The organism is Azospirillum thiophilum (genome assembly GCF_001305595.1).
Lineage (GTDB): Bacteria > Pseudomonadota > Alphaproteobacteria > Azospirillales > Azospirillaceae > Azospirillum > Azospirillum thiophilum.
Genome location: NZ_CP012402.1, coordinates 94240 through 151422, shown reverse-complemented (window position 1 = coordinate 151422; position 57183 = coordinate 94240). Strand labels below are relative to the sequence as shown.

General features: G+C 70.1%; 47 protein-coding genes and 1 pseudogene (2 of these 48 cut by a window edge). 32 read left to right on the top strand and 16 right to left on the bottom strand.

Annotated features, from left to right (window positions below):
• Positions 1-613 carry the 5' portion of an MBL fold metallo-hydrolase gene (locus AL072_RS14645; RefSeq protein WP_045586099.1) on the bottom strand. The gene continues 296 nt to the left of window position 1, outside the view, so only the first 613 of its 909 coding nucleotides appear in the window; the start codon lies at positions 611-613; its stop codon lies off the left edge, out of view.
• Positions 614-678: 65 nt separating this feature from the next.
• Positions 679-1335: a DsbA family protein gene (locus AL072_RS14640; RefSeq protein WP_045586098.1), complete on the bottom strand. Its 657-nt coding sequence runs from the start codon at positions 1333-1335 to the stop codon at positions 679-681.
• A 124-nt stretch (positions 1336-1459) separates the two neighbouring features.
• Between AL072_RS14640 and AL072_RS14635 the strand changes: the two genes are divergently transcribed.
• Positions 1460-2374: a LysR family transcriptional regulator gene (locus AL072_RS14635; protein WP_045586097.1), complete on the top strand. Its 915-nt coding sequence runs from the start codon at positions 1460-1462 to the stop codon at positions 2372-2374.
• A 121-nt stretch (positions 2375-2495) separates the two neighbouring features.
• On the top strand, positions 2496-4133 hold the full coding sequence (locus AL072_RS14630) for a GMC family oxidoreductase (protein ID WP_045586096.1): 1638 nt from the start codon (positions 2496-2498) through the stop codon (positions 4131-4133).
• A gap of 55 nt (positions 4134-4188) precedes the next feature.
• Here the strand turns inward: AL072_RS14630 and hutU are convergent, their stop codons facing one another.
• From hutU to hutI, 3 genes are all read right to left on the bottom strand, one after another.
• Entirely contained in the window at positions 4189-5871 is a 1683-nt protein-coding gene (gene hutU / locus AL072_RS14625; protein ID WP_045586095.1) for a urocanate hydratase, read from the bottom strand.
• Between the two features lie 196 nt (positions 5872-6067).
• Positions 6068-6814 carry a histidine utilization transcriptional repressor HutC gene (hutC, locus tag AL072_RS14620; RefSeq protein ID WP_045586094.1) on the bottom strand — a complete coding sequence of 249 codons (747 nt, stop codon included), beginning with the start codon at positions 6812-6814 and terminating at the stop codon, positions 6068-6070.
• Positions 6811-8091 carry an imidazolonepropionase gene (gene hutI / locus AL072_RS14615; RefSeq protein ID WP_045586093.1) on the bottom strand — a complete coding sequence of 427 codons (1281 nt, stop codon included), beginning with the start codon at positions 8089-8091 and terminating at the stop codon, positions 6811-6813. Before hutI ends, hutC begins: the two co-directional genes overlap by 4 nt.
• A gap of 97 nt (positions 8092-8188) precedes the next feature.
• Between hutI and AL072_RS14610 the strand changes: the two genes are divergently transcribed.
• The 4 genes from AL072_RS14610 (at position 8189) to AL072_RS14595 (ending at position 12635) form a co-directional block, all read left to right on the top strand.
• Positions 8189-9553, top strand: coding sequence for a formimidoylglutamate deiminase (locus AL072_RS14610; protein ID WP_045586092.1), 1365 nt, complete (start codon positions 8189-8191; stop codon positions 9551-9553).
• A complete protein-coding gene (gene hutH, locus AL072_RS14605) occupies positions 9550-11103 on the top strand; it encodes a histidine ammonia-lyase (RefSeq protein ID WP_045586091.1) in 1554 nt (517 codons plus the stop codon). The genes AL072_RS14610 and hutH overlap by 4 nt, the downstream gene beginning before the upstream one ends.
• Positions 11100-11906: an N-formylglutamate deformylase gene (hutG, locus tag AL072_RS14600; protein WP_045586090.1), complete on the top strand. Its 807-nt coding sequence runs from the start codon at positions 11100-11102 to the stop codon at positions 11904-11906. Before hutH ends, hutG begins: the two co-directional genes overlap by 4 nt.
• 105 nt (positions 11907-12011) lie before the next feature.
• On the top strand, positions 12012-12635 hold the full coding sequence (locus AL072_RS14595) for a phosphatase PAP2 family protein (RefSeq protein ID WP_245636870.1): 624 nt from the start codon (positions 12012-12014) through the stop codon (positions 12633-12635).
• 4 nt (positions 12636-12639) lie between these two features.
• Here the strand turns inward: AL072_RS14595 and AL072_RS14590 are convergent, their stop codons facing one another.
• Positions 12640-13902, bottom strand: a complete 1263-nt coding sequence (locus AL072_RS14590) for a hypothetical protein (protein ID WP_045586088.1) — start codon at positions 13900-13902, stop codon at positions 12640-12642.
• A 626-nt stretch (positions 13903-14528) separates the two neighbouring features.
• Here AL072_RS14590 and AL072_RS14585 point away from each other — a divergent pair.
• The 18 genes and pseudogenes from AL072_RS14585 to AL072_RS14505 all read left to right on the top strand — a co-directional run bounded on the left by AL072_RS14585 (position 14529) and on the right by AL072_RS14505 (position 30498).
• The gene (locus tag AL072_RS14585; protein ID WP_045586087.1) at positions 14529-15368 is read left to right on the top strand and encodes a helix-turn-helix domain-containing protein; all 840 of its coding nucleotides are present in this window, start codon (positions 14529-14531) and stop codon (positions 15366-15368) included.
• On the top strand, positions 15365-16027 hold the full coding sequence (locus tag AL072_RS14580) for a hypothetical protein (RefSeq protein ID WP_045586086.1): 663 nt from the start codon (positions 15365-15367) through the stop codon (positions 16025-16027). Before AL072_RS14585 ends, AL072_RS14580 begins: the two co-directional genes overlap by 4 nt.
• A gap of 148 nt (positions 16028-16175) precedes the next feature.
• A complete protein-coding gene (locus tag AL072_RS33460) occupies positions 16176-16862 on the top strand; it encodes a ParA family protein (RefSeq protein ID WP_052710479.1) in 687 nt (228 codons plus the stop codon).
• Complete coding sequence (locus tag AL072_RS14570; protein WP_045586085.1) at positions 16859-17428, top strand: hypothetical protein; 570 nt, start codon at positions 16859-16861, stop codon at positions 17426-17428. The genes AL072_RS33460 and AL072_RS14570 overlap by 4 nt, the downstream gene beginning before the upstream one ends.
• A gap of 55 nt (positions 17429-17483) precedes the next feature.
• Positions 17484-18395 carry a LysR family transcriptional regulator gene (locus AL072_RS14565; protein WP_045586084.1) on the top strand — a complete coding sequence of 304 codons (912 nt, stop codon included), beginning with the start codon at positions 17484-17486 and terminating at the stop codon, positions 18393-18395.
• Between the two features lie 214 nt (positions 18396-18609).
• A complete protein-coding gene (locus AL072_RS14560; protein ID WP_200909862.1) occupies positions 18610-19908 on the top strand; it encodes an ABC transporter substrate-binding protein in 1299 nt (432 codons plus the stop codon).
• A gap of 106 nt (positions 19909-20014) precedes the next feature.
• Positions 20015-20881: a branched-chain amino acid ABC transporter permease gene (locus AL072_RS14555; RefSeq protein WP_045586083.1), complete on the top strand. Its 867-nt coding sequence runs from the start codon at positions 20015-20017 to the stop codon at positions 20879-20881.
• Positions 20881-21924 (top strand): branched-chain amino acid ABC transporter permease, encoded by a 1044-nt coding sequence (locus AL072_RS14550; protein WP_045586082.1) that lies wholly within the window; start codon positions 20881-20883, stop codon positions 21922-21924. Before AL072_RS14555 ends, AL072_RS14550 begins: the two co-directional genes overlap by 1 nt.
• The gene (locus tag AL072_RS14545; RefSeq protein WP_200909860.1) at positions 21921-22640 is read left to right on the top strand and encodes an ABC transporter ATP-binding protein; all 720 of its coding nucleotides are present in this window, start codon (positions 21921-21923) and stop codon (positions 22638-22640) included. The genes AL072_RS14550 and AL072_RS14545 overlap by 4 nt, the downstream gene beginning before the upstream one ends.
• Before the next feature lie 4 nt (positions 22641-22644).
• Positions 22645-23412 (top strand): ABC transporter ATP-binding protein, encoded by a 768-nt coding sequence (locus tag AL072_RS14540; protein ID WP_245636869.1) that lies wholly within the window; start codon positions 22645-22647, stop codon positions 23410-23412.
• Positions 23413-23579: 167 nt separating this feature from the next.
• The gene (locus AL072_RS14535; RefSeq protein ID WP_082109420.1) at positions 23580-24380 is read left to right on the top strand and encodes a putative hydro-lyase; all 801 of its coding nucleotides are present in this window, start codon (positions 23580-23582) and stop codon (positions 24378-24380) included.
• 83 nt (positions 24381-24463) lie between these two features.
• The gene (locus AL072_RS14530; RefSeq protein ID WP_052710478.1) at positions 24464-25234 is read left to right on the top strand and encodes a substrate-binding periplasmic protein; all 771 of its coding nucleotides are present in this window, start codon (positions 24464-24466) and stop codon (positions 25232-25234) included.
• A 39-nt stretch (positions 25235-25273) separates the two neighbouring features.
• A complete protein-coding gene (gene pxpB, locus AL072_RS14525) occupies positions 25274-26077 on the top strand; it encodes a 5-oxoprolinase subunit PxpB (protein ID WP_063840408.1) in 804 nt (267 codons plus the stop codon).
• Positions 26074-27096, top strand: coding sequence for a 5-oxoprolinase subunit C family protein (locus AL072_RS14520; protein WP_045586081.1), 1023 nt, complete (start codon positions 26074-26076; stop codon positions 27094-27096). The genes pxpB and AL072_RS14520 overlap by 4 nt, the downstream gene beginning before the upstream one ends.
• 56 nt (positions 27097-27152) lie before the next feature.
• Positions 27153-27740: pseudogene (locus AL072_RS36285) on the top strand (methyl-accepting chemotaxis protein); the annotation flags it as partial.
• Positions 27741-27773: 33 nt separating this feature from the next.
• Positions 27774-28727, top strand: a complete 954-nt coding sequence (locus AL072_RS36280) for a methyl-accepting chemotaxis protein (protein WP_425388604.1) — start codon at positions 27774-27776, stop codon at positions 28725-28727.
• A 49-nt stretch (positions 28728-28776) separates the two neighbouring features.
• Positions 28777-29538: a LamB/YcsF family protein gene (locus tag AL072_RS14510; RefSeq protein WP_045586079.1), complete on the top strand. Its 762-nt coding sequence runs from the start codon at positions 28777-28779 to the stop codon at positions 29536-29538.
• A gap of 309 nt (positions 29539-29847) precedes the next feature.
• Positions 29848-30498: a porin gene (locus AL072_RS14505; RefSeq protein ID WP_045586078.1), complete on the top strand. Its 651-nt coding sequence runs from the start codon at positions 29848-29850 to the stop codon at positions 30496-30498.
• Here the strand turns inward: AL072_RS14505 and AL072_RS14500 are convergent.
• The 4 genes from AL072_RS14500 to AL072_RS14485 form a co-directional block, all read right to left on the bottom strand.
• Complete coding sequence (locus AL072_RS14500) at positions 30470-31651, bottom strand: cysteine desulfurase family protein (protein WP_045586077.1); 1182 nt, start codon at positions 31649-31651, stop codon at positions 30470-30472. The two genes, AL072_RS14505 and AL072_RS14500, sit on opposite strands and share 29 nt — an antisense overlap.
• 73 nt (positions 31652-31724) lie before the next feature.
• Complete coding sequence (locus AL072_RS14495) at positions 31725-33095, bottom strand: PQQ-dependent sugar dehydrogenase (protein WP_045586076.1); 1371 nt, start codon at positions 33093-33095, stop codon at positions 31725-31727.
• Between the two features lie 100 nt (positions 33096-33195).
• Positions 33196-33378, bottom strand: coding sequence for a hypothetical protein (locus tag AL072_RS14490; protein ID WP_245636868.1), 183 nt, complete (start codon positions 33376-33378; stop codon positions 33196-33198).
• 227 nt (positions 33379-33605) lie between these two features.
• Positions 33606-35795 (bottom strand): O-linked N-acetylglucosamine transferase, SPINDLY family protein, encoded by a 2190-nt coding sequence (locus tag AL072_RS14485; RefSeq protein ID WP_245636867.1) that lies wholly within the window; start codon positions 35793-35795, stop codon positions 33606-33608.
• 175 nt (positions 35796-35970) lie between these two features.
• Here AL072_RS14485 and lptF point away from each other — a divergent pair, with 175 nt between their 5' ends.
• The 6 genes from lptF (at position 35971) to xdhC (ending at position 43893) form a co-directional block, all read left to right on the top strand.
• Positions 35971-37152, top strand: a complete 1182-nt coding sequence (lptF, locus tag AL072_RS14480) for an LPS export ABC transporter permease LptF (protein WP_045586073.1) — start codon at positions 35971-35973, stop codon at positions 37150-37152.
• A complete protein-coding gene (locus tag AL072_RS14475; RefSeq protein WP_045586072.1) occupies positions 37149-38126 on the top strand; it encodes a glycosyltransferase family 9 protein in 978 nt (325 codons plus the stop codon). Before lptF ends, AL072_RS14475 begins: the two co-directional genes overlap by 4 nt.
• Before the next feature lie 119 nt (positions 38127-38245).
• Positions 38246-38743 carry a flagellar biosynthesis regulator FlaF gene (locus tag AL072_RS14470; RefSeq protein WP_045586071.1) on the top strand — a complete coding sequence of 166 codons (498 nt, stop codon included), beginning with the start codon at positions 38246-38248 and terminating at the stop codon, positions 38741-38743.
• 308 nt (positions 38744-39051) lie between these two features.
• Complete coding sequence (xdhA, locus tag AL072_RS14465) at positions 39052-40524, top strand: xanthine dehydrogenase small subunit (protein WP_045586070.1); 1473 nt, start codon at positions 39052-39054, stop codon at positions 40522-40524.
• Positions 40517-43054 (top strand): xanthine dehydrogenase molybdopterin binding subunit, encoded by a 2538-nt coding sequence (gene xdhB / locus AL072_RS14460; protein ID WP_245636866.1) that lies wholly within the window; start codon positions 40517-40519, stop codon positions 43052-43054. Before xdhA ends, xdhB begins: the two co-directional genes overlap by 8 nt.
• The gene (gene xdhC, locus AL072_RS14455) at positions 43051-43893 is read left to right on the top strand and encodes a xanthine dehydrogenase accessory protein XdhC (RefSeq protein ID WP_045586069.1); all 843 of its coding nucleotides are present in this window, start codon (positions 43051-43053) and stop codon (positions 43891-43893) included. The genes xdhB and xdhC overlap by 4 nt, the downstream gene beginning before the upstream one ends.
• A gap of 457 nt (positions 43894-44350) precedes the next feature.
• Here the strand turns inward: xdhC and amaB are convergent, their stop codons facing one another.
• Positions 44351-45844: an L-piperidine-6-carboxylate dehydrogenase gene (gene amaB, locus AL072_RS14450; RefSeq protein ID WP_045586068.1), complete on the bottom strand. Its 1494-nt coding sequence runs from the start codon at positions 45842-45844 to the stop codon at positions 44351-44353.
• Between the two features lie 160 nt (positions 45845-46004).
• Positions 46005-47663, bottom strand: coding sequence for a thiamine pyrophosphate-binding protein (locus AL072_RS14445; RefSeq protein WP_045586067.1), 1659 nt, complete (start codon positions 47661-47663; stop codon positions 46005-46007).
• Positions 47664-47806: 143 nt separating this feature from the next.
• Here AL072_RS14445 and gcvA point away from each other — a divergent pair, with 143 nt between their 5' ends.
• Positions 47807-48682 (top strand): transcriptional regulator GcvA, encoded by an 876-nt coding sequence (gene gcvA / locus AL072_RS14440; RefSeq protein WP_425388599.1) that lies wholly within the window; start codon positions 47807-47809, stop codon positions 48680-48682.
• Position 48683: 1 nt separating this feature from the next.
• Here gcvA and AL072_RS14435 read toward each other — a convergent pair whose 3' ends face one another.
• From AL072_RS14435 to AL072_RS14420, 4 genes are all read right to left on the bottom strand, one after another.
• Positions 48684-50519, bottom strand: coding sequence for an ABC transporter ATP-binding protein/permease (locus AL072_RS14435; RefSeq protein WP_082109418.1), 1836 nt, complete (start codon positions 50517-50519; stop codon positions 48684-48686).
• Positions 50520-50612: 93 nt separating this feature from the next.
• Entirely contained in the window at positions 50613-51587 is a 975-nt protein-coding gene (gene yddG / locus AL072_RS14430) for an aromatic amino acid exporter YddG (protein ID WP_082109417.1), read from the bottom strand.
• Positions 51588-51695: 108 nt separating this feature from the next.
• The gene (locus AL072_RS14425; RefSeq protein ID WP_045586065.1) at positions 51696-52490 is read right to left on the bottom strand and encodes a LuxR C-terminal-related transcriptional regulator; all 795 of its coding nucleotides are present in this window, start codon (positions 52488-52490) and stop codon (positions 51696-51698) included.
• 730 nt (positions 52491-53220) lie between these two features.
• Positions 53221-55941, bottom strand: coding sequence for a carbohydrate-binding domain-containing protein (locus AL072_RS14420; RefSeq protein WP_045586064.1), 2721 nt, complete (start codon positions 55939-55941; stop codon positions 53221-53223).
• Between the two features lie 342 nt (positions 55942-56283).
• On the opposite strand from AL072_RS14420, the gene AL072_RS14415 reads away from it, so the two are divergent.
• Positions 56284-57183, top strand: the 5' portion of a protein-coding gene (locus tag AL072_RS14415) for a glycosyltransferase family 4 protein (RefSeq protein ID WP_082109416.1). It continues 312 nt past the right edge of the window; only the first 900 of its 1212 coding nucleotides appear in the window; its start codon is at positions 56284-56286; the stop codon falls past the right edge of the window.

Here is a 57183-nt window from a genome sequence, read left to right as displayed (position 1 = left end):
TCCAGACATGGACGCCGGAGAAGACCAGCACGCCGCCGAAGACAGCACGCAGCGACGGAACCCAGAGATAGCGGCGGTTGGCCAGCCCCTGGGCTTCGACGATCTCGACGGCCCTGCCCTCGAGCGTCAGGGCCGGCCCGTCGAACGGCTCCGGCATGACGATGTCGGCCAGCGTCTGGGGGCCGTTCTCCTTCAGCTTGGGCCCCCAGACGGCAAGCTTCTTTACGACATTGCCCTTGATCGCCGCGACGGTGGCGGACGCGGCGGCGACACGGGCGGCCGGGAAGGCGGCCTTGACCGGCCCCAGGCCGAAATAATAGTCGGGGTCGCTCTGGCTGACATAGATGGTCGTCAGCGTCCTGCCGGACGCCTTGATCGCATCAGCCAGCGCCTTGCCGTCGGACAGGGTGAAGCCGCCGTCGATCAGGATCGCCTCGCGCTCGCCGGACAGCAGGACCGGGGCGCGGAGGAAGCCGGCCTCACCGGCGGGGAAATGCGTCCAGGACAGCGGGGCACCGCTGGCGGCGAAACCACCGGCCGGGACGAGAGTGGTGGCGAGGCCGGCCACGCCGGCAAGGCCGGCGGCCGCGAGGATATCCCTGCGGGTCAACATGCTGTTGTCTCCTGTTGGATCGGGCAATTGGAGTTGGAATCGGTGCTGGCAATCAAAGCCGGCCGTCATAAGGCGCGCAGGAGCGCGGCCAGCCTGCCGGGTTTGGAAAAGAGGATGTCGGAGTCCAGCTTGCGCCGGTGCGAGCCGTCGTCGAACAGCAGGGTCGGCACGCCGTTGGCGCGATGCTCCGCCATCAGTTGCCGGCCCCGCTCCACCCGTGCGGCGGTGGCGGCAGTCAGCGCGCCGTCCTGTCCGCCCTCCCGCCCGGCGACAAGCGCGGCGGCGGCGGCGAGCCCAAGCCCAGCGAGGATGTCCGACAGCGTTTGCGCCGCGGTGACGTCCCGCCCGTCGACATAGCGCGCGGCCTGGATGGCGGCGAGCGCCTGGAACTCCCGTTCGGGCGCGGTCACCGATACCGCGGTCAGTGCCTGCGTCGCGGGGCCGCTGTCGAATGGCCGCCGGCGGTCGGCGAGGATGCGGGTCCGGTAGAGCCCGCTGAAGGGCTGGCCGGTCATGGCCTGGATGCGCTGGTCGTTCGCCCAGGCATAAGCGGCGAAGCCTTCGTCCATCGGGCGCGCCCCGGCGCCGGAAAACAGGCCGGTCGGCAGCAGGTCGAGCGCGAGGCCGGCGAGGCCGGCCAGCGACGCGAGCGCCGGCGAGGCGCCATAGCACCAGCCGCAGAGCGGATCGAACAGGTAGATGACGGTCTTGGTCTGGCTCATGGTCGCCCGCCGGGATGCCGGTGAAGGAATGGACGGACCTTATCCGGCGGCAATTGTGCTGTGTAGCCGGCATTAAATGGACATATCGTATGGCATCGGCAGACAATCGGAGCCCTCCAGTCCCATGAGCGAACCGAGGAACCTGAACCGCATCGCCCATTTCGCCGCGGTGGTGGAGACCGGCTCCTTCACCGCGGCGGCGGCGCGGCTGGGGATCACCAAGGCGGTGGTCAGCCAGCAGGTCGCGCGGCTGGAGGAGGAGGTCGGCTCGACCCTGCTGGTCCGCACCACGCGCAAGGTCCGGCCGACCGAGGCGGGATGGACGTTCCACCGGCGCTGCGTCGTGATCCTCCAGGAGGCCGAGGATGCGTTCGCCGAGCTGGCGGAAACGGCGGCGGAACCGTCCGGAATGCTGCGGCTCACCGCGCCCTTCGACTATGGCGTCTCGGTCGTGGTGCCGGCCGTCGCCGCTTTCGTGAATGCCCATCCGGCCTGCAAGGCCGACATGGTGCTGGCCGACCAGTCGCTCGACATCGTCGCCCGCGGCTTCGATCTGGCCATCCGCGTCGGCTGGCTGGCCGACACCAGTTTGCAAGCTCGCCAGCTCGGCAGTTTCCGCCAGTTGCTGGTCGCCGCGCCGGCCTTGGCCGGCCGGCTCGTCGGGTCGGCCAGTCCCGCGGACATCGCCGCCCTGCCCTTCGTCGCCAACGCGGCGCTGCGCGATCCGCTGACCTGGCGCTTTTCGTCCGACAGCGGCGAGCAGCACAGCGTGACGACGCGGGCCGCCATCACGCTGGACGCCACCTTCGCCGTCCGCGAGGCGGTGCGCGAGGGCGCCGGGCTGTCGGTGCTGCCGGACTATTGCGTGGCCGACGACCTGGCATCCGGACGCCTCGTGCAGGTCCTGCCGCGCTGGACGCTGCCGTCCGGCGGGATCCACGCCGTCTTCCCGGCCGCCCGCTTCCGCCCGACCAAGGTGCGGGCCTTCGTCGATGTGTTGACCGACCGCGAGCGGAGCAGGCACAGCCCGGCCGGATGATTGCAAGAAGCGGTATTTCTGCAGCGGGCGGTCCGGCTGCGGCGAAATTTCGCTGGATCGTTCGTTCGATCAGCAATTTAGTATGTCCGACAAAACGATAAATCCCCCCGGGAGGGACGCGATGGCGGACGTGCTCGATTTCGGCAGCTTCGATTATATCATCGCCGGTGGCGGCACGGCCGGCTGCGTGCTGGCCAACCGGCTGTCGGCCGATCCCGACGTCTCGGTCCTGCTGCTGGAGGCCGGCGGCAAGGACAATTGGGTGTGGCTGCATGTCCCCGCCGGCTATCTGTTCTGCATCGGCAACCCGCGCACCGACTGGTGCTTCAAGACGGAAGCCGAGCCGGGGCTGAACGGGCGCAGCATCCATTACGCCCGCGGCAAGGTGCTGGGCGGCTGTTCGTCGATCAACGGCATGATCGCCATGCGCGGGCAGGCCCGCGATTACGACGAATGGGCCGCGATCACCGGGGACAAGCGCTGGAGCTGGAGCGAGGTGCTGCCGGTCTTCAAGGGCAGCGAGGATTACTGGCGCGGCGCCGACGAGATGCATGGGGCCGGCGGCGAATGGCGGGTGGAGCGGCAGCGGCTGCGCTGGGATTTGCTCGACCGCTTCGCCGAGGCGGCGCAGCAGGCGGGCATTCCGCGCTCGGACGATTTCAACCGCGGCGATAATCTCGGCGTCGGCAGCTTCGAGGTCAACCAGAAGGGCGGCGTGCGCTGGAGCGCCGCCAAGGCCTTCCTGCGGCCGGCGCTCGACCGCCCGAACCTGAAGCTGGTGATCGACGCCGCCATCGACCGGGTGGAGATGGCGGACGGCCGCGCCACCGGCTTCCGCTTCACTGTGAAGGGCGAGCCGGCACGGGCGGCGGCGCGGATCGAGACGGTGCTGGCCGCCGGCTCCATCGGCAGCCCGGCCATCCTCCAGCGCTCCGGCATCGGTCCGGCGGCGCATCTGCAGGGGCTGGGGATTCCGGTGGTGCTGGACGCGCCGGACGTCGGCGCCAACCTGCAGGACCATCTGCAACTGCGCATGATCTACAAGGTCGACGGCATCGTGACGCTGAACAAGCGGGCCGGCAGCCTGTTCGGCAAGGCGATGATGGGGCTGGAATACGCCCTGTTCCGCAAGGGGCCGCTGACCATGGCGCCAAGCCAGCTCGGCGTCTTCGCCAAATCCTCGCCCGAGGTCGCGACGGCCGACCTGGAATATCATGTGCAGCCGCTGTCGCTGGAGAAGTTCGGCGATCCGCTGCATGCCTTCCCGGCCTTCACCGCCAGCGTCTGCGACCTGCGCCCGGCCTCCCGCGGCTGGACTCGCATCGCCTCGGCCGACCATCGCGAGAATCCGGCGATCGCGCCCTGCTACCTGTCCGATCCGGCCGACCGGGCGAAGGCGGCCAAGGCGCTGGCGCTGACCCGCCGCATCGTGGCGCAGCCGGCGCTCGCCCCCTACCACCCGCAGGAATACAAGCCCGGCCCGAGCTTCCGGACGGAAGAGGAGCTGGCGAATGCGGCGGGCGACATCGGCACCACCATCTTCCACCCGGTCGGCACCTGCCGGATGGGCGGCAGGGACGACGCGACATCCGTCACCGATGCCGAGATGCGGGTGCGCGGCGTCCGCGGCCTCCGGGTGATCGACGCGTCGGTGATGCCGACGCTGACCTCCGGCAACACCAACACCCCGACCGTGATGATCGCCGAGCGCGGCGCCGCCCTGATGCGGGCGGAGCGGCGCGCGGCGACGCGGGGGTGAGGCTTGCCTTCGATTCCCTCTCCCGGGGCGGGAGAGGGCTTAAGACGACCGCCTGCTATTTCAGGAAGGGCAGGTTCAGCCCCTGCTCCTTCGCGCACTCGATGGCGATGTCGTAGCCGGCGTCGGCGTGGCGCATCACGCCGGTCGCCGGGTCGTTCCACAGCACGCGGCCGATGCGCCGCGCCGCGTCGTCGCTGCCGTCGCAGACGATGACCATGCCGGAATGCTGCGAGAAGCCCATGCCGACGCCGCCGCCATGGTGCAGGCTGACCCAGGTCGCGCCGCTGGCGGTGTTGAGCAGCGCGTTCAGGAGCGGCCAGTCCGACACCGCGTCGGAACCGTCCTTCATCGCCTCGGTCTCGCGGTTGGGGCTGGCGACCGAGCCGCTGTCGAGATGGTCACGGCCGATGACGATCGGCGCCTTCAGCTCGCCCGACTTCACCATCTCGTTGAAGGCGAGGCCGAGCCGGTGGCGCTGCCCCAGCCCGACCCAGCAGATGCGCGCCGGCAGGCCCTGGAACTGGATGCGCTTTGCGGCCATGTCGAGCCAGTTGTGCAGATGGGGATCGTCGGGGATCAGCTCCTTCACCTTGGCGTCGGTCTTGCGGATGTCCTCCGGGTCGCCGGACAGCGCCGCCCAGCGGAAGGGGCCGACGCCGCGGCAGAACAGCGGGCGGATGTAGGCGGGGACGAAGCCGGGGAAGTCGAAGGCGTTCTCCAGCCCTTCCTCCTTCGCCATCTGGCGGATGTTGTTGCCGTAATCGACGGTCGGGATGCCCATGGCGTGGAAGGCCAGCATCGCCTCCACCTGCACCCGCATCGACTTGCGGGATGCCGCGGCGACGGCGGCCGGCTGGCTTTCGCGGGCACTCTCCCATTCCTCCAGCGTCCAGCCCTGCGGCAGGTAGCCGTTGACCGGATCATGGGCGGAGGTCTGGTCGGTGACGATGTGCGGCCGCGCCTTCAGCTCGGTGCCGGCACGGCGGGCCAGTTCGGGGAAGACGTCGGCGGCGTTGCCGAGCAGCCCGACCGAGATCGCCTCGCCCTTGGCGCAGGCCTCGGCGATCCAGTCCAGCGCCTCGTCCAGGTCGGCGGTGTGGCGGTCGAGATAGCCGGTGCGGATGCGCATCTCGATGCTGCTGGGCCGGCATTCGACCGCCAGCATGCAGGCGCCGGCCATGGTCGCGGCCAGCGGCTGCGCCCCGCCCATGCCGCCCAGCCCGCCGGTCAGGATCCATTTGCCCTTGAGGTCGCCGTCGTAGTGCTGGCGCCCGGCCTCGACGAAGGTCTCGTAGGTGCCCTGGACGATGCCCTGGCTGCCGATGTAGATCCAGGATCCGGCGGTCATCTGGCCGTACATCGCCAGACCCTTGCGGTCGAGCTCGTTGAAATGCTCCCAGGTCGCCCAGCGCGGCACGAGGTTGGAATTGGCGATCAGCACGCGCGGCGCGTCGGCATGGGTGCGGAAGACGCCGACCGGCTTGCCAGACTGGACCAGCAGGGTCTCGTCGTCGTTCAGCGACCGCAGCGCCGAGACGATGCGGTCGAAGCTGTCCCAGTCGCGGGCGGCGCGGCCGATGCCGCCATAGACGACCAGCTCCTGCGGCCGTTCGGCCACGTCGGGGTCGAGGTTGTTCATCAGCATGCGCAGCGGCGCCTCGGCGAGCCAGCTCTTGCAGCTCAGTTCGGGGCCGTGCGGGGCACGGATGACGCGCTGGTTGTCGAGACGGGATGACATGCGACGGGCTCCTGGTGGGAGGGGTGGTGCGTGTGATGCTGGTTCTTGCCCCCTCCCCAACCCTCCCCCGCTTCGCGGGAGAGGGAGCAGGCGCTTGTTCGGGAAGGTGGCGGCAGTCCCCTCTCCCGCGATCGGACCGGCCTTTGGCCGGCCGAGAGCGGGGGAGGGTTAGGGAGGGGGCCGTGGACGAAAACTGCTAAGGCGGCGGCAGCTGGAAGCGCGCGCCCAGACGGTAGCGGCTGCCGGGATGGACCAGCATCGCCACCGTCACGACACGCCCTCCAGCACCCGCTCCCCCACCGGCCCAGGTGCGGCGGGTGACGCGCAGGCAGGGCTCGGTGACGGGGATGTCGAGCAGGCGGGCGATCTCCGGCGTCGGCGACACCGCTTCGATGACATGCTCGACCCGCGGCGCGGCCTCCAGCCGGATCAGGTATTCGCCCGGCGTCTGGCGGGTGAAGTCCTGCTCCAGATAGTCGGGCGCCGCCGCCGGGTTGACCCAGCGCTCCTCAAGCTGCACCGGCACGTCGCTTTCGCTGTGAATGACGACGGAATGGAACAGCCGGGCGCCGGCCGGCAGGTTGAAACGGCGGGCCAAGCCGGCGTCGGCGGTGACCGCGAGCAAACGCTCTATCCGGCAGCCATGGCGGTTGCCGCGCTCGGCGATCTCGTCGGCGATGCTGCGCAGTTCCACCACGTCGGCGCTGGGCGGCCGTTCTGCGACGAAGGTGCCGAGCCCCTGGACGCGGGTCAGCAGCCCTTCCTCCGTCAGGTCGCGCAGCGCGCGGTGGACCGTCATGCGGCTGACCGAGAATTCCTCCAGCAGCCGGTGCTCGGACGGGATCTGGAAGCCCTCCGCCCAGTCGCCGGAGCTGATGCGGCGGCGGATGGTCTCCTTGATCTGGGCGTAGCGCGGCTGGGCGGTCGAGACGGCGTCGGTCATGGGGCCTCCCCCGAGATATCCGCCGCGATGCGCGGCGCACGGACGACGCCGCCATTGACCACCGCCATGCAGGGGTTGAGGCCGATGGCGTAGGCCAGCTCCGCCGGATGCGCGATGCGCCACAGCGCCAGATCGGCGCGCTTGCCCGGCCCGATCACGCCGCGGTCGTCGAGCCCCAGCGCCTTCGCCGCATGGCGGGTGACGCCGGCCAGCGCCTCCGCCGGGGTCAGGCGGAAGAAGGTGCAGCCCATCGACAGCATCAGCAGGAGCGACGTCACCGGCGAGGTGCCGGGGTTGTTGTCGGTGGACAGCGCCATCGGCACGCCATGGCGGCGCAGCAGCTCGATGGGCGGCAGCTTGGTCTCGCGCAGGGCGTAGAAGGCGCCGGGCAGCAGCACCGCGACGGTGCCGGCCCCGGCCATGGCGACGACGCCCTCCTCGTCCAGATGCTCGACATGGTCGGCGGACAGGCCGCCGAACTCCGCCACCAGCCGGGCGCCGCCGAGGTTGCTGAGCTGCTCGGCATGCAGCTTGACTGGCAGGCCGAGGCGCCGCGCCGTCTCGAACACCCGGCGGGTCTGGGCGACCGAGAAGCCGATCCCTTCGCAGAAGGCATCCACCGCATCGGCCAGCCCGGCTTCGGCCACCGCCGGCAGCGTCTCGGCGCACAGGCGGTCGATGTAGCCGTCGGCGTCGTTCCTGAATTCCGGCGGCAGGGCGTGGGCGCCGAGGAAGGTCGTCCGCACCTCCACCGGCCGCATCTGCCCCAGCCGGCGGGCGACGCAGAGCATGCGGGTTTCCGTCTCGGTGTCGAGGCCGTAGCCGGACTTCACCTCCAGCGTCGTCACCCCCTCGGCCAGCAGGCTGTCGAGCCGCGGCAGGGTGGCGGCCAGCAACTCGTCCTCGCTTGCCGCGCGGGTGGCGGCGACGGTGGACAGGATGCCGCCGCCGGCCCGCGCGATCTCCTCGTAGCTGGCGCCGTTCAGCCGCGCCTCGAACTCGCGGGCGCGGTTGCCGCCATAAACGATGTGGGTGTGGCAGTCGATCAGGCCGGGGGTCATCCAGCCGCCGCCGCCGGACCGGACCTCGGCAGCCAGGGTCTCCGGCGCGCCCGGCAGCTCGGCGCGGCGGCCGACGAAGGCGATGCAGCCGTCCTTGATGCCGACCGCCGCGTCGGCGATGGAGCCGTAGCCGTCCGCTCCGTCCGTGGCCGCCCCGTCCATCGTGGCAACGGACAGGTCGATCCACAGGCTATCCCAAGGCGCACTGGTCGGCATCGGTTCGGCTCCTTCCCACAAGGTCGTGCAGCAAACCCTCTTGGCAGCAGGTTGCCTATACTTGTATAGTGTTGTCTATAATAGCGAGGGCGCCCCCATGAGCAACCTGTTTTTTGCCGCGGCTCTGCTGCCGGACGGCTGGGCGGAGGATGTGCTGGTCGCCACGGACGGCCAAGGCCGAATCCTGTCGGTGACGGCCGGCGCCGCCTGCCCGGCGGAGGCCGACCGCTTCGCCGGGGCGGCGGTCGCCGGCATCGCCAACCTGCATTCCCACGCCCACCAGCGCGCCATCGCCGGCATGGGCGAATCGTCAGGTGACGGGGCCGACAGCTTCTGGAGCTGGCGCGACGCGATGTACCGCGCGCTCGACCGCATGGAGCCCGAGGATTTCGAGGCGGTGGCCGCACAGCTCTATGTGGAGACGCTGAAGGCCGGTTTCACCGCCGTCGCCGAGTTCCATTACCTGCACCACGACCGCGACGGCAGCGCCTATGCCGACCCGGCGGAGATGAGCCATCGCGCCGTCGCCGCGGCGCGGACGGCCGGTCTGCCGATCACGCTGCTGCCGGTGCTCTACAACGCGTCGGGCTTCGGCGGCACGCCGCCCAATGCCGGACAGCGGCGCTTCGTCCATGACGGGGCAGGGTTCGACCGGCTGACCGGCGCCTTGCGCGGCGCCTATGGCGAATCCTCCGACGTGCGGCTGGGCATCGCCCCCCATTCCCTGCGCGCCGTGCCGGACGAATTGCTGGGCGAGACCCTCGCCGCCCATCCGCAAGGCCCGATCCATATCCACATCGCCGAGCAGCGCCGGGAGGTGGAGGACTGCCTCGCCCACCACCGCCGCCGCCCGGTCGAGCATCTGCTGGAGACGCAGCCGGTCGATGGGCGCTGGTGCCTGATCCACGCCACCCACATGACGGATGCCGAGGTGGCGGGCGTCGCCGCCAGCGGCGCGGTCGCCGGCCTGTGCCTGACGACCGAAGCCAATCTGGGCGACGGCTACTTCGCCGCGGAGTCCTACATGGAACAGGGCGGGCGCTGGGGCATCGGATCGGACAGCCACATCTCGGTCAGCCCGGTGGAGGAGCTGCGCTGGCTGGAATATGGCATGCGCCTGACCAGCGGCCGGCGCACCGTGCTGGCCGGCGGCCCGCGCCGCTCGACCGCCCGCCGGCTGGTGGAGGCGGCCCAGGCCGGCGGGGCGCAGGCCACCGGCTTCGAGGCGGGCCGCATCACGCCGGGCTTGCGCGCCGACATCGCGGTCCTCGACACCGACCATCCGCTGCTGGCGGCACGCCGGGGCGACGCGCTGCTGGACAGCTGGATCTTCGCCGGCAATGCCGCCCTGGTGCGCGACGTGGTGATCGCCGGACGCGCCGTCGTCCGCGACCGCCGCCACCCGCGCGAGGACGAGATCGCCGAGCGCTTCAAAATAACCCTTGGGAGACTTCTGGGATGAGCGACGATACCAACTCTGCTGTGGCCACCCTGGTTCCGGGCGCGCTGTCGCTCGACACGCTGCGCAGCATCTACCGCGACCGTCCGGCCCTGGCGCTCGACCCGGCGGCCTATCCGCGGATGGAGCGGTCCCGCGCGCTGATCGACCGGATCGCCGGCGGCGACGAGCCGGTCTACGGCGTCAACACCGGCTTCGGCAAGCTGGCCCACACCCACATCGCGGCGAGCGATCTGGAAAAGCTGCAGCGCAACCTGATCCTGTCGCACGCCACCGGCGTCGGCACGCCGCTGGCCGACGGGGTGGTCCGGCTGATCCTGGTGATCAAGGCGGTGAGCCTCGCCGTCGGCGCGTCGGGCGTCCGGCCGGCGCTGGTCGATGCGCTGCTGAAGCTCTACGAGGCCGACGTGCTGCCGGTGGTGCCGGGCAAGGGCTCCGTCGGTGCGTCGGGCGATCTGGCGCCGCTGGCCCATCTGTGCGGCGTGCTGCTCGGCATCGGCCATGTCCGGGTGAAGGGCGAGACCCTGCCGGCGGAAGAGGGGCTGCGCATCGCCGGCTTGGCCGTCTTCGAGTTGAAGGCCAAGGAAGGGCTGGCGCTGATCAACGGCACCCAGGTGTCGACCGGGCTGGCGCTGGCCGGACTGTTCGAGATCGAGCGCACCTTCAAGGCGGCGCTGGTCGCCGGAGCCCTGGCGGTCGAGGCGGTCAAGGGCAGCCACCGCCCCTTCGACGCCCGCATCAGCGCGCTGCGCGGACAGCCCGGCCAGATCGCCGTCGCCGCCGCCTTCCGCGAGGCCCTGGCGGGCAGCGCCCTGAATGCCAGCCACCAGGGCCCCGACTGCCATCGGGTGCAGGACCCCTACAGCCTGCGCTGCCAGCCGCAGGTGATGGGCGCCGTGCTCGACCAGATGCGGCAGGCGGCGCGCACCCTGACCATCGAGGCGAACGGCGTCACCGACAACCCGCTGGTCCTGGTCGACACCGACGAGGTGCTGTCCGGCGGCAATTTCCATGCGGAGCCGGTGGCGATGGCCGCCGACCAGCTCGCCATCGCCGCGTCGGAGATCGGGGCGCTGTCGGAACGGCGCATCGCCATGCTGATCGACACCACCATCAGCGGCCTGCCGCCCTTCCTGGTGGCGGAACCGGGGCTGAATTCCGGCTTCATGATCGCCCATGTCACCGCGGCGGCGCTGGCGTCGGAGAACAAGAGCCTCGCCCACCCCGCCAGCGTCGACAGCCTGCCGACCTCCGCCAACCAGGAGGACCATGTCAGCATGGCGACCTTCGCGGCGCGCCGGCTGGGCGACATCGCGGGCAATGTCGCCGACATCGTCGGCATAGAGCTTTTGGCCGCGATTCAGGGGCTGGAGTTCCACCGGCCGCTGACCAGCTCGGCTCGGCTGGAGCAGGCCATCGCCACCATCCGCGCCGAGGTGCCGCGCTACGAGGTCGACCGTTACTTCGCCCCGGATCTGGCCGCCATCGGCGGGCTTGTCCGCAACGGCGCGCTCGACCATCTGATGCCGGTTGATTTGGAGACGGCACGATGACGGACGGTATCTTCGATCTGGTGCGGGGCGACGGGCCGCTGGTGGTCAGCATGCCCCATTGCGGCACCGCCCTTTCCCCCGGTCTGGCCGAACGGCTGACCGACGAGGCGCTGACCCTGCGCGACACCGACTGGCACATGCCCCGCCTGTACGGCTTCGCCGCCGGGATGGGGGCGACGCTGCTGAGCGCCCGCCATTCCCGCTATGTCGTCGACCTCAACCGGCCGTCGAGCGGCGAGAGCCTCTATCCCGGACAGGCGACCACCGGCCTGTGCCCCGACACCCTGTTCGACGGCACGCCGCTCTACCGCGAGGGGCAGGCGCCAGACGCTGCGGAAATCGCACAGCGGGTCGAGGGCTATTGGCGCCCCTATCACGAGGCGCTCGCGGCGGAGCTGGCACGGGTGAAAGCGCGGCACGGCTTCGCCCTGCTCTATGACGCCCATTCGATCCGCAGCCATGTGCCGCGCCTGTTCGAGGGACGGCTGCCCGACCTCAATCTCGGCTCCGCCCGCCGGACCAGCGCCGATCCCGGCCTGATCGCCGGCGTCGTCGCGGCGATGGACGGCGCAGCGGCGGCGGAGGGGCTGACCTGCGTCGCCGACGGCCGCTTCGTCGGCGGCCACATCACCCGTCATTACGGCCGGCCGGCGGAGAACATCCACGCTTTGCAGATGGAGCTGACGCAGGACCGCTACATGGACGAGGAGGCGCCGCCCTTCGCCTATCGTCCCGACCGGGCCGAGCGGCTGCAACGGGTGCTGGCGGCGGTGCTGGAGGCCTTCGCCGGCTGGCGTCCGTAAAGCCGCACGCCAGGGAGCCATGCAGCGGGGACAGGGAACCGTTCCCGCTGCCGCCGCGTTCCCCTGCGGCGCCCATGCTGGGGCGCGAGATGCAGGGGACCGGCGTTGAGCGACCTGATCGAACAGAACGGCATCGAGAATCCGGGCGGCGGCTTCGGCTATGGCGGCAATCCGGCACCAGCACTCCTCCGGCCCGCCCTGACCGCCGTCGATGCGCTGGATGCCCAGGTCCACGACATCGTCACCTGCGATCCCGGCCCGGTCAGCCGCGCACTGGCAACCGCGGGCCATTACGCCATAAAGCGGCACGTCCTGATCCCGGGCTTCGCGGTGGCCGGCATCGTCGGGCTGCTGTCCGGGAGTGCGGATCTGCGCCGCGCCGGCAGCGTCGGCGTGGCCGGGCTGGTGGCCACCGCCGCCGCCAGCCGCTCGATCAAGCGCTATGTCAAACGCCGCCGTCCGGACGAATGCGCCCCGCGCCGCAAACCGGGATGGCGCATCAGCGCGCGGTCCCTGCCGTCGGGCCATGCGGCGAGCGCCTTCGCCGCGGCGACCGCGCTCGCCACGGTCAGCCGGTCGCCGGCACAGAGCCTGATGATCTACGGCACCGCGGCGGCGCTGGCCGGCGGGCGGGTAACCAAGCACCGCCATTGGGCGTCCGACGTGCTGGCCGGTGCCCTGCTGGGAACGGCGATCACCCTGCTGGCGCGGCGCCTGCTGCCGCGCTGATCCGCTATTTCCTCGGCAGCGGCAAGACCGCCTGCGCCGGGGGCTTGTCGGCCCGGCCGGTCCCCGGATCGGATGAGGAACCGGCCAGACGCTTGGTCCGCTTGTTGCGCATGTCGGCCGCCTCGCCTGCCTTCAGCGGCACGAAGCCGTCGGGACGCATGGCATTGCCGACGATCTGCTTGAGCAGATCGATGTTGGTGGTCTGCACCCGCCGGCCGCGGCGGACCTGATCGAGGAATTTCGCCGACGGCGTCAGCACATAGTCGATGGCGTCGATGCGCTTGCCGACCTTGGTGTATTCCTTGTCGGCGACGTCGAGGATCCCCTCCTCCACCAGCGCATCGACGGCTGAGGTCACCACGCGCAGGGTGTCGCGGCGGCGCGACCACTCGTTCATGCCGCTGTTCTTGATGATCTCGTCGGCGCTGATCGACACCGGCCTCGCATCGTCCTCGGCCGTGTCGTATTCGATCGACAGGCGGTTGTAGAGCCAGCGCGACACCGGCGACTTCAGCTTCATCAGCCAGGCATAGGAGACCGGCTTGAATTCCAGGTCGCGGATCGCGGCGGAGACCAGCGGGTTGAATTCCAGATAGGTTTCCTCGACTCCGCCATCCTCGTCGACCAGATCGGGGCGCGAACGGATCGCCAGCACCGGAAAGGCTGTCGATTCCAGCAAATTCTGCCCGCGGTTCTTCTTCCCGGCCTCTGCACTGCCGCCGGTGGAGATGATGATGCGCGAGCGGGCCAGGATGGTCAGCGATTCGCGGATGTCCTGGATCGACAGGGTGTGGCTGACAGCCCGCAGCTCGCGCTGGATCTCGTAGAGGCTGAAGCGCATCTGCACCTTGTCGCGGTTCTCGCCGGTGAGCGACAGGCGCGAGCGGTCCATGGCGAGGCGACGGACCACCTGTTCCACCACCTGCTCGCGCTCCGACGGGAAGATCTCCACTTCGACCAGATCCGGGCCTGCGCCGGGAGCGCGGTCGTCCTTCTTCGCCGGCCCCAGCCGGTCGATGCGGGCGGGCTGCACGGTCAGGCGGTAGTTGCGGCCGCGGAAGGCGAACTCGCGCCGCACCGACTTTATGAAGCTGTCCTTGGTGACCAGTTCGCCCTTGTCCTTCGCCACCTTCTCCTTGTCATTGTCGCGGGAGACGAAGACGAAGCGCGGCGCCAGATCGTAGAGCGCGATCAGGTGTGATTGCGAACGGTCTTCCAGCTCGAACAGGATGAGCTGTGCGGCGCTGGTCGGGGCCATCTTGGACATGAACGTCTCCGGAAGTCGGGAGTAACCATGGCGCGCCGGGGCCACCGGCGCAACAGGACCGAAGGGAATTACCGCCTCAGGCGTGGAGCAACAGCCCGCGCCCATGGCGCAACAGCCCGCGGTGATGGAGCCGCAGCCCGCGATCATGGAGCCATAGCCCGCGATTGGCCGGAGGGGAGCTCCGCGCAGGGGAGCGGGCGCCGCGACTCCCTGAAGAATCGGGGAGAATCGGCACCGGCAGCCGGCCGGGGAACCGCGGGCCATCGCTCCATGGGGAAGCCCGGCCGGCTCGCTACCGCCGCCATACCGTCTTTGCGGCCGGCCAAGGCGGCGCGCCGGGGGAAACGCGGGCTAAAACTCCAGGAATGGCCGCTCAATGGCAGGCGGCAATCGCGGCCTACTGCTCCATGACCGCGGCCAAAGACGCCAGGATCCCGATTCGGGACGGCATCGCGGGCTGTCGCTCCATGGTCGCGGGCCGGGGCTTTACGGTCGCGGGCTATCGCTGACGGTGCGCGGGCTGATGCTCCATGGAGCCGGAGCCCGCGATTCGACTCTGCCGCGGACCGCTTCGAATCCTGCGCTCCAATCGCGACCGCCGATGGAGCGGAGGAGTATCGCCACAGATGACCGACCATACCGCAAACCCAAACCGCTGGGGCCGAATCCCGGCCTGGTGGCTCGACCACCCCGATCTCGACGCCGACGGCCTCGCCGTACTGGCCGCCCTCAGCACCTATGCCGACGAGGCCGGGATCTGCTGGCCGTCACAGGCGACGTTGGCCGACAAGCTGAAACGCAGCCGCCCGACCGTCAACCGGATCCTGGGACGGCTGGAGTCGCTGGGGCTGGTGACGATCGAGCATCGCCGCGCCACCAACGGCGGCCGGCTGAGCTGCCGCTACCGGCTCGTCCTGACCACACCGCAAGGGGCTGCGACGGGGGGTGCAGGGGCGGACATCCCCGCTGACTCAAGGGCGGACTCCCCCTGTCCGGCAGCGAGTCAGAAACAGCCTGAATCAGAACAGATTCCGGACACGCTCCACCTGCGGACGGGCAAGGCCCGATCCGGCGAAAGCGAGCAGGTCGCCCAAGACTGGGTGCCGTCCGCCGAGGATCGGCAGTGGGCGCAGGATCGCTTTCCAACCGTCGACGTCGACCGGCATGCCGAGCGCTTCGTGCAGCAATGCCGTGCCCACGGCTACCGCTACCGTGATGCGGCAGCGGCATGGCGGTCATGGCTGCTGCAGGATATGGCACGTGCCGGGCTGCAAAGCGGGAACGGCGCGGACCGCCGCGCGGCCGGTCCTGCGCCACGCCATGCCCCCCGCAGCCAATCCCGTCCGGCGGTGGATGCCGAACAACGCCTGTCGGCCTGGGCCAGCGTCGCGGCAAGGCTGAACGGACAGTCACCTGCCGGTGGTACAGCCGCCAACACAGCCGCCAACCCGTGGGGGGCGGCATGAGCAACCTGCACCCGTTCCCCGGATCGTCGTTCCCCGGATCCGCGGCCGGAGCGCCGGCCCCGAGCCTGCCGTTGCCCTTCGACCCGGCCATGCCGCCGGCTTTGCGCAGCCGGATGCTGCGCGAGGCGTTGCCGGAAGCGTTGCAACGGCTGCTCGACGGGGGGCAGGTCGGACGGCACAGCCGCTTCACCGATGACGGCTTTGCCGGCGTGGTGGAGGAGTGGACGCCGCCGGACGAGGTGACGCCGCGCCACGCCGCGCTTGCCCGCCGGGCATTGGCGGAGATCGACGACGGTATCCTGGCACCGGCACCGGCCAACCATCTGCTTGGCCGCGTGCTGGCCCTGCTGAGCCATTTCCCGGCCAAGGCGACGACGCCGGAGGTGGAGCAATTGCTCGCGATGGACTGGGCAGACGATCTGGGCGAGTTTCCGGCCTGGGCGATCGACCAGGCGGCGCGCATTTGGCGCCGCACCCGCAAATGGCGGCCGAGCATCGCCGAGATCCGTGCCCTGTGCGAGGAGGCCTGCACGGCAGAGCGTGGTCTGGCCGACCGGTTGCGCGCGATTGCAACCGCAGGCGACCGGACCGGCGATGGCGGAGCAGGGGCGGCTGCGGTACGCCCGGTGCTGGCGTCGGCGGTGCGCCGCATGCGATGATGGGGAATGTTCTGTCTTGCACCCGTCCATCCGTGACGGATGCGATACCCGGCGCCGGGGATATGAAGCTAAGACATGTCTTAGGTTTGCGCCACGGCCGCGCTTTGCTAAAAGACGCCGACAGCCTATGGCGGAAAGGGACAGGACGATGACCGACGAGACGGGACAGGAGCCCGGCAACAGGCTGCGGACCCGACAGGTGAAGCGCCTGCTGGTCAATGGCCCGAAGGGCGGGGTCGGCAAGACCACGCTCAGCCGCAACATCGCGGTCGCGGCGGCGCTCGACGGCTGCACGGTGGCGACACTCGATCTCGATCCGCAGCGCAGCCTGACCAAATGGTTCGCCAAGCGTCCGGACGGTATGGTGTCGATCACCCATTTCGAAGCGGGCATGAGTTCGTCCGACATCCGCGACGCGCTGAATGGCATCGACGGTTTCGACCTGCTGGTCATCGACACCCCGCCGTCGATCGAGGACCATCCGGAGGAGTTCAAGCTGCTGGCCCTGTCGTCGGACCTGATCGTGGTCCCGACCGGCCAGAGCGACGACGACCTGGATTCGGTCCGGCCCTGGATGCGCTTCGTCCGCCGCTACGGCAAGAACGCTGCCTTCGTCATGAACCGCGTCAAGCCGCGCACCCGGGGATTCACCGAAGCGCAGCGCAAGCTGTTGGGCGACGGCCGGATCTGCCCGGTCGAGGTCCCGGATTACGAGGACATCCAGTTCACCGCCGGGCGCGGGCTCGGCCTGCTGGAGCTGAAGGGCGGCAAGGGGTCCGAGCATGTCGCCGGAGTCTGGGCCTTTGTCCGTCACGAACTGGAGCTGGCGCAATGAGCGGGTTCAAGCAGGTTTCCAAGGCGCAGGCCCGCCGCCACATGGCGGTGGACGAACGCATCGAGCGCATGGCCGAGGCTCCCATCGACCTGCTGCGGCGCGAGGAGTTCGTGCAGGAGATCTCCACCCTGTGGCGCAGCGCGCAGGAGAAGTTCCTGCTGATCGGCCGCTATCTGGTCCAGGCCCGGGTGCGGCTGCCGCATGGCGAGTTCCAGGCGATGGTCGAGAACGAGCTGCCCTTCGGCTATCAGGTGGCCTACCAGCTGCGCATGGTGGCGGAGGCGGTCGACAGCGGCCGGCTGCCGGGAGCGAAGCTGCCGCCGAGCTATGCCACCGTCTATCAGCTCGCCACCCTGACCACCGAACAGCTGCGGCTGGCCGACCAGAGCAATCTGATCCGTCCCGACGTCACGCGGCCGGAAATCGTCCGCTTCAAGCGCGACCTGCGGAACAAGGCGATCGACCATGTCGGACGCCGGGAGGCACTGGAGGCGGAACGCGACCGGCTGCGCGAGCGTTTGGCCGTGATCGAGGCCGAGCTGGCGGTGCTTGACGGCGAGGAATGACGGGCCGGCGAGGACGGTGCCGCGTGCGATGCTCCAAGGCGGGAATGGGTGAGGCATGCTGGACCTGAAGTCGCTGGAAACCTTCATCTGGACCATGCGGCTGGGCGGTTTCCGCCGGGCGGCGGAGCGACTGAACACCACGCAACCGGCCATCTCCGCCCGCATCGCCCAATTGCAGGACGAACTGGGCGTCGTGCTGTTCGAGCGGGTCGGCCGGCGGGTCGCCCCGACGCCGCAGGCGATGGTCCTGCTGACCTATGCCGAGAAGATGATGGCGTTGCGGTCGGAGCTGCTGACCGCGGTGGCCGACCGCAGCGCCATCCGCGGGGTGATCCGGCTGGGGGTGGCCGAAACGGTGGTCCATACCTGGCTCAGCCGGCTGATCGAGCGGCTGAACGCGCTCTACCCCGCCGTGTCGCTGGAGATCGAGGTCGAAACCTCGCCCAGCCTGCGGGATGCGCTGGCCCGGCATGAGCTGGACGTCGCGGTGATGCTGGCCTCCTACACCGACGTCCGTTTCAAGGCGGTGCCGGTCGGCACCTATCCGCTTGGCTGGGTGGTCAGCCCATCCCTGGCGCTGCCGGAAGAGCCGGTGTCGCTGGCCGATCTGGCGGCTTGGCCGATCATCACATTTTCCCGCACCACCCAGCCCTATGGGGTGATCCGCGAAATGTTCTCCTCCCTCGGGCTGACGGTGCGGATGTTCGGCAACAGCTCGCTCGCCAGCGTCGTGCGCATGGCGGTCGATGCGGTAGGGGTCAGCGTCATCCCGACCGTCATCGTCCAGCGTGAACTGGCGGAGGGCCGGTTGCGGCAGGTCCGCTCGCAGGCGCCCTTGCCCGGCATGACCTTCTGCGCCGCCTATTCAGCCAATGCCGAGAACCACATGGCGTCGGTGGTCGCGGATCTGGCCGTCGCCGTCGCCGCCGAGTATGAGGCGACGACCGGGAACGAGGCCCCGGCGTGATGACCGGCGCTCGTGCATTAGCGGAGGATTGATAGCGGCCGTTTATCAATCCAGATCAAAACATACGATTGGACGACCCCAAGACTGTTCGTGTCATCATCCTGTCAGAGACGCACTCAACCAGCCGCAAAGGCAGGCGTCCCAAGCCACCAAGGCACTGAACAGAGGAGATTTCACGATGCGGTTCGCGGCAGCGAAAACCGAACCCACCCGCATGCCCACCCCCAAGGCCGCCACCCGTCGCCAGACGCTCAAGCGCATGCTTGCCGCGGCGGCCCTGCTGGCCACGACCGCCTTGACAGGCTTCGGCGCCGGCAGCGCCCGCGCCGAAGAGGAAATCCGCATCGGCGTGATCTATCCGCTGACCGGTGCCGCCGCCTCTACCGGCGTAGAGCTGAAGGCCGCGGCCGAACTGGCCGCCGCCATCATCAACAAGGAAATCCCGGCGCCGCCGGGCCTGGTCGCCGGCATCGGCCTGCCGCACCTGAACGGCGCGAAGATCAAGCTGATCTTCGGCGACCACCAGGGCAACCCGCAGGTCGGCGCCACCGAAGCGGAACGGCTGATCACCAGCGAGAAGGTCGTCGCGCTGACCGGCGCCTATTTCTCCAACGTCACCGCGACCGCCAGCCAGGTGGCCGAGCGCTACGGCGTGCCGTTCCTCAACGGCGAATCCTCGTCGGCCTCGCTGACCCAGCGCAAGTTCAAATGGTTCTTCCGCACCACGCCGCATGACGACCTGTTCGTCGGCAACTTCTTCACCTTCCTCGCCGACATGGAGAAGAAGACCGGCGACAAGCTGCGCAGCATCGCGCTGTTCAACGAGAACACGCTGTGGGGCAACGAGACGACCAAGCTGCAGGTGAAGCTGTCGGAAGAGCAGAAATTCACCATCGCCGAGAAGATCCTCTACCCGGCCAAGACGACGCAGATGACGTCCGAGGTGCAGCGGATCAAGGCCGCCGCTCCGGCGGTGATCATGCAGTCGAGCTATCTCGGCGACGCCATCCTGTCGATGAAGACCTACAAGGAGCTGGGCTTCCTGCCGAAGATGCTGCTGGCCAACGACGCCGGCTTCAACGACAGCGAGTTCCTGAAGACGATGGGCAAGGATGGCGAGTTCGTCATCAGCCGCGAGGTCTGGGCGCTCGACCAGGCGGAGCGCAACCCGCTGATCAAACAGGTCAACGACCTGATGCAGCAGCGCTCGGGCGTGAACTTCAACGGCAACTCGGCCCGCGCCTTCACCGGCATCGCCGTGCTGGCCGACGCGCTGGACCGCGCCGCCTCGACCAAGCCCGACGCGATCCGCGAGGCGCTGCAGAAGACCGACATCCCGGCCAGCGGCCTGATCATGCCGTGGAAGGGCGTCAAGTTCGACGCCAACGGCCAGAACGAGCTGGGCACGGGCATCATCGTCCAGGTCCAGGGCGGCCAGTATGTGACGGTGTGGCCGTTCGACGTGGCGACCAAGCCGGTCGTCTACCCGATGCCCGCCTGGGACGGCCGCTGAGCCCACGTTTCTCGCTGGGGCTTTGACGGACCGGCTCCCCTCTCCCGTCCCGGGAGAGGGCGTCATCGCTCCTCCGGCCCACCCTGACCGAAAGAGGGGCGCGGCAATGACCGCAGACATTCTTTTCCAAGTGCTCGTCTCGGGCCTGCTGATCGGGCTGATCTACGCCCTGGTCGCGGTCGGCCTGACGCTGATCTTCGGCGTCATGGACATCGTCAATTTCGCCCATGGCGAGTTCCTGATGCTGGGGATGTATGCCAGCTTCTGGGCCTTCGCGCTGTTCGCCGTCGATCCCATCGTGGCGCTGCCGCTGACGGCACTGCTGCTGTTCGCGGTCGGCGTCATCGTCTACCAGACGGTGATCCGCCGCATCCTGAAGGCGCCGATGCTGTCGCAGATCTTCGCGACCTTCGGCCTGATGATCCTGCTGCGCGGGCTGGCCCAGTTCTTCTGGAAGCCGGACCACCGGCTGATCCCGCACAGCCTTGTCAGCGGCAACATCGCGCTCGGCCCCGTCCAGTTCGGACTGCCGCAGTTCGTCGCGGCGCTGGGGGCGGTCGGCGTCACCGGTGCGCTGTGGCTCTTCCTGCACCGCACCCGGCTGGGCACCGCGCTGGAGGCCACCGCCATCGACCGCGAGGCCGCCACCCTGATGGGCATCGACGGGCAGAAGATGTTCGCTCTCGCCTGGGGCATCGGGGCGGCCTGCGCCGGGCTTGCCGGCGGGCTGATCGCCACCTTCTTCCCGATCTTCCCCGAGGTGGGGTCGAACTTCATCCTGATCGCCTTCGTGGTGGTCGTGCTGGGCGGCTTCGGCAGCGTCACCGGCGCCTTCCTGGCCGGCATCGTCGTCGGGCTGATCGAGGTGCTGGGCGGCTTCCTGATCGGACCGGAATACAAGACCGCCATCGTGCTGTCGCTGCTGCTGATCGTGCTGCTGGTGCGTCCGCGCGGCCTGCTGGGGAAAGCCTGATGACGACCGGAACCAAGCTCCAATCGCAGCCCGCGACGCTGAAGGCCGCAGGCGCTGTCGCCCTTCTCGCCCTGGCCGCGCTGCTGCCGCTGGCCGTGACCGAGCCGTCGCAGCAGAATTTCCTGATCCTGATCCTGATGGGCGCCCAGATGGGCGTCGCCTGGAACATCGTCGGCGGCTATGCCGGGCAGGTTTCGCTGGGCCATGCGGTGTTCTACGGCATCGGCGCCTACACCTCGACCATGCTGCTGCTGACCCTGGGGCTGACGCCCTGGGTGGGGGCGCTGGCCGGCGGGCTGGTGGCAGCGCTGTTCGCGCTCGCCATGGGCTGGCCCTGCTTCCGGCTGAAGGGGCATTATTTCGCGATGGCGACCATCGCGGTGGCCGAGATCATCCAGATCCTGGTGACCAACAGCGAGTTCCTGGAGGGCGCCGTCGGCCTCTACATGCCGATGGACCGCAGCGGCTGGGGCGTGCTGATCTTCCTGTCGAAGCTGCCCTACTATTACGTCATCCTCGGCCTGCTGGTGCTGACGGTGCTGGTGTCCTGGGCGATCGAGCGCAGCCACATCGGCTATTATTTCCGCGCCATCAAGGATGAGCCCGAGGCCGCCCGCGCTCTCGGCGTCAGCCTGACCCGCTACAAGCTGATAGCATTGTCGGTGTCGGCCTTCCTGACCGCGCTCGGCGGGAGCTTCTACGCCCAGAAGGAGATGTTCATCGATCCGGGCTCGGTGTTCGCCACGACGATCTCGATCAAGATCGCGCTGATCGCCATCCTGGGCGGGGTCGGCCGGCTGCTCGGCCCGGTGCTGGGCGCGGTGATCCTGATCACCATCGAGGAATACAGCCGCACCCTGTTCGGCAGCACCGGATCCGGCACCGACATGATCATCTATGCCGCCATGATCATCCTGGTCGCCGTCTTCAGCCCGTCGGGCGTGCTGGGGCTGCTGGGCGATCTGGGGCGCAATCTGCGCCGCCACCTGCCCGGTGCCAAGCAGGCCGAGGTGAAGGCCGAGAAGATGGAGATCCGCCCGTGAACACCGCTCCCCTGCTGGCCGTGGACGGCCTGGGCAAGGCCTTCGACGGTCTGGTCGCCAACCGCGACATTGGCTTCACCGTCCATCACGGCGAGATCATCGGGCTGATCGGCCCCAACGGCGCCGGCAAGACCACCCTGTTCAACTGCCTTGCCGGCTTCCACACCCCCACGACCGGGCGCATCGCCTTCGAAGGCCATGACATCACCGGCTCCACGCCGGAGGCGGCGGCGGCGCTCGGCATCGCCCGGACCTTCCAGATCGTCCGCGTCTTCCATTCGATGACCGCGCTGGAGAATGTCATGGTCGGCGCCATGCTGCGCAACAAGCGGGTGGCCGAGGCGCGCGACCGGGCCGAGCAGGAACTGTCCTTCGTCGGCCTGCTGCACCGGGCCGACACCCCGGCGTCGGACCTGACCGTCTCGGAACAGAAACGGCTGGAGGTCGCCCGCGCGCTCGCCACCGAACCGAAGCTGATCCTGCTGGACGAGGTGATGGCCGGGCTGAACCCGACCGAGGTGCGAGAGGCGTCGGCGCTGGTCCGCCGCATCCACCAGCGCGGCATCGCCAGCATCATCGTCGAGCATGTGATGGAGGGCATCATGCCGATCGCCCACCGGATGCTGGTGCTGGATTACGGGGCCAAGATCGCCGACGGTACCCCGGCGGAGATCGCCGAGAACCCGGCGGTCATCGCCGCCTATCTGGGGGAATGAGACGATGCTTCAACCCATGCTGTCCGAACCCGTCCGCCCCGTACCGGCCGCAGTCCATGGCGAGCCGATGCTCCATGTCCGCAACATCCAGTCCAGCTACCGCCGCGTCCCGGCCATCCGCGACGTCAGCCTCAGCCTGAACCGGGGCGAGATCGTCGCCATCGTCGGCGGCAACGGCAACGGCAAGTCGACCACGCTGCGGGCCGTCGCCGGGCTGAACGCGCTCGACGGCGGGACCATCATGCTGAAGGGGCAGGACATCTCCGCCGTTCCCGCCCATGAGCGGGTGAAGCGCGGGCTGGTGCTGGTGCCGGAAGGCCGCCGCCTGTTCCCGCGCCTGACGGTCGAGCAGAACCTGATGCTGGGCGGCTTCACCACCAGCGATGCGGCCAAACGCGAGCAAACGCTCCAATTCGCCTACGACACCTTCACCGTGCTGGGCGAACGCCGCCGCCAGCAGGCCGGCACTTTGTCGGGCGGCGAACAGCAGATGCTGGCGATGTGCCGCGGCCTGATGAGCCAACCCGACCTGCTGATGCTCGACGAACCCTCCTGGGGCGTCGCGCCCAAGCTGGTGACCCGCATCTTCGAGACCATCCAGTTGATCCGCCAACGCGGCATCACCGTGCTGCTGGTCGAGCAGAACGTCCATCGTGCGCTGGAGATCGCCGACCGCGGCTATGTCATCCAGACCGGCCGCGTCGTGATGGAGGGCAGTGGCCAGGACCTGCTCGGCAACGACGAGGTGCGGCAGGCGTATTTGGGCATGTGAGGGGGGCGGGGGTAGACCCCCTCCCTAACCCTCCCCCGCTCACGCGGGAGAGGGGACTGCCGCCGCCTTTCCGTAAGGCACCCTCTCCCTCGAAGAGGGGGAGGGTTGGGGTGGGGGCAACGCGACGCCAAGGCCTCCACACGAACACCGAACCCCGGACCATTCCCATGATGACCGCCCCCCTCAGTGCCGCCCCCCTCGCCGCCGCCGAACGCCTGCGCATCCGCAGCGGCGCCAACAGCGGCCAGACCGCCGGGCTGGCGCCCGGCCATGTCCAGGCCAACCTCGCCATCCTGCCGGCCGACTGGGCCGGCGACTTCCTGCGCTTCTGCCAGGCCAACCCGCGGCCCTGTCCGCTGCTGGCGGTGTCGGAAGTCGGCGATCCGCGGCTGCCGACGCTCGGCCACGACATCGACATCCGCACCGACGTGCCGCGCTACCGCGTCTACCGCGAGGGTGTGCTGATGGAGGGGCCGACCGACATTCTCGACCTGTGGCGGGACGATTTCGTCGCCTTCCTGATCGGCTGCTCCTTCTCGTTCGAGGAGGCGCTGCTGGCCGACGGGCTGCCGGTGCGCCACATCGCGATGAACCGCAACGTCCCGATGTACGAGACCAACATCCCCTGCGTCGCCGCCGGCCGGTTCGGCGGCACCATGGTGGTGTCGATGCGGCCGATGGTGCCCCGCGACGCGATCCGCGCCATCCAGATCACCTCGCGCTTCCCGTCGGTGCATGGCGCGCCGGTGCATTTCGGCGATCCGGCGGCCATCGGCATCCGCGACATCGCCGACCCCGAGCATGGCGAGGCGGTTCCGATCGAGCCCGGCGAAGTGCCGGTGTTCTGGGCCTGCGGGGTGACGCCACAGGTCGCGATCCGCAACGCCCGCCCGCCGATCGCCATCACCCACAGCCCCGGCGCCATGCTGATCACCGACCTGCTGAACACCCACCTGTCGGTGCTCTGAGCGTCGTCCTCCCGTCCCATCCCCCGCATAACCGGCCGCCGCGCGAGCATCCCGCTGGCGCGGCCACAGTGGAGGCTTGCCCGATGCCGCGCCCGTTTTCCTCCCGCCTGCCGTCGAGTTCCATTCTGGCCGCCGGTCTGCTGACCGTCCTCGCGGCGCCGGCCGCCGCCGACCAGCTGCGCATGGTGGCGCTCAGCTTCCCGCCGCTGATCTACGACGATGGCGGCAAGCCCGCCGGCATCGCCTACGACATCGTGACCGAGGCGATGAAGGCCGCCGGCCACAGTGTCACGGTGGAGATCATGCCCTGGGCCCGCGCGCTCGACACCGTGCGCGACGGCGGGGCGGACGCCGTCTTCACCGCCTACAAGACGCCGGAGCGCGAGCAGTTCCTGAACTACTCCACGCAGGTGCTGGTGCCGCAGGTGGTGTCGCTGTTCGTCGCCAAGGACAGCCCGGTCGGCTTCGACGGCGACCTGTCCAAGCTGGCCGGCCACAGGTTCGGCGTCGTCAACCAGATCAGCTACGGCTCCATCGTCGACGACGCGATCAAGGGCGGCGTGCTGCCGGCGGTGGAAAAGTCGAACGACAGCGACAGCAACGTCAAGAAGCTGCTGTCCGGCCGCTTCGAGGTGATGCCGAGCAACCGCTATGTCGCCCAGTATTTCCTGAAGCAGGCCGGCGCGCTGGACAAGGTGAAGGAGCTGACCCCGGCGGTGCAGGAGATTCCCAGCTACATCGCCTTCACCAAGGCGCGCGACACCACCAAGCTGCGCGACGAGTTCGATGCCGGCGTCGCGGCGATGAAGGCCAGCGGCGCCTACCGGCAGGTGCTGGACAAATACGCGCGCTGACCGTTCCAGACCACCCCCCGAGAGCCCCCGAGAGCCCCCATGAGCGTGACCACCCCGTATCCGGCACCCGTACCGCCGACCCCCACCTTGCGGGCGGCCGGCGACAGCGCCCTGATCGTGGAGTTGGGCGACGGCATCGCCCCCGACCTGAACGCCGCCGTCCACCGGCTCGACCGCCGCATCGCCGGGGCCGGCATCGCCGGGATCGTCGAGACGGTCCCGACCTACCGCTCGATCCTGGTGCAGTTCGACCCGTCGGTGACGACGGCCGACGCGCTGGGCGCCGCGCTGCTGGAGCTGGCCGCCGGGCCGGACGAGGCCGCAACCGGGCCGCAGCTGCGCTGGATCGTCCCGGTCTGCTTCGGCGGCGCCCATGGCGAGGATCTGGACGAGGTGGCACGCCGCTGCGGCCTGTCCAGCGACGAGGTGGTGCGGCTGCATTGCAGCGCCGACTACCGGGTCTACATGCTTGGCTTCTCTCCCGGCTTCGCCTATCTCGGCGGCCTGCCGGAGGTGCTGCACCAGCCCCGGCGGAAGAATCCGCGCATGCACACCCCGGCCGGCAGCGTGATGCAGGGCGGCGCGCAGGCGGCGATCTCCCCCATCGTCATGCCGAGCGGCTGGCATCTGCTGGGGCGGACGCCGGCCCGCACCTTCGACCTGCGGCGCGAACCGCCCTTCCTACTGGCGCCGGGAGACCGCATCCGTTTCACCGCCATCACGGCGGCGGAATTTGACCGGCTGGAGGGGATCGGCGGCTATCTGCCGGATTGCGAGACGGTGGCTTCCCTTGGGGCGTCGGCATCCACCGCCGACGCCGTGATGCAGGGAGCGGCGGCATGACCAGCCATCTGCGCATCCTGGCTCCCGGCCCCAGCTCCACCGTGCAGGACCGCGGGCGGGCGGGCTACCAGCGCTATGGCGTCTCGGTCGCCGGGGCGGCCGACCCGCTGCTGCATGCCGCCGCCAATGCGCTGGCCGGCAATGCACCGGGGGACGGGGCGGTGGAGTTCACCCTGGCCGGCGACAGCATCGCGGTGGAGGGCGGGCCGGTGCGCATCGCGGTCGCCGCCGACGCCGCCCTGACGGTGGACGGCGAGCCGGTCCCGGCCTGGACCAGCCTGCGCCTGACCGACGGCCAGACCCTGCGCATTGGCGCGTTGCGCAGTGGCATGCGCGGCTATTGGGCGGTGGAGGGCGGCTTCGCCCTGCAGCCGGTGCTGGGCAGCGTCGCCACCCACATACGCAGCCGCATGGGCGGGCTGGACGGCACCGCCCTGAAGGCGGGGGACCGGCTGCCGCTGCGGCTCGACCAGGCGGCCGACCGGGGGGAACGCTGCCTCGACCCGTCGCTGTTGCCGGCGCGCGGCGGGACGTTGCGGGTCATGCTGGGGCCGCAGCAGGAGTATTTCACCAAGGCCGGGATCGGGGCCTTCCTGGAGGAGGACTATGCCGTCAGCCATGAGGCCGACCGCATGGGCTGCCGGCTCGACGGCCCGGTGATCGAGCATGCCCGGGGGTTCAACATCACCTCGGATGGCATCCCGCTCGGCGCCGTCCAGGTGCCGGGGACCGGCCGGCCCATCGTGCTGCTCGCCGACCGCCAGACCACCGGCGGCTATCCCAAGATCGCCTGCGTCGTCGGGCCGGACGTCGCGGCGCTGGCGCAGATGCGGCCCGGCGACCGGCTGCGCTTCGCCGCCGTCGATGCGGCGGAGGCCGCCCGCATCCAGGCCCGTCACCGCCAGACGCTGGAGGCGCTTCCCGGCCTGCTGCAATCGGCCGGCGGCTTCGCGCTGTACGACAGCGCGCGGCTGCTCGGCTTCAACCTGATCGGCGGCGCCGTCACCGGCTGGGACTGACGCCGGTCCGGCCCTTCTTCCGACCTGCCCTCTCAAATCGCCATGGAGTGGACCTGATGCTGCAGCGTGTGGGCCGTACCCTTGCCATGCGTGTCGTCGTTCCGATCGCGCTGATGGTGACCGTCATCAGCTGGACCGGCATCGCCGCCGTCGTCACCATGAACCGCGAGGATGCCCGCACCGCCCTGGAGGACAGAGCCGCCGTCACCGTCCTGGTGATCGCCGGTGGGCTGGCCGAGCCATTATGGAACGTCGATCAGGACTCCGCCGCGGCGCAACTGGCGGCGCTCGCCAACGACCCGGATTTCGTCGGCAGCCGCGTGCTCGACCCGAAGGGGGAGGTCTTCGCCAGGAGCGGCGACGTGTCGGCAGCCGATCCGGCCCTGCTGGTCCGCCGCGCCGACATCCTGCGCAAGGCCGGCGCCCGGACCGACCGGCTGGGCGCGGTGGAACTGCACCTGTCGCCCCGCCGGGCCGAACGGCAGGCGACGGAACGGGCGTGGCTGCTGGCTGGCGGCGGGTTGGCGGCACTGGTTGCGCTGTGCGGCGTGCTGTTCCTGATGGTGCGCGGCGCCACCCGCCCCATCGTCCGGCTGACCACGGTGATGACGCGGCTGGCCGACGGTGACGGTGCCGTCGAGGTGCCGTCGCGGGAGCGACGCGACGAGATCGGCCGGATGGCCGCCGCCGTCCAGGTCTTCAAGGAGCAGGGAGCCGCCAAGCAGCGGCTGGAGGCCGAACAGGTGGAACTGCGCCGCCGCTCCGACGCCGAGCGCCATGCCGCGATCGCCGCCGTCGCCGACGATTTCGAGCGGCGCGTCGGCTCCACCCTCGCCGAGGCCCTGCGCACCACCGGCGGCATGGGCGATGCGACCCGCGGCCTTGCCGGCATGGCGGAGCAGAACGGGCAGGTCAGCCGGCAGGCCGCCGGCAACGCCGCGGCGGTCGATGCCTCGGTCGACGGCATGGCCGCCGCGGTGGATGAGCTGGTGGCCTCGATCCGCGAGATCTCGGTCCAGGCCCAGCAGTCGCAGTCCATCGCCGACGAGGCGTCGCGCCGCGCCGCCCGGGCGACCGACCGGGTTTCGGGACTGGTCCAGGCTTCCGACCGGGTGTCGGCGGTGGTGACGCTGATCAACGCCATCGCCAAGCAGACCAACCTGCTGGCGCTGAACGCCACCATCGAGGCGGCGCGGGCCGGCGAGGCGGGCAAGGGCTTCGCCGTGGTGGCGGGCGAGGTGAAGGCGCTGGCGACCCAGACCGCCAGGGCGACCGAGGAGATCGAGACGCAGATCCGGGCCATCCAGGACTCCACCGGGTCGGCGGCCGGCGAGATCGTCGAGATCGCCCGCGTCGTCCACGACCTCAGCGAGATCAGCGCCTCCATCGCCGCGGCGGTGGAGGAGCAGAACGCCGCAACCGGCGAGATCGGCCGCGGCGTGACCGAGGCGGCGCAGGGCGTGCGGGCGCTGCTGGGCGACGTCAACGCGACGTCTGACACCGCGGGGCGGACCGGCGAGGCCTCGCACCGGCTGGAGGGGGCGGCGGGCGACCTTGGCGGCCAGATGGACAGGCTGCGCAGCGAGGTTGCCGGCTTCATCCGCTCTCTGCGACAGTCCGATGCGGCGTGAGCGGGAAGCCGCCGGCCCGAACAGACCAGACCAACCCTTGAGAGAGATCATGCCGACCATCGATCTGAACTGCGACATGGGCGAGGGGTACGGCGCCTGGAGCATGGGCGACGACCGGGCGATGCTGGACATCGTCACCTCCGCCAACATCGCCTGCGGCTTCCATGCCGGCGACCCCACCATCATGGCCGACACCGCGAGGCTGGCCGGGGAGAAGGGCGTGCGGATCGGCGCCCATCCGGGCTTCGAGGACCGCGCCGGCTTCGGCCGCCGCGTCATTCGTGGGCTGAGCGCCGCCGAGGTCGAGCGGCTGGTGGCATATCAGGTGGGGGCGCTCCAGGCCTGCGCCGCCCTGTCCGGGCAGCGCGTGACCCATGTGAAGCCGCACGGCGCCCTCTACAACATGGCGGCGGTCGAGCCGGATCCGGCCGGAGCCATCGCCCGCGCGGTGAAGGCGGTGGACCCCGCCCTGCTGCTGGTCGTGCCGCCGCTGAGCGCCATGGAGCGCGCCGGCGAGGCCGCCGGCCTGCGCATCGCCCGCGAGGCCTTCGCCGACCGGACCTATGAGGATGACGGCACCCTGACCCCGCGCACCGTCGCCGGGTCGGTGATCCACGACCCGGATCTGGCGGCGGCGCGGGTGGTGCGGATGGTGCTGGATGGCGCGGTCGAAAGCCGCCACGGCACCCGCCTGCCCATCGTCGCCGACACCATCTGCGTCCATGGCGACACCCCGACCGCCGTCGCCATGGCCGCGGCCGTGCGCCATGCGCTGGAACGGGCCGGCGTGGCTGTGCGGGCGCCCGCCTGACGGGAGAGGGTCGGAGCGCCGCCCGGCTTCGCGCGGCGGGCGAATGTCTGGGTGTTTTTGCGTCGCAACACGCAAAGTCCAGGTCACAGTTTTGTCAGATTTTTAGACGAACATCCCTCAAACACGAAAGGATACACAGGGGCGGTATCGACGGAATGGATAGTCGACCCCCGACCAACCAGCACAGGTCTTGCCATGCAACGACGAATTTCCATGCCTATTCTGGCGGCAATGGCGATTGTTTCGGCCGGCGAGGCGTCCGCTGATATTCTCTACACGAAAGGTAGCGTTTCGGATCGCCGGCATTTCTTGCAGGTCGATGTGTCCTGGGGCGAGCTGGAGATCGGGCAGACCGATGGGGCGCGCAACCGGCTGGTGGCGGCGGGGGCGATGCCGCTGGCGGCCGGGGCCGGGAACAGCACGGCGAAGCTGACCTACTACACGCCGCCGCTGCGTGGCTTCGAGGTGGGAGCGAGCTACACGCCGCTGCCGCGCGGCAACGCCGACCTGCCCGACCCGCGCGAGGCGCTGCATCTGGTCGAGGCGGCGATCCGCAAGACCGTCACGCTCGGCGGCGTCAATGCCCGGCTGACCGCCGGGACCAGCCGGGCGCGGGTGCGCAGCGACAGCCGGCGCCTGCCGCGTCAATCCTGGATCCTCGGCACCCGCTTCGCATGGCAGAGCGTGACGCTGGACGGCGACCTGCGCCGGCAGCAGGAGGCCGACGGCGTTTCCGTCCGCAGCCTGAACGCGGCGCTGGCCTATGGCCGTGGCGACATGACGCTGTCGCTGCGGGTGCGGCGGACGGCGCCCGAGGGTGCGGCGGCGAGCGACCATTACCTTGCCGACCTGTCCTATGCCATCACGCCGCGTTGGCAGGTGATGGCCGACACCGATTTCGACGGCGCCGCCGAGTCCATGGGGGCGGTGGTCAAGGTCGGCGCGCGCCTGCAGTTCTGAGCGGACCGGCCGGTCCGCGCCCCGACAAGGCTGCCGCCAGCAGGGCCGCCGCTGCGTCCACCTCCTCCGCCGTCGTGCCGCGGCCGAGGCCGAAGCGCAGGCTGGCATGGGCATCCGCCGCCGGGAGGCCCAGCGCCAGCAGGACATGCGACGGCTCGCCCGCGGCGCTGTGGCAGGCGGAACCGGTCGAGGCGGCAAGCTCCGGCAGATCCAGCAGCCGGTCGGCGGCGTCGATGCCGGGGATCGTCACGTTGAGGCAGCCGGCCAGCCCATCGGCGGCGCCATTGCGGCGGAGGCCGGGCAGGCGGTCGCCCAGCAGGTCATGCAGCCGGTCCCACAGCCGGTCGCGCAAGCCGGCGATGCGCCGCGCATCCTCCTCCCGCCGCTCCCGCGCCAGCCGGCAGGCGATGCCCAGCCCGACGCAGAGCGGCGTCGGCAGCGTTCCTCCGCGCAGCCCGCGCTGCTGCCCGCCGCCGGCCGATCCGCCGGCAGAGGCCGGCACCGGCCGGAAGGGCGGGCGGACGACCAGGGCGCCGATGCCCATCGGCCCGTACAGCTTGTGCCCCGACAGGCTGAGCCCGTGGAGGCCGAGAGCCGGCATGTCGAGCGCCAGCGTGCCCAGTGCCTGCACCGCGTCGCTGTGGATCGTCGCGCCATGGCAGGCCGCGACCGCCGCAAGCTCCGCCAGCGGCTGGATCGTTCCGACCTCGTTGTTGGCGGCCATCACCGACACCAGCGCCGGTTTGCCGAGGCTGGACAGATGACGCTCCAGTTCGGCGGGATCGACCCGTCCCGTCCCGTCCACCGGCAGGACCGCGACCGGATGGCCGCGCCGCCGCAACTCCGGCAGGCAGGCCAGCTCGCTCGCATGCTCCACCGCCGAGACGATGCAGCCGCCCTCCGGCGGTACGCCGCCCAGCAGGGCGAGCGCGTTCGCCTCCGTCGCGCCGGAGGTGAAGACCACCTCGCCCGGCCGCGCCCCGACCAGGGCCGCGACCTCCGCCCGCGCCTCTTCGACGGCGTCGGCGGCACGCCAGCCGGCCCGGTGGGCGGCATGCGGGTTGCCCGCCGCCTCCGGCCGCATCCAGGGCAGCATCGCCTCCAGCACCAGCGGATCGAGCGGCGTCGAGGCCAGATGGTCGAGATAGATCATGACGCAGTATCGCGCCGGCGGACGCGGAAGGGGAGGCCCTTCCTCGTCGCGCCGGTCCGCTTGTCGCGCCGGTCTATTGTGCCGGCTGCTGCGGGGCCGGCCGCTCGGCCGATTGCGCGGTGCCGGCGCCGCTGACGCGCCAGACGGCATTGCCGACGTCGTCGGCGACCAGCAGGGCGCCCTTTGCATCCAGCGTCACGCCGACCGGACGGCCCTGGGCATTGCCGTCCTTGTCGAGGAAGCCGGTCAGCACGTCGACCGGCTCGCCGGACGGACGGCCGTCGCGGAAGGGAACGAAGATCACCTTGTAGCCGCTGGGCGGATTGCGGTTCCATGAGCCGTGCTGGCCGATGAACACGCCCTCGGTCAGGCCCGGCGGCAGCGCGCCCGGCCGGGAGAAGGCCAGCCCGAGCGAGGCGGTGTGCGGCCCCAGCGCATAGTCGGGCGGGATCGCCTTGGCGACCAGATCGGGCCGCTGCGGCTCGACCCGGCTGTCGACATGCTGGCCGTAATAGCTGTAGGGCCAGCCGTAGAAGCCGCCGTCCTTCACCGAGGTCATGTAGTCGGGCACAAGGTCGCTGCCGATCTCGTCCCGTTCGTTGACGGCGGTCCACAGCGCCCCGCCGGTCGGCTCCCAATCCATGCCGTTGGGATTGCGCAGGCCGGAGGCGAAGATGCGGTGCGACCGGGTCTTCAGGTCGATTTCCCAGATGGCGGCGCGGCCCTGCTCGGCCTCGATGCCGTTTTCGGCGACGTTGCTGTTGGAACCGACGGTGGCGTAGAGCTTGGAGCCGTCGCGGCTGGCGACGATGTTCTTGGTCCAATGGTGGTTCAGCGGCCCGCCGGGCAGGTCGACCACCCTCTCCGGCCGGGCGGTGGCCTTGGTGTCGCCCTCGCGGTAGGGGACTTTCACCACCGCGTCGGTGTCGGCGATGTAGAGGTCGCTGCCGACCAGCGCCATGCCGAAGGGCGAGTTCAACCCTTCCAGGAAGGGTTCGCGGACGTCTGCCTTGCCGTCGCCGTCGCTGTCGCGCAGCAGGGTGATGCGGTTGGCGCTGGGCGTGGTTGCCCCGGCCTTGCCCATCACCAGCCCCATGACCCATCCCTTGATGCCCTTGCCGTCCTCCGGCTTGGGCGGGGCGTTGGTCTCCGCCACCAGCACGTCGCCGTTCGGCAGGCTCAGCAGCCAGCGCGGATGATCCAGCCCGGTGGCGAAGGCGGTCACGCTCAACCCTTGGGCCGCCGCCGGCTGTACGCCTTGCGGCCAGCCGACGGCGTCGGCGATGTCGACCGTCGGGATCAGCGTGGATTTCGGTTCCGGCAGGGTCGGGTTGGGGCCGGTGCCGGCCGCGACCGGCAGCGTCGCCTGCTCGCTGCAACCGGCGAGCGGAAGCGCGACGACCGCCGCGGACAGCATGAGGGCGAGCCGTGTGGTGGTACGCATGCGCCGGATTCCCGCTTTTGTGTGGCCGAAGGGGCCTCCCCACGCCAACCCGGGCGGCACCGGTTGGTTCCCATGGCCTGGCCTTCAGGAACTCGGCATTTCAGCGGGGGCGGGATGCGGCGTCGAGCCGGTGGTGCCGGCCGCCGCGGTGGCAGAGCTCCTCGAGATCGACCCCCACCCCGTGGCGGCGCAGCACGCTCTGGGCATAGACCGTATAGAGCCGGGCCAGTGCGGTGGCGCCGTCCTGTGCCGCCATCTCGCCACGCGCATGGGCTGCGCCCACCGCCTGTTCGACTTCGGCAATCGCTCGGCGTATCGCCGCTGGATCGATCATCATCGCTCCACGACCGGGGGGGGGCGGACAGGGGGTAAGGCGATGTCGCAAGGCGGAAAGGGACGATAGGCCCGCTGGCTTTCCGGCCGGACGGCTGGATCATACCGATAATCAGGGTCTTTTACAATCGGTGGCGCGTTACAATATTTTCACCCACAACGATCGCAAGGCGCACATCAGGAACGTCTTGCAGCCGACGACTGCAATGCCCGCAGGTCCGCCGCCAATGCGGCGGCGAGCCGACCGCCGTCGCACAGCGGTCCGGCGGCCATCCGAGCGCGCAGGGTGCGGCGCAGATCCGCCAGCCGCTGCGGCGCCGATGCCCAGGCGACGGCGCGCTCCACATAGTCGGCCGGATCGGCGGCGATGCAGCCCTCCACCCCCGCCACGGTCAGGAAGGCCAGCGAATGGCGGCTGGAGAAGGTCTCCCCCGGCAGGGTGACGACCGGCACCCCCATCCACAGGGTTTCCAGCGTCGTCGTGCTGCCGGAGAAGGGGAAGGGGTCGAGGGCCACGTCGACCGAGCCGCAATGGCGCATATGGTCCAGGCTGCTGCTGCCGCCGACCATCGTCACACGGTCCGGTTCGATGCCGGCGGCGGCCAGCCGGCCGCGCCACAGGGCGGCGGTGACCGGGCAGGACAAGGCCTTGGTCTTCATCAGCAGGCGCGACCCCGGCAGCCGGCCGAGGATCGCCGCCCAGGCCGCCAGCACCGCGTCGTTCAGCTTGGTCAGGATGTTGAAGGACCCGAAGGTGACGGGGCCGCCGGACAGGCTGGGCGGCTGGGTCAGCGGCAGCGCCTCCCCGTCGCCCGGCGGCTCGAAGGCGATGAAGGCGTCGGGCATGCGCAGCACCCGCTCCGCATAGAACGCCTCCATGCCGTCTGGCACATGGTGGCGGTCGGCGACCAGCGCATCCATGGCGGCAAGGCCGGTGGTCGCCATGTAGCCCGCCCAGGCGACCTGCAGCGGCGCCGGCTTGCGCGCGAACACGCCGGGCCGGCCGCGGGCGTTGTGGCCGGCCAGATCGATCAGGATGTCGGGCCGGTCGTGGCGGATCCGCGCCGCCACCTCCCCGTCAGGCAGGCCGGCGACCGGGATCCAGCGCGCCGCCGCCTTGCGGAAGCGCGCGGTCACGTCGTCGGCCTCGGTCTGGTTGGCATAGAGCAGCAGGCGGATGTCCTGGGCGGGCAGCGCCTCCACCGTGCGCAGCGCGAACAGGCCGGCGGGGTGGCGGCGGAAGTCGCCGGACAGGATGGCGACGGTGAGCGGTCCTTTCGCGGCGGCGACGGCGGCGGTGGACCGGCCGGGCTTGGCCCAGCGCCCGCGGTGCGGCGCCCCATGCGCGGCGTCCCAGGCGCGATGGGCCTCCAGCACCGCAGCGAGCGTCACCCCCGGCCGGAACAGCCGGAGATAGGCGAGGTTGGAGCGCACGTCGGCCAGACCGGGGTCGAGCGCCAGCGCCCGCCGGTTCCCGGCCTCCGCCGCGTCGAGCAGCCCCTGGGTCTGGCGCACCAGGGCCAGGTTGGCATGCGCCTGCGCCAGCGCCGGGTTCCAGGCCAGCGCCGCGGCATAGGTGCTGGCGGCGGCGTCCAGCCGGCCGGCGCGCTGGCGTATCTCGGCCAGCCGCAGCAGCGCGTCGGCCAGTTCCGGCCGGGACGCCACGGCATGGCGGGCGGCGCGCTCCGCCGCGTCGGGCTTTCCCAGGGCCAGCAGGGCCGCCGCCCGGTTGGCCAGCGCCGGGGCATGGTCGGGACGCAGCGCCAGTGCGCGGGCCAGCGCCGCCGCCGCGTCCGCCGGCCGTTCCAGCGCCAGCAGCAGCGAGCCGCGGTTGGCATGGGCCTCGACGAAAGCGGGATCGTCGGTGATGGCGGCACGGTAGGCGTCGTCGGCATCGGCCCGGCGGTCGAGCGCCGCCAGCACGTTGCCCAGGTTGAAGCGGGCCTTGGCATAGCCCGGCCGCCGCGCCGCCGCCTGCCGGAAGGCGGTCGCCGCCTCCTCCAGCCGGCCGAGCGCCTCCAGCGCGTTGCCGAGATTGTAGAGCGCCTGGGCGAATTCGGGCCGCAGCCGGATCGCCTGCCGGTGGGCGGCCACCGCCTCCTCGTGGCGGCCGAGCGCCTTCAGCGCGCTGCCGAGATTGTCGTGATAGTCGGCGACCCGGTGGCTGGCCTGGATGGCGGTGCGGATCAGAGCGGCAGCGCGGTCGGGCTGGCCCGACTGCAGATGGACCACCCCCAGCAGATGGGAGGCGTCGGCATGGCCGGGCACGGCGTCGAGCACGGCATGGTAGAGCGCCGCCGCCTCGGCCAGCCGGCCGGCCTGATGATGCGCCAGCGCGGCGCTCAGCGCTTCCTGGATCGTCGCCATGACGACCGTCATAGCTGTTGGCCGCGGCCCGCGCCAGCGCTTTCCCGGACCTATGCCGGGTGGGTGCCGCCGGGCCTGCGCCGGGTCCGCGGGAGGGCCGGCCGGTTTTCAGCACTTGACCCGGCGGGCCGGGGCGGTCAGCTTGCCGCCCGTATTGGAGATCCGGCCGAAGTCCATGAACCGACTGCAACGGTACCTGTTCCGCAACCTGCTGATCGCCACCCTCTATTCGACGGCCGGCCTGACGCTGACCATCTGGCTCAGCCAGTCGCTGCGCCTGATCGAGATCGTGGTCAGCGCCGGCGCGCCGATGGGGATGTTCCTGTGGCTGCTGCTGCTGACGGTGCCGACCTTCCTCGGCATCGTGCTGCCGCTGGCCCTGGTCGGCGCCATCCTGTTCACCTACAACAAGATGGCGGCCGACAGCGAGCTGGTGGTGATGCGCGCGGCCGGCGTCGGGCCGCTGTCGCTGTCGCAGCCGGCGCTGGTGCTGGCTGCGGGGGTGATGGTCGTCGTCTATGTGCTGAACGTCTGGATCACCCCGTCCGCCCATCGCGAACTGGTGCGCATGGAATACACGGTGCGCAGCGACTATTCGCAGCTGTTCCTGCGCGAGGGCGTGTTCAACGAGGTCGGCGACCAGTTCAGCGTCTTCCTGCGCGACCGCGATTCGGACGGCAACCTGCACAAGGTGCTGATCCATGACGGCCGCCTGCCGGACAAGCCGGTGACGATCATGGGCGACCGCGCCGTGATGCAGACCGGGCCGGAGGGCACGCGCTTCGTCGTCTATGACGGCAACCGGCAGGAGCTGGACCGCAAGACCAACCGGCTGTCGCAGCTGTTCTTCGACCGCTATGCCGTCGACCTGAAGGCGGTGGCGCCGCAGGCGGCCGAACGCTGGCCCGATGCGCGGGAGCGCACCACCGCGGAGCTGATGGACGGCAATGTCCCGGCCCAGGACGACCGCATGCGCCGCGGCCTGATCGCCGAGCTGCACCACCGCTTCTCCTCGCCGCTGCTGGCTCTGTCCTATGCGCTGGTGGCGCTGGCGGCGCTGCTGTCGGGCGAGTTCAACCGGCGTGGCCAATCCTCGCGCGTCACCATCGCCGTGCTGCTGGTGATGGGGTTGCAGGCCGGGGCGCTCGGGCTGACCAGCCTGGCCGGCAAGGCGACCGTCTTCGTGCCGCTGATGTACGCCATGCCGCTGGTGGTGCTGCTGCCGGCCCTGTGGGTGATGTCGCGCGGGCTGATGCTGCGGCCCGGACGCGGGCAGGACCAATCCGGGCAGGATACCCCCGGAAATGGTGACGGGAATGGGGCGGGGAGCGGCGCCGCTACGGCCGGGACGCGATGACCCGCATCCTCTTCATCACCTCCAACCGGCTGGGCGATGCGGTGCTGTCGACCGGGCTGCTCGGCCACCTGACCGAGACCTGTCCGGGGGCGAGGCTGACCATCGCCTGCGGGCCGCTGCCGGCCCCGTTGTTCCGCTCGGTGCCCGGGCTGGAGCGGCTGATCCCGATGCCGAAGCGGTCCTACGCCCGGCACTGGCTGCGGCTGTGGCTGGACTGCGTGACGACGCGCTGGGATCTGGTGGTCGATCTGCGCAACTCGGCGGTCGGGCGGCTGGTGCCGGCGCGCCGGCGGGTCTTCCACGCCAAGGCGGCCCGTCCAATGCACAAGGTGGAGGAGAATGCAGCGGTGCTGGGCCTGTCGCCGCCACCGGCCCCGCGCCTGTGGATCGACGCCGCGGCGCGGGCGGAGGCCGACGCCCTGATCCCCGCCGGCACCGGCCCGTTCCTGGCCATCGGCCCGACCGCCAACTGGCTGGGCAAGGAGTGGCCGGCCGACCGCTTCGCCCGGCTGGCCTCACGGCTGACCGGGCCGGATGGTCCGCTGGCGGGTGCGCGGGTGGCGGTGCTGGCCGCCGGGCCGGAGCGGGAGCGGGCGCGTCCGCTGCTCGACGCGCTGGGGCCGCGGGCCATCGACCTGACCGGCCGCACCGATCCCATGGCCGCCGCCGCCTGCCTGGAACGCGCGGCGCTCTATGTCGGCAACGACAGCGGGCTGATGCACATCGCGGCGGCGGCCGGGGTGCCGACCGTCGGGCTGTTCGGCCCCGGCTATCCCGCCATCTACGGCCCCTGGGGGCCGCATGGCCGGGCGGTGACCGGCAGCGTCCCCCAGGCGGAGCTGTTGGCCCGCGTCGCCGCGGATCCCGACGCCCGCGGCCTGATGGACGGCATCGGCGAGGACGGCGTGGCGAAGGCCGCCCTCTCCCTTCTGCCGAATCGCATAGGACGTGTGACCAGTTTGCGTCAGGGCTGACCGCGAGGGTCGACACGTCCCCGTCGCGTTGACAAAGCCGGCCGGATAACCGACACTTCGCAAGCAACGCAAGGGGCAGGTACGCCCCGACCGGATGGGTTTTCCCCCGAGGGTTTGGAATGAAGCCGACTCCCACCTACGCCAACAAGCCGACCTCGGACAATCCGCGCGACGTCGAGGCATGGGCATTGGCGGAGGCGGCGCGACGCATCATCGCCGCCAGCCATGCCAAGGACGAGAATGCCTACCGCGAGGCTTTGCAGCTGAATCAGCGGCTGTGGACCATCTTCCAGGCGGCGATCACCGAAGAGGATTGCGGCCATCCGCCGGAGGTGCGGACGAACATCGCGGCCTTGTCGCTGCTGGTCGACCGCGAGACGACCAGCCGTCTGGTCGATCTCGATTTCTCCAAGATCGACACGCTGGTCAACATCAACCGCAACGTCGCCAGCGGACTGACCGCCCAGGGCGAGTTCATCGCTGCCCAGCAGGCGACCCAGCCGCCGCCGCCGGCCCCGGGCCAGCCCGCCGGCATGCGCCCGGCTGTGCCGCCGCGCCCGATGGGCCAGTCCGACGCGCCGCCGGTCAACCGCGAATCCCTGCGCATCTCGATCTGACCGGGCTTTCCCATCCATCGGGATTTCACGAAGGCCGGCGCTCCGCGGAGCGCCGGCCTTCGTGCTTTCCGGTTGGGCAGGCTGCCCGTTTCCCGACCGGTGGCTACAGTTTCGTGCGTTTCATATCAAACGCACGAAACTGTAGTCCTTTGTTTGGCGATCGGATTCACGTTCCAAATCGATTCAGATTTTGCGAGATCCGATCTATCCGATCCATTTGAAACTCTTTCCCCCGCTGCCGATCTGGTGACAGAGTCGATGCAGGTGAAATACTGCACCGCATCGTCACCAGTTCATCGGGAGCAGCCATGCGCCAGCGCCTCCGCTTCTATCTCGGCGACGAGCTTCGGGAGATCGGCGATGTCGATCCGACCCTGACGGTGCTCGACTGGCTGCGGCTGTCGGAACGGCGGGTCGGCACCAAGGAAGGCTGTGCCGAGGGCGATTGCGGCGCCTGCACCGTGGTGGTCGGCCGGCTGGACGGCGATGCGGTGCGCTACGAGGCGGTGAACGCCTGCATCCGCTTCCTCGCCACACTGGACGGCTGCCTGCTGCTGACGGTCGAGCATCTGAAGGGTCAGGACGGCGCCCTGCATCCGGTGCAGCAGGCGATGGTCGATTGCCACGGCTCGCAATGCGGCTTCTGCACGCCGGGCTTCGTCATGTCGCTGCTGGCGCTCTACCTGAACGAGGAGAAGCCCGACGACCGGCGGATCGACGACGCGCTGGCCGGCAACCTGTGCCGCTGCACCGGCTATGCCCCCATCGTCCGGGCGGCGCACGCCATGTACGGGATCGGCGGCCAAGGGAGCGACCGCTTCGCCGACCGCGAGGCTTGGGCGGACAGGCTGAAGGCCCTGCGCGACGAGGAGATCCTCGATGTCGGGACCGGCGGGCGGCGGTTCCTCGCCCCGGCGACGGTGCCGCAGCTGGCGCAGCTCCTGCTCGACCACCCCGGTGCGACCATCGTGGCGGGCGCCACCGACGTCGGGCTGTGGGTGACCAAGTTCCAGCGGGTGCTGGCGACGGTGATCCATACCGGCCGGGTCGGCGCCCTGCGGCGGATCGAGGATCGCGGCGACGCTCTGGTGATCGGGGCCGGCGTCACCTACAGCGAGGCCGCCCCCGCCATCGCCGCGCTCTATCCCGATTTCGGCGAGCTGATCCGCCGCATCGGGGCGGAGCAGGTACGCAACATGGGCACCATCGGCGGCAACATCGCCAACGGCTCCCCGATCGGCGACACCCCGCCGGCCCTGATCGCCTGCGCCGCCACCCTGCGGCTGCGGCGTGGCGACGAGACGCGCGAGCTGCCGCTGGAGGCGTTCTTCATCGAATACGGCAGGCAGGACCGCCGCGAGGGCGAATTCGTCGAGGCGGTGATCCTGCCGAAGCCGGGGCCTGGCGAGCGCTTCCGCGCCTACAAGATCGCCAAGCGCTTCGACCAGGACATCTCCGCCGTCTGCGGCGCCTTCCGCCTCAGGCTGGACGCCGACGGCCGGGTCGCCGACATCCGCATCGCCTTCGGCGGCATGGCCGGCACGCCCAGGCGGGCCGCCGGGGCAGAGGCGGCACTGCGCGGCCGGGACTGGAGCGAGGAGACGGTGCGAGAGGCGATGGCGGCGCTGTCCGGCGATTTCACGCCGCTGAGCGACTGGCGGGCCAGCGCGGGCTATCGCTCCATGGTCGCCGCCAATCTGCTGATGAAGTTCCATATCGAGACCAGCGATCCGGCGGCGGACACCCGTCTGGCCGGCGACCGGAGGCTTGCCCATGCCTGATGTCGTGGCTCCCGACGTGCATGCTCCCGCCGCGCCTGCGCCCGGCGCGGTTTCCGGCCGCATCGAGGGCGCGGTCCATGACCCGCGCCGGCACGAAAGCGCGCACAAGCATGTCAGCGGCGAGGCGGTCTATGTCGACGACATCGCCGAGCCGGCCGGGCTGCTGCATGTCTATCTCGGCCTCAGTGCCCGCGCCCATGCCCGCATCCGCGCCATCGACCTGTCGCTGGTGCGCCACGCGCCCGGCGTGGCGGCGGTCTTCACCGCCGCCGACGTGCCGGGGGTGAACGACATCAGCTGCATGGGCAAGCATGACGAGCCGCTGTTCGCCTCCACCCTGGTCGAGCATGTCGGGCAGCCGATCTTCGCCGTCGCCGCCGCGACCCGCGACCATGCCCGCCGGGCGGCGAGGCTGGCGGCGATCGAGTATGAGGATCTGCCGGCAATCCTGACCATCGCCGCCGCGCGCGACGGCGAGCGGACCTTGGTCACCCCGCCGATGACCCTCGCCGTCGGCGATGCCGCCGCGGCGCTGGCCGCCGCCCCGCAGAGCGTGGCGGGCCGGCTCGCCATCGGCGGGCAGGAGCATTTCTACCTGGAAAGCCAGATCGCCATGGCGGCGCCGGGCGAGGATGGCGAGGTGCTGATCCACGTCTCGACCCAGCATCCGACGGAGGTGCAGCACATCGTCGCCCATGTGCTGGCGGTGCCGAGCGCCGCGGTGACGGTGGAGGTGCGGCGGATGGGCGGCGGCTTCGGCGGCAAGGAGACGCAGTCGAACCTGTTCGCCGCCTGCACCGCGCTGGTCGCGTCCCGCACCGGCCGCGCCGCCAAGCTGCGGCCCGACCGCGACGACGATTTCCAGATCACCGGCAAGCGCCATGATTTCGAGGTCGATTACCGTGTCGGCTTCGACGCCGGCGGGGTGATCCGGGGGGTGGAGATGCTGTTCGCGGCCAGGGCCGGCTATGCCGCCGATTTGTCGGGGCCGGTGACCGACCGCGCGCTTTTCCATGCCGACAACGGCTATTTCTATCCGGCGGCCCGGCTGGAGTCCTTGCCGCTGAAGACCAACACGGTGTCCAACACTGCCTTCCGCGGCTTCGGCGGCCCGCAGGGCATGGTCGCGGCGGAACGGGTGATCGACGAGATCGCCTTTGCGCTCGGCAAGGATCCGCTGGAGATCCGCAAGCGCAATTTCTACGGCACCGATCCCGAGCGGGACGGCCGTACCCTCACCCCCTATCACCAGACCGTCACCGACAACATCCTGCCGGAGCTGGTGGAGCAATTGGAGAAGACGTCCGGCTATTGGCGGCGGCGCGAGGAGATCCGCGCCTTCAACGGGACCAGCCGCATCCTGCGCAAGGGGCTGGCGCTGACGCCGGTGAAGTTCGGCATCTCCTTCACCGCCAGCCATTACAACCAGGCAGGCGCCCTGGTCCATGTCTACACCGACGGCAGCATCCAGCTGAACCATGGCGGGATCGAGATGGGGCAGGGGCTCTACACCAAGGTCGCCCAGGTGGTGGCGGAGGAGTTCCAGGTCGACATCTCCACCATCCGGCCGACCGCGACCAACACCGGAAAGGTGCCCAACACCTCGGCGACTGCGGCGTCCTCCGGCTCCGACCTGAACGGCAAGGCGGCGCAGGCGGCGGCGCGCACCATCCGGGAAAGGCTGGTCGCATTCGCCGCGGAGAAATGGGGCGTGGCGCAGGACGCGGTGCGCTTCGAGCGCAACCGGGTGCGGGTGGGCGACCGCGACATGAGCTTCGCCGAACTGGCGAGCGCCGCCTACATCGCCCGGGTCCAGCTGTCGGCCACCGGCTTCTACAAGACGCCGAAGATCCATTGGGACCGCGCCGCCGGGCGCGGCACGCCCTTCTATTACTTCGCCTATGGCGCCGCCTGCGCCGAGGTGACGGTCGACACGCTGACCGGCGAATATGTCGTGGATCGGGTGGACATCCTGCATGATTGCGGCCGGTCGCTGAACCCGGCCATCGACAAGGGGCAGATCGAGGGCGGCTTCGTCCAGGGCATGGGCTGGCTGACCATGGAGGAGCTGTGGTGGGACGGGCAGGGGCGCCTGCGCACCCACGCCCCCAGCACCTACAAGATCCCGGCCTGCTCAGACCGGCCGCGCATCTTCAACGTGGCCCTGCTGGAGAATGCGCCCAACCGCGAGGACAGCATCTTCCGCTCCAAGGCGGTGGGCGAGCCGCCGCTGATGCTGGGCATGGCGGTCCTGCATGCGCTGTCCGACGCGGTGGCGAGCGTGGCGGACCACCGGTTCTGTCCGCGGCTGGACGCGCCGGCCACGCCGGAACGGGTGCTGGGCTGCATCGGGCGCCTGCGGGAGCGGGTGGCGGGGGGCGGCGTCGGCCCCCTCCCTAACCCTCCCCCGCCTTCGGCGGTGGAGGGGACTGCCGCCGATCCGGCGCGTGCTCCCTCTCCCGCTGAAAGCGGGGGAGGGTCGGGGAGGGGGCCCGACGCGTCCTCCGAACCGGCCCCCCGACCGGCATGACCCTGCTGTCCGCAACCCTCGCCGACTGGCTGTCGCGCGGCGAGCCGGCGGTGCTGGTGACGGTGGCAGAGGCGCGCGGCTCGACCCCGCGGGAGGTGGGCGCCGGGATGCTGGTCGGCCGGCGGACTTGCGCCGGCACGGTCGGCGGCGGCCGGCTGGAATGGACGGCCATCGCCGCCGCGCGCCGGATGATCGGGGAGGGCGGCGCACAGGAGACGCTCGACCTGCCGCTCGGCCCCGCCACCGGCCAATGCTGTGGCGGCCATGTCGTGCTGCGGCTGGAGCGCGCCGGGCGGGAGACCGCCGCGGCGTTGGGGGAACGCGAGTGCCGCGCCGCCGACGCGCGCCCGGTACTGCTGCTGTTCGGCGCCGGCCATGTCGGACGGGCGATGGCGACGGCCTTCGCGCCGCTGCCGCTACGCCTGCTGTGGATCGACGGCCGGGCGCAGGAGTTCCCCGCCGCGATCCCGCCGGGGGTGGAGCGCATCCTGACCGACAGTCCGCTCGACCCGCTGGCCGACGCCCCGGCCGGGGCCGGCTATCTGGTGCTGACCCACAGCCATGCCCTGGATTTCGAGATCGCCGAAGCGGCCCTGCGCCGGGGCGATGCGGCCTATGTCGGCATGATCGGCTCGGCAACCAAGCGCGCGAAGTTCGAGCGCCGGTTCCGGGCGCGGGCGCGGGACTGTGACCGCGACACCGGGGCGCTGGACGGGCTGACCTGCCCGGTCGGCGCGGCGCTGACCGGCGACAAGCGGCCGGAGGTGATCGCGGCCCTGGTCGCGGCGGAACTGCTGGTGGCGTTCGCGAAGGTTCCGTCAGTCTTCATGCCAGCCTGACCGAAGCGGGGAAGTGAACGGAGGAACGCTTCCGCAGAGGAGGAGACGGATGCGTTGCCGACATTGCCAGTCGACGAGGACGAGCGAGCGTTCCGCCCGGCCACCCGGCCTTCCCCCGGCGGGCGGGGGAAGGGGCGCCTGTGTGCCACCATGGAGGATTGGTTCCTGGGGGCGGCGCCGTCGGGGCGGAGGGCAAAGCGTCAACCAGATCGACCACCAGGCTCAAGCATAGACCGGCAATGCGTTTTGCGGCATTGCGTCAAATCAAACCCAGCCCCTACGGATTCGCCCGGCTCGGCCCGCGTTTCCCTTCCAGGGCGGCGGGGGAGCGGGGGAGCCGGCCGCCGCGGGCGATATGGAGCGACAGCCCGCGGTTCAATTGGAGAGTTGGGAAGCCCCGCCGCGGCGCCACCGTTCCCGCGATGCGGGGGGCGGTGACGCTGCGGCGGGACGGTGCTCAGCCGATCTCGAACTTGATGCCCTGGGCCAGCGGCAGCGCCGAGGAGTAGTTCACCGTCGCGGTCTGGCGGCGCATGTAGGCCTTCCAGGCGTCGGAGCCGGACTCACGGCCGCCGCCGGTCTCCTTCTCGCCGCCGAAGGCGCCGCCGATCTCCGCACCGCTCGGCCCGATGTTGACGTTGGCGATGCCGCAGTCGGAGCCGCCGGCCGACAGGAAGCGCTCGGTCTCGCGCAGGTCGGTGGAGAAGATGCAGGAGGACAGGCCCTGCGGCACCGCGTTCTGAAGCGCGATGGCCTCGTCCAGCGTGTCGTAGGTCAGGACATAGAGGATCGGCGCGAAGGTCTCGTGCCGGACCACCTCGGTCTGGCCCGGCATCTCGACGATGGCCGGGGTGACGTAGAAGGCGTCGGGGAAGCGGTCGGCCAGCGTGCGCTCGCCGCCGGTCACCGTGCCGCCCTCGGTCTTGGCGGTTTCCAGCGCGCGCTGCATCGCCTTGAAGGCGTCGGCATCGACCAGCGGCCCCATCAGCACGCCGCTGTCAAGCGGGCTGCCGATCGGAACCGAGGCGTAGGCCGCCTTCAGGCGCGGCAGCAGCTGGTCCTTGACCGAACGGTGGACGATCAGCCGGCGCAGCGTGGTGCAGCGCTGGCCGCAGGTGCCGACGGCGGAGAACAGGATGGCGCGCAGCGCCATGTCCAGGTCGGCCGACGGCGCCACGATCATGGCGTTGTTGCCACCCAGCTCCAGGATCGAGCGGCCGAAGCGTTCGGCAACCACCTTGGAGACCTCGCGGCCCATGCGGGTCGAGCCGGTGGCCGAGACGATGGGGAAGCCCGGATGGGCGACCAGCGCCTCGCCGATCTCACGGCCGCCCTGGACCAGCTGGGACAGGTTGGCCGGCGCATCGCCGAAGCGGGCCGCGGCGCGCTCGAAGATCACCTGGCAGGCGGCGGCGGTCAGCGGGGTCTTCTCCGACGGCTTCCACACCACCGGGTCGCCGCAGACGAGCGCCAGCGCCGCGTTCCACGACCACACCGCCACCGGGAAGTTGAAGGCGGAGATGACGAGGCAGGGGCCGGCCGGGTGCCAGGTCTCGCGCATGGCGTGGCCCGGCCGCTCCGACGCAATGGTCAGGCCGTAGAGCTGGCGCGACAGGCCGACGGCGAAGTCGCAGATGTCGATCATCTCCTGAACTTCACCAAGGCCTTCCTGATAGATCTTGCCGGCTTCCAGTGAAACCAGACGGCCCAGATCCTCCTTGGCGGCGCGCAGCTCCTCGCCCAGCAGGCGGACCAGCTCGCCCCGGCGCGGCGCCGGCACCGAGCGCCACGCCTCGAAGGCGCGGGCGGCGTTGGCTGCGATGTCGGACACCTGCGACGGCGCGGTCTCCGCCACCGTGGCGAGGGTGGCGCCGTCGACCGGCGACCGGGCGGTCAGCCCGGACCCGCTGGAGGTCAGGCCGAAACGGGAGAGGATGTCGCTGTGCTGCACCGGGGTGGCTCCTTGGGTGTGTAGGTCTCCCCCTCTCCCCCTCGGGGAGAGGGACGGGGTGAGGGGGAGGCGCGGCGGGACTATTGCGAAAATCCTGCAGTGCGTCCCCCTCACCCTAACCCTCTCCCCAGGGGGGAGAGGGGATAAAGCGAGGTGTCGGTTACTTGCCCTTACCCGCCGCACGGATCTCGGACAGGGTCCGGTTGGGGGTCAGGGCCTCGGGGTCGAGCTTGATGTGGATGATCGCCGGCAGGCCGGACGCGCGGGCGCGCTCGAAGGCCGGGGCGAACTGGTCGGTGGTCTCCACCGTCTCGCCATGGCCGCCATAGGCGCGGGCGAAGGCGGCGAAGTCCGGGTTCTTCAGCGCCGTGCCGGAGACGCGGCCGGGATATTCGCGCTCCTGGTGCATGCGGATGGTGCCGTACATGCCGTTGTCGACCACCAGCACGATGACCGCGGCGCCCTCCTGGACGGCGGTGCCGAACTCCAGCCCGGTCATCTGGAAGCAGCCGTCGCCGGCGAAACACAGCACGTCGCGGGTGCGGTGCTGCAGCTTGGCGGCGACGGCGGCCGGCAGGCCGTAGCCCATCGAGCCGCAGACCGGCGCCACCTGCGTGCCGAACCGGCGGAAGCGGTGGAAGCGGTGGATCCAGGTGGCGTAGTTGCCGGCGCCGTTGGTGAAGATCGCGTCGTCGGCCAGCCGCTCGTCCAGCCAGGCCATGATGCGGCCCATCTGCACCTCGCCGGGGATGGCGTCGGGCGGGGTGCTCCACTCCTCGTAGGCGGCATGCGCGGTCTCGGCGCGGGCAGCCCAGACCGGGTTCGGGGTGACGGCCAGCGCCGACACCGCCTCCAGGAAGGCGCCCGGCGTGGCGACCATGCCCAGCGTCGGGCGGAAGACGCGGCCGATCTCCTCGGCGCCCGGATGGATGTGGACCACCGCCTTGTGCGGATCGGGGATGCCAAGCAGGCCGTAGCCCTGCGACGGCACCTCGGAGAAGCGGTCGCCCAGCAGGATCAGCAGGTCGCTGTCCTTGACCAGCGCGGTCAGCTTGGGGTTGATGCCCAGCCCGATGTCGCCGGCATAGAGCGGATGGGCATGGTCGAACAGCATCTGCCGGCGGAAGGTGACGGCCACCGGCAGCGACAGCCGCTCGGCGAAACCCTTCAGCGCCGCGACCGACTCCTCCGTCCAGCGGGAACCGCCGACCACCAGCAGCGGCTTCTCCGCCTTGGCCAGCAGATCGGCGAAGGATGCCACCTGCGCCGGCGTCGGCGCGCTGTCCACCGGCTCGGCCCGCGGGGCGGCGGCAGCATCGGCGGTCTCGGTCAGCGTGTCTTCCGGCAGGGCCAGCACCACCGGGCCGGGACGGCCGGCCATCGCGGTGTGGAAGGCGCGGGAGATCATCTCCGGCACGCGGTCGGCGCTGTCGATCTCGGCGACCCACTTGCACATGCCGCCGAACAGCTTGCCGTAATCGACCTCCTGGAAGGCGTCGCGGCCGCGCATGCCGCGCTCGATCTGGCCGACCAGCACGACCAGCGGCGTCTCGTCCTGCTGGGCGACATGGATGCCCGACGCGGCATTGGTGGCGCCGGGGCCGCGGGTGACCAGGCAGACGCCGGGACGGCCGGTCAGCTTGGCCTGCGCCTCCGCCATCATCGCCGCGCCGCCTTCGTGGCGGCAGACGACCATGTCGATGGGGCTGTCATGCAGCGCGTCCAGCACGGCGAGATAGCTCTCGCCCGGCACGCCGAACACCCGCCGCACGCCCTGCGCCTCCAGCGCTTCGACGATCAACTGACCACCGGTCTTCATCGCTGCTCCGCCCCACCTGTTCCGGATCTCCAGGATACCGACGGTGCCGTGCCCCGCACCAGAGCGCAAACGACTTTCTTTCCACAGGTCATGAGCTTTGGTAATGAAGTGGCATGGACCTGCAGCGCCGCCTCCTCCCTTCCATGAGCATGCTGACCGCCTTCGAGGCGGCGGCGCGCACCGGCAGCTTCACCGCGGCGGCGGCGGAACTGTCGCTGACGCAAGGGGCGGTCAGCCGGCAGGTCAAGGCGCTGGAGGAGCAGATCGGCACCGCCCTGTTCGTCCGCAAGGGCCAGCGGGTGACGCTGACCCCCACCGGCGCGCTCTATGCCGACCCGGTGCGCGACGCGCTGCGCCAGATCGCGGCAGCCACGGTGAGGACCATCGCGGCGCCCAAGGGCGGCGTGCTGAACCTCGCCATCCTGCCGACCTTCGGCACGCGCTGGCTGGTGCCGCGGCTGCCGGCCTTCCAGGCGGCCCACCCCCATGTGACGATCCATTTCACCACCAAGCTGGCTCCCTTCGACTTCCGCGTCCATGACCTGGACGCCGCCATCCATTACGGCTTCGGCGACTGGCCCGATGCCGTCTGCGACCATCTGCTGGACGAGGAGGTGCTGCCGGTCTGTTCCCCCGCCTTCCTGGCGGCGCATCCGGTGACGGAGCCGGCTGACCTGCCGGCGCTGCCGCTGCTGCACACCAGCACGCGCGCCGATGCCTGGAACGACTGGCTGGCCGCCCAGGGGCTGGCCCCGCGCCCCGGCGCCGGCATGGTGTTCGAGCAGTTCGCCACCACCGCCCAGGCGGCGGAGGCCGGGCTGGGCGTCGCCCTGCTGCCGACCCTGCTGGTGCGCGGCGAGCTGGCCGACGGCACGCTGGTTCCGGCCATCGACCGCCCGCACCGCAGCGCGCGGGCCTATTACCTCGTGCATCCCCGCGGCAAGGCCAACCACCCGCCCTTCGCCGCCTTCCGCCAATGGCTGCTGGCGGAGGCGCGGGGGGCGTTGCCGCCGGGATAGCTCAGGCCGCCCCCACCAGATCGCCGATCCCGTCGCCGTCGCGCCGGACCGTCAGCCGGCGGTCGTGGAACGCGGCGAGGCCGGGGCGGTGGCCGATGCTGACGATCGCGGTGCCGGGCAGGCGGTCGCGCAGCAGGCCGTAGAGCCGTTCCTCGGTCTCCGGGTCGCAGGCTGACGTCGCCTCGTCCAGATAGAGCCAATCGGGTTTGTGCAGCAGGACGCGGGCGATGGCGATGCGCTGCTGCTCGCCGCCGGACAGGCGCTGCGTCCAATGATCCTCCTCCGCCAGCCGCTCGGCCAGTCCCGCCATGCCGACGGCGTCGAGCACCTCGCGCACCGCCTCGTCGTCGAAGACGTCGGGAGCCGACGGATAGGTCACCGCGGCGCGCAGCGGGCCGATGGGGAGATAGGGCTTCTGCGGCAGGACCATGGTGCCGTTCGGGGCGTCAGGACTGCCTGCCGGCCCTTCGCCCGGCCCAGCGGCTGGCAGGACGATGCGGCCCCGGCCGAAGGGCCAGATGCCGGCGATGGCGCGCAGGATGGTGCTCTTGCCCGACCCCGACGGGCCGGCGATCAGCAGCCGCTCGCCCGGCCGTACCGTCAGGTCGGCGCGGACCAGCGGGGCGCCGCCCGCCGGCAGGGTCAGGGCCAGCCCGTCCAGCCGCAGGGCGTCGTCCGCCGCGGTCGTCCGCTCGATCCCGGCATTGTCGCGGCCGGCGGCCCGCACCGTCTCCACCGCATGGCGGAAGCCGGTCAGGCGGCTGGTGGTGGCGTGCCAGTCGGCCAGGCTGACATAGGCGTCGATGAACCAGGACATCGAGCCCTGGACCTGCCCGAAGGCCTGCGAGGTCTGCATCAGCGATCCCAGCGGCAGGGCGCCGCTGAAATAGCGGGGAGCGGCGACCAGGAAGGGAAAGATGACGGCGATCTGGCCGTAGGCGGAGGTGAACCAGACCAGCCGCTTCTGCGTGCGCATCAGTGCCCACCAGTTGGCGACGACGTTGGCGAAGCGGCCGTCGAAGCCGCGCGCCTCCTGCGCCTCGCCCTGCTGGAGGGCGATGCTCTCGGCATTCTCGCGCAGACGGACCAGGGCGAAGCGGAAGTCGGCCTCGTAACGCTCCTGGTCGAAGCTGAGCCGGGCCAGCGGCTTGCCGATGCGGTGGGTGATCCAGGTGCCGGCGACCGCATAGGCCAACGCCACCCACACCATGTAGCCGGGCAGCTCGATGCCGAGCCAGGGCAGGGCGACCGCGCCCGACAGGCTCCACAGGATGACCAGGAAGGAGGCCAGCGAGACGATGTTGGTCAGGAATCCCAGAGACAGGCTGAGCGTCATCTGCACGAAGCCACGCAGATCCTCGGCGATGCGCTGGTCGGGGTTGTCGGTGCCCGTCCCGGCGAAGGCCAGCCGGTAGTAGGTCTGGTTCTCCAGCCAGTCGCCCAGATACCGCCCGGTCAGCCAGCGGCGCCAGCGGATTTGCAGCATCTGGTTCAGGTAGAGCCGGTAGACCGCCACCGCGATGAAGACCAGCGCCAGCCCGCCGAACATCAGCAGGGCATGGATGAAGCCGTCCTGGTTCTTGTCCTGGAGCGCGTCGAACAGCTCGGCGTTGATCCGGGTGAACCAGACCTCCATGAACACCGCGGCCAGATTCAGCGCGACGATCGCCGCCAGCAGGCCGCGCGCCGCCCATTTCTCTTCCGAGAACCAGTAGGGGCGGGTCAGGCGCCAGACATCGGCAAGGAATCGGCGGGTGGCGGACAGGCGTCCGGAAAGAGGCTCGGAAGAGGAGGGGGGACAATCGGACGAACGCAAATCGGACGAACGCTCTGGCATTTGGCAGGCACTCGCAGGCCGTCGGGACGATCCTTGCCGATTACCACCATTCGCAGCGCCCGCGGCATGAAATCGCTGTCACCCTTTTCCCGCTCACCGGCCCCGGATCATGTCCCAGCTGGCCATGACCGCGCCGCCGGCGATCAGCGCGCAGGCCGCCCACACGGTCCAGCCGCCGCTGGCCTGCCCGAACAGGATCAGCAGCAGGGTGGAGGCCGGCGGCACCGCGTAGGACAGCACGCCCAGCGCCCGGATGTCGCCGCGCTTCATCCCATGGTCCCAGACGAAGAAGGCCAGCCCGTCCGGCCCGAGGCCGAGCGCCAGCAGCGCCAGCCAGCCCATCAGGTGCTGCGGCCACACCGTGGCATCCTCGAACAGCAGATGGCCCGCCAGTCCCAGCAGGGCGGTGACGAGGCAGAAGCCGCTCACCGCTTCGGTCGGGACGCTGCCGAAGCGCCGCGACAGCACCGAATAGGCGCCCCAGATCAGCGCGGCGGCCAGCGCCGCGCCATAGGCGGACAGGTTGGCGCCGTCCAGATGCAGCCCGTCCAGAGCGAGACTGCCGCCGCGGCCCGACAGGATCAGCGCGGTGCCGGCCAAGCCGCACAGCGCCCCGGCGACATGCGCCGCCTTCAGCCGCTCGCCCGGCAGCAGGGCGGAGAACAGCACGATGCAGAGCGGCCAGAGATAGTTCAGCAGGTTGACCTCCACCGCGGCGGCCGGCGCCAGATGGAAGGCCAGGAACAGGCAGGCATGGTAGCCGAACAGCCCGCCGACCCCGACCATCCACACCGGCAGGGGCTGCCGCAGCGCGCTCACCACGCCGCGCCCGCGCAGCGCCGCGACGGTGATGCCGGTCAGGAAGGCCAGCCCGAAGGTGACCGCGACCAGTTGCAGCGGCGGCATGGCGCTGGACAGCGAGGTCAGCAGCGCCGCCGTCGACCACAGCAGGATGGCGATGGAGCCGACCCCGGTCGCATGCCGGACCTCCGCCGCGGAAGGCGGGGCGGCGGACGAGGCGGCGGGCGGGCGGGGAAGGGTGGGGTCGGGAAGGGCGTCGGCGCTCATGCGGGTTGCATAGCTGACGCGGGGAGCGGCTGCAATGGGTGCCGCACTGCGGAATGCGCTGCCGCCCGGCCCTGTCGGCGATCCCTTCGGCCGCCTGCCCGGCGCTTCCTACGGCACGGTCCGCTCCAGGAAATACTCCATCTCCTGGATGATGCCGCTCTGGGCGGCCCACAGGGCGGCCTGGGTGCGGTTGCGGACGTTGATGGTCTGCATGATGTGGCGGACATGCAGCTTGACCAGATCCTCGGTCATCAGCATCTCGCGCGCGATCTCCTTGTTGCTGCACCCGTCCATGATCAGCTTCAGGATGCGCGCGTGGCGCGGATAGAGGCCGGGATAGCCCAGCAGCTCGGTCTCGTGCTGGGGCAGGGAGCCATCCTCGCCGCCGCGGCGCATCGCGGTGGGCGAAAAATACTCGAAGCATTCCTCCGGCACCACCGGCTCGCCGGCATGGATCAGGCGCAGCGACAGCACGAAGGCGGACGGCGCCATGCGGTTCAGCAGATAGCCGCGCACGCCGAAGCGCAGGGCCATGCGCATGTGATGGGCGGAGAACTCGTCGGCGATCATCGCCAGCTTGGCCTGCTCGCCGTACCAGTTGCGGAAGTTCCAGGCGTCGGTCTTCAGGGAGGCGAGGTCGAACAGCACGATGTCCGCCGCCCGCCCGGCGCCGGATTCCGGTTCCAGCGTGGCCACGCCGCCGCTGGTGCCGCCGACAGGGATGCCCGGTGAACGGCGCTCGCTCGCCCCGTTCACCCGTCCGTTCCACATCGGATGCGGCGCAAGCCCTGCCAGCCGGCTTTGCGGATCGATGACTTCGAAGCAATCGTCCAGAATGTTCAGGATGGATTCGCGCAGCAATCGGCTTTGGTTGTGTACAATCACACGAATGCGATTGGGCATGTCCGTCTCCCCCAAGAATAGACGTTCGGCGGGCGACATCGCGTGGCCAGACCGCAAGGCCTCCTCCCCAGGACGCTGCGCCCGGCATTGGTGGCATCGGTGCGTGACGATCAAGGCCAGCCGGATTCTGCCGTCCGGCGGACAACCTTCGGCTCCCCGTTCGAGCCGTCGTGCCTGCACCTTTGCCTTGCCGCCGCGCTGAGCCGGCGCGATGAGCGAAATCGACGGACGACGCACGCCGTATCTGTCGGTCGATGACCGTCCAATCGAATTTAGATCAAACTATGATCCGGCACTCACGGCGTTGTCTGCTGCACTTTTGGAATGCTTCCAGGGTCAGAGGGAGGCAATTCCATACCGCTCGGGCAGCGTCCTTCGTCAGAAGGACAACTGTAATAAGGCGTTCTTGCGGAAAAAATTGGAAGAGATACCCCGAAGAAATGGGGGCTTTCCCTGCCGGACGAAGCCTTACGGAGAGGTTACGAAGAGAAACCAACCAAAGGATACAGCAGCATAAAGAAGAAAAAAATTCTTTAAAAACAATTTATGTTAGAAATATAGACTTTGACGTTGTCGTATCTCTGCTCCATCTTCGATGATAATATAGACTCTTAAACAGAGAGCGCCAGCAGAATTTTCGTTGAACATGCAAACGAAAATGGAGCCCCGCCGAAGCGGGGCCCCATCCCGGATGCCGCCTTTGGAAAGCGCCTGCCGTCCGGAGCCGGTGTTACGCCGCCATGTCGTGGGTGATGGCGTAGACGCCGGTGTCCCAGCGGGCGATGGAGGTGTCGAAGCCGCCGACGCCGTTGACCACGTCGAAGCCCTGGGTGGTGTTGTGGATCAGGTCCTGGACCGTGTAGTGGCCATTGGCGAGCTGGAGTTCCACATGGGTGGCGACCGCCTTGCGCGATGCGGTGTCGTTGAAGTCCACCCGGTCGGAGGCGACGACGATCAGCCGATCCTTCTGGTCGTAGAAGCCGTAGCCGGTGATCTGGGCGTCCGGATCCTTGTCGGTGAAGGTCAGCGGGTGATCGTAGTTCAGCGCCTCGTCGCCGATCAGCACCGGCGCCTTGGCCTTCAGCGCGGCGATCTCGGCGTCGCTGAACAGGTTTTGTCCCTCGTAGGTCGCCTGCGGGATGATCCAGGCGCTGGGCGCGCTGGCCTTGGTCATCGACGGCAGGGCGGCGTCGCTGACGTAATAGCCGAAGGTGACGCCGGCATCGTGCAGCCTGGTGATCGGTTCCAGCAACTCGCCCAGATAGGCGTTGCCGATCGAGTTCCCGGCCGGCTCCAGCGCGTTCATCGCCTTTTCGGCGTTGGCGCTGTAATAGAGCGCCGGGCCGAAGGGGCGGGTCGGCACGATGTCGCGCAGCATGTCGAGCCAGGGCTGCTTCACCTCGCCCCAATCGTGATAGCTGCGCGACCACTGCTCGGCCGCGCGACGCACGCCGCCCTGGTCGTCGGCGATCATGGTCCAGCCGCTCTGCATCCAGGTCTGCTCCAGCCGGCCCCAGCCCAGCTCCTCGCGCACCGTGCCGCTGACACCGGTGTAGAGGCTGTCGACCGCGCCCCAATAATCGTCCTCCGACGAGGACATCATGTGGCCGAAATGGGCGTCCGGCGCGCGGGCTGCGTGGATGCCCAGCATCGCCTGCTCGTAGGAGGCCGGCGCCTGCTTGTGCTGCATCTCGAAGCGTTCGAGGGTCTGCACGTTGAACAGGATGTCGTCCTCGTTCATCTTCTCGGCGATCACCCGGGCATCGACGCCGGCGAACTCGCGCATCGCCGCCGGGGTGAAGGAGACCTGGGTGGTCAGCCAGGCCGCCTTGCCGGTGTTCTTGACGATGGCCTCGTCCAGCGCCTTCCAGCTGTAGGCCCAGCCGTCGACGAAATAATCGAGCCATTCGGTCGGGTGGTTGTCGACGATGTCGGAGGCCTGCTGCGCCAGCGTGCTGCCGGCGACCTTGATGCCGGTCTTGCTGCTGAATTCGGCGATCATCCGCGAGTTGAAGAAGTCCATGACGCCGGAATGCGGGCTGCCGTCGAAGAAGTCGGCCAGCTCGTAGCCACGGGTGCCGGTCAGGGCGGACAGCCGGCCCAGCTTGTCGGCCATCCAGTCGGCGTAATGGGCGGTGCCGCCGGTCCAGCCGGCCGGCGCGTCCTTGGCGTCCAGCGGCATCAGCGGGCTGACATAGCCCCAGCCGGAGGGGTTGCCGCTGTCGGCGTTGAGGATGTTGCCGTCGGCGTCGCGACCCAGATACTGCTGATGCGCCTTCACCCAGGCGACCCAGGCCTTGTGCCCGCCCAGATTGGCGAACTCGCCGCCGTTCTGGGAATATTCGAAGGTGTCTTCCCACAGCTGCAGACCGATCAGCGGCATCACCCCGTCGGCCAGATGGTCGGCGGCGACGTCGCGCGTCTCCTTCAGGTGGGAGGCGCTGGCATAGTCGGGCACCGAGTCCCAGAACAGATGCTGCGGCGCCAGCCCGCGGTCGGCGCCCCATGAGATGCTGGACACGTCCGACTTCAGCGGCGGCCGGTCGCTGCTGACGCCGGCGCTGGCGGTGTGGTCGTTCTTCGGCAGCGTGGCGGCGGGAGGGGTCGGGGTGGTGGTCGTGCCGCCGGCGAGCATGTCCTTGGTGACCGGAACGCTCAGCGTGCCGTTCCACCACAATCCCTGCTGGCCGGCGATCACGTCCTTGCCGTCCAGCGCGCCGCGGTCATAGCTGACCCCGGCGGCGGTCGAGGCGATGCTGTGGCCGTTGACGACGACCGAACCGACATAGAGGCTGCGGTCCTGGCCGTTGACGACGGCGTCGTTGTCGTACTGGACCTGGATCTTGTGCGCCACGGCCGGGTCGAGGTCTACCGTGAACTTGTAGGCGGTCTGGGAGGTGGCGGCCACCTTGGCGTCGCCGACCGCCTTGCCGTCGACCAGCAGCTTGAAATGCGGCGGCACGCCGCCTGCGCTCTTGCCCCAGGCGTTGACCACGACGCTGAAGGCCTTGGTCGCCGCCGGGGCCGCCACCACATCGGCGGCCGGGAACAGCGAGGCCGGCAGGGCAACGTTCAGCGCGCCGCCCCAATACATCGCCTCCTGGCCCTTCACCACGTCCTTTCCGTCAACGGCGCCCTTGTCGTAGGTCACCGACGGATCGGTCGCGGCAATCGGCGTGCCGTTCACCGACACGGCGCGGACGAACAGGTTGCGGTCGGCCCCGTTCGCGGTGCCGTCATTGTCGTAGACGATCTGGAGCTTGTGCGCGCTGTCGGCGGCAACCTTGGCGCTGATGGTGTAGCGCCCGACGCTGCCGCTGTTCACCGTCGCCTGCCCGATGGTCGTGCCGTCCAGCTTCAGCGCCAGATGCGGCCAGACGCCGCCCGCAGCCTGTCCCCAGGCGTCGATCGCAAAGGTGACATCGATGAGATTGGACTCGGTGCTCGCCATCGGTGCGACTCCCATTAACCAAAGATTAATCAAGGACTATACCGGGTTAACCGTATCGATCGGATTACCCTGTTCGTTCGGGAGTCTTGACATGTTGTCGCTGATATTGAGAGGGATAATGATGAGACATCACTTTGACTCATCTTTGACTCTTCCATAAAAATCGATCTTGATTCTGCGAATGCTTTGGCCACTGAAAGAATTGGCTCAACAACGGCGGTCTTAAGCCTGTTGAGCAGTTCTCGTATCTTTCGTTTGTTTGGCATGCAGCGCGGCTCCGTGGTCCACTTCGGCGTGAACCGCCGCCGATACCGTCGATACAGCCGAGCAGGAGCTTCCTTCATGCGGATCGCCGTGGTGACGCAGAAGATCGTCCGCCATGACGGGCAGGGCCGCGTGAACGCCGTCGTCGTGGAGGAGTTGCTGCACCGCGGCCATGAGGTCGTCGCCATCGCCGGCGAGGTCGCGGAGGAGCTGGCGCGCCATCCCCGCCTGTGCTGGGTGCCGGTCTGCGGCGGTGGGATACCGACGCAGCTGGCCAAGGACCAGCTGTTCGCCTGGCGTGCCGGGCGGGCGCTGGCGCGCGAAAGGCGGCGGGGGATCGACCGGGTGCTGGTCAACGGCTTTGTCAGCTGGGCGCGGTCGGACGTGAACGCCGTGCATTTCGTCCATTCCGCCTGGCTGCGCTCGCCCGCCCACCCGATCCGCAAGGCGGTCTCGCCGCTGTCGCTCTACCGGGCGCTCTACACCCTGCTGAACACCGGCTTCGAGCGCTGGAGCTTCCGCCGAAGCGGCCGGCTGGTGGCGGTGTCGCGCACGGTGGCGGACGAGCTGCGCCGGGACGGCATCGACCCGGCCCGGCTGCGGGTGATCGACAATGGCGTCGATGTGGCGGAGTTCCGGCCCGGATCGCCGGATCCGTCGCTGTTCGGCCTGCCCGACGGCCGGCCGGTGGCGCTGTTCGTCGGCGACGCCCGCAGCGACCGCAAGAACCTGGACGGTGTCCTGCGCGCCCTGGCCGAGGTGCCCGGTCTGGCGCTGGCGGTGGTGGGGGACGAGCGCGGCGGACCGTTCCCGGCGCTGGCGCGGTCGCTCGGTCTGGAGGGGCGGGTGCGCTTCCTCGGCCACCGGCGCGACGTGGCGGCATTGATGCGGGCTGCCGACCTGTTCGTCTTCCCGACCCGCTACGAGCCCTTCGGCCTCGTCCTGCTGGAGGCGGCGGCGAGCGGCCTGCCGGTCGTC

Excerpts from the sequence above, each read along its gene's own strand:
- AL072_RS14640 (WP_045586098.1), bottom strand. The coding sequence starts at position 1,335 with ATGAGCCAGACCAAGACCGTCATCTACCTGTTCGATCCGCTCTGCGGC.
- AL072_RS14635 (WP_045586097.1), top strand. The coding sequence starts at position 1,460 with ATGAGCGAACCGAGGAACCTGAACCGCATCGCCCATTTCGCCGCGGTG.
- AL072_RS14630 (WP_045586096.1), top strand. The coding sequence starts at position 2,496 with ATGGCGGACGTGCTCGATTTCGGCAGCTTCGATTATATCATCGCCGGT.
- hutU (WP_045586095.1), bottom strand. The coding sequence starts at position 5,871 with ATGTCATCCCGTCTCGACAACCAGCGCGTCATCCGTGCCCCGCACGGC.
- hutC (WP_045586094.1), bottom strand. The coding sequence starts at position 6,814 with ATGACCGACGCCGTCTCGACCGCCCAGCCGCGCTACGCCCAGATCAAG.
- hutI (WP_045586093.1), bottom strand. The coding sequence starts at position 8,091 with ATGCCGACCAGTGCGCCTTGGGATAGCCTGTGGATCGACCTGTCCGTT.
- AL072_RS14610 (WP_045586092.1), top strand. The coding sequence starts at position 8,189 with ATGAGCAACCTGTTTTTTGCCGCGGCTCTGCTGCCGGACGGCTGGGCG.
- hutH (WP_045586091.1), top strand. The coding sequence starts at position 9,550 with ATGAGCGACGATACCAACTCTGCTGTGGCCACCCTGGTTCCGGGCGCG.
- hutG (WP_045586090.1), top strand. The coding sequence starts at position 11,100 with ATGACGGACGGTATCTTCGATCTGGTGCGGGGCGACGGGCCGCTGGTG.
- AL072_RS14590 (WP_045586088.1), bottom strand. The coding sequence starts at position 13,902 with ATGTCCAAGATGGCCCCGACCAGCGCCGCACAGCTCATCCTGTTCGAG.
- AL072_RS14585 (WP_045586087.1), top strand. The coding sequence starts at position 14,529 with ATGACCGACCATACCGCAAACCCAAACCGCTGGGGCCGAATCCCGGCC.
- AL072_RS14580 (WP_045586086.1), top strand. The coding sequence starts at position 15,365 with ATGAGCAACCTGCACCCGTTCCCCGGATCGTCGTTCCCCGGATCCGCG.
- AL072_RS33460 (WP_052710479.1), top strand. The coding sequence starts at position 16,176 with ATGACCGACGAGACGGGACAGGAGCCCGGCAACAGGCTGCGGACCCGA.
- AL072_RS14570 (WP_045586085.1), top strand. The coding sequence starts at position 16,859 with ATGAGCGGGTTCAAGCAGGTTTCCAAGGCGCAGGCCCGCCGCCACATG.
- AL072_RS14565 (WP_045586084.1), top strand. The coding sequence starts at position 17,484 with ATGCTGGACCTGAAGTCGCTGGAAACCTTCATCTGGACCATGCGGCTG.
- AL072_RS14560 (WP_200909862.1), top strand. The coding sequence starts at position 18,610 with ATGCCCACCCCCAAGGCCGCCACCCGTCGCCAGACGCTCAAGCGCATG.
- AL072_RS14555 (WP_045586083.1), top strand. The coding sequence starts at position 20,015 with ATGACCGCAGACATTCTTTTCCAAGTGCTCGTCTCGGGCCTGCTGATC.
- AL072_RS14550 (WP_045586082.1), top strand. The coding sequence starts at position 20,881 with ATGACGACCGGAACCAAGCTCCAATCGCAGCCCGCGACGCTGAAGGCC.
- AL072_RS14540 (WP_245636869.1), top strand. The coding sequence starts at position 22,645 with ATGCTTCAACCCATGCTGTCCGAACCCGTCCGCCCCGTACCGGCCGCA.
- AL072_RS14535 (WP_082109420.1), top strand. The coding sequence starts at position 23,580 with ATGATGACCGCCCCCCTCAGTGCCGCCCCCCTCGCCGCCGCCGAACGC.
- AL072_RS14530 (WP_052710478.1), top strand. The coding sequence starts at position 24,464 with ATGCCGCGCCCGTTTTCCTCCCGCCTGCCGTCGAGTTCCATTCTGGCC.
- pxpB (WP_063840408.1), top strand. The coding sequence starts at position 25,274 with ATGAGCGTGACCACCCCGTATCCGGCACCCGTACCGCCGACCCCCACC.
- AL072_RS14520 (WP_045586081.1), top strand. The coding sequence starts at position 26,074 with ATGACCAGCCATCTGCGCATCCTGGCTCCCGGCCCCAGCTCCACCGTG.
- AL072_RS36280 (WP_425388604.1), top strand. The coding sequence starts at position 27,774 with ATGGCCGCCGCCGTCCAGGTCTTCAAGGAGCAGGGAGCCGCCAAGCAG.
- AL072_RS14510 (WP_045586079.1), top strand. The coding sequence starts at position 28,777 with ATGCCGACCATCGATCTGAACTGCGACATGGGCGAGGGGTACGGCGCC.
- AL072_RS14500 (WP_045586077.1), bottom strand. The coding sequence starts at position 31,651 with ATGATCTATCTCGACCATCTGGCCTCGACGCCGCTCGATCCGCTGGTG.
- AL072_RS14495 (WP_045586076.1), bottom strand. The coding sequence starts at position 33,095 with ATGCGTACCACCACACGGCTCGCCCTCATGCTGTCCGCGGCGGTCGTC.
- AL072_RS14485 (WP_245636867.1), bottom strand. The coding sequence starts at position 35,795 with ATGGCGACGATCCAGGAAGCGCTGAGCGCCGCGCTGGCGCATCATCAG.
- lptF (WP_045586073.1), top strand. The coding sequence starts at position 35,971 with ATGAACCGACTGCAACGGTACCTGTTCCGCAACCTGCTGATCGCCACC.
- AL072_RS14475 (WP_045586072.1), top strand. The coding sequence starts at position 37,149 with ATGACCCGCATCCTCTTCATCACCTCCAACCGGCTGGGCGATGCGGTG.
- AL072_RS14470 (WP_045586071.1), top strand. The coding sequence starts at position 38,246 with ATGAAGCCGACTCCCACCTACGCCAACAAGCCGACCTCGGACAATCCG.
- xdhA (WP_045586070.1), top strand. The coding sequence starts at position 39,052 with ATGCGCCAGCGCCTCCGCTTCTATCTCGGCGACGAGCTTCGGGAGATC.
- xdhB (WP_245636866.1), top strand. The coding sequence starts at position 40,517 with ATGCCTGATGTCGTGGCTCCCGACGTGCATGCTCCCGCCGCGCCTGCG.
- xdhC (WP_045586069.1), top strand. The coding sequence starts at position 43,051 with ATGACCCTGCTGTCCGCAACCCTCGCCGACTGGCTGTCGCGCGGCGAG.
- AL072_RS14445 (WP_045586067.1), bottom strand. The coding sequence starts at position 47,663 with ATGAAGACCGGTGGTCAGTTGATCGTCGAAGCGCTGGAGGCGCAGGGC.
- gcvA (WP_425388599.1), top strand. The coding sequence starts at position 47,807 with ATGAGCATGCTGACCGCCTTCGAGGCGGCGGCGCGCACCGGCAGCTTC.
- AL072_RS14435 (WP_082109418.1), bottom strand. The coding sequence starts at position 50,519 with ATGCCAGAGCGTTCGTCCGATTTGCGTTCGTCCGATTGTCCCCCCTCC.
- yddG (WP_082109417.1), bottom strand. The coding sequence starts at position 51,587 with ATGAGCGCCGACGCCCTTCCCGACCCCACCCTTCCCCGCCCGCCCGCC.
- AL072_RS14425 (WP_045586065.1), bottom strand. The coding sequence starts at position 52,490 with ATGCCCAATCGCATTCGTGTGATTGTACACAACCAAAGCCGATTGCTG.
- AL072_RS14420 (WP_045586064.1), bottom strand. The coding sequence starts at position 55,941 with ATGGCGAGCACCGAGTCCAATCTCATCGATGTCACCTTTGCGATCGAC.